The sequence below is a fragment of the Ruegeria sp. CG1 genome (genome assembly GCF_056537265.1).
The window spans coordinates 674776-731184 of record NZ_JBQFRF010000001.1; the positions used below are offsets into that span (position 1 = coordinate 674776).

Sequence of the window (56409 nt, forward strand, 5' to 3'; positions counted from 1 at the left end):
CCTTAGGGCTTTGAATTCAACATCGTCCTGAAACACCGCGTGGGTACCGACCAATATCTGAATATCTCCCTGCTTCAGCGCAGCCAGCTTCGCTCGACGCTCAGCCCCCTTGTCGCGCCCGGTCAGGATTTCCAGCACAACTCCGGCTTCTTCTGCCAATGGTCGCAGCCCTTCAAGATGCTGCCGGGCAAGGATTTCGGTAGGGGCCATCATCACCCCCTGCCCGCCAGCTTCGACGGCTATAAGCAGCGAAACAAATGCTACCAGAGTCTTTCCTGCCCCCACATCACCCTGAAGCAACCGGTTCATCCGCGTCTCAGCGGCCATATCTGCCGAGATTTCCTCGATCGCGCGTGTCTGCGCTCCGGTTGGTCGATATGGAAGGCTTGCCAGCACCTTGGATTGCAATGCACCGGTGCCGAGACTGACGATTCCACGCGCTTTACGCTCACGCTGTCGTGCCAGGGCCAGCGTCAGTTGATGTGCGAGCAGCTCATCGTAAGCCAGACGTTCCCGCGCAGGCGCAAAAGGTGCTACGTCGTCCGCCCCTTGTGGGTGATGCGCCGCGTGAATAGCAGTTGTCCAATCTGGCCAATTCTGTTGTGCCACCTGAGCGGGGTCGGCCCATTCGGCCAATGCAGGTACTCGCGCCAACGCACTTTGAGCAGCTTTATAGGCAGTTTTTTGCGTCACACCCTGCGTCAGATGATAAACCGGCTCAAACTCGGGCAATTCGCCTGCGTTTTCAGGCGCGACCATATGATCGGGGTGTACCATCTGAACCATGCCATCGAACAGCTCAAGCTTTCCCGATACCACCCGGCGTGCGCCCTCCGGCAACAGCTTCTTCAGATAGTCCCCTCGGGCATGAAAAAACACCAGTTGGAAATCCGCCTGACTGTCTTCAACATGAATGCGATATGCGCCCCCTTTGTTCCGCGGTGGTCGATGCGCGCCGATCGTCACCTCAACAGTCAGAGTCGTCGGAAGGTCGGCGCCCTTTATCGTATCGCGTCGCCGCCGGTCAATCACCGCATAGGGTAGCGAAAACAATACATCGCGCGGTGAATCGATCCCTAATTGGCCCAGAAGCTGCGCGGTCTTCGGCCCCACACCATCTAGTGTTTCAAGACCCGCAAACAGCGGAAAGAGCTGTTCAGGCCTGCCGCTCATAGATCGCCAATCAGTTGAAGCCAGCTATCTTCATCCAAGGTTTCGATGCCCAGATCAGCCGCTTTTTTCGCCTTGGACCCTGCACCCGGGCCCGCCACGAGCAAATCAGTTTTCTGACTGACCGAGCCGGACACTTTGGCTCCCAACGCTTCGGCGCGGGCCTTGGCCTCGGCGCGTGTCATCTTTTCAAGCGTTCCCGTAAACACGACGGTTTTTCCTGCGACCGGACTGTCTGACGCAGGAGCCTCTGGTGGAACAACCGTCAGATGTTTACGCAGATCATCAAATGCTTGGCGTTCCTCCGAATTGGCAAACGCATCAGATAGTGACAACCCGAGCGTGGCGCCGATTCCGTCGATACCAATCAGATCAGCCCAGGCGCTGGCGGCATCTGTCGAAACATCCATTCGCACGAAAGCCGCATCCCGAACTTCTTTAACTTTCGCACGCCTCGCTTCTGCAGTAGCCGCGATTCTCTCGGCGTCTTCCGCTTCATCGGCTGCACGCTGCGCAAGCGCGGCAGGCCGGGCCGTATCAATGGAGGCCGCCATTACATCCCATTCCCGATAAAACAACGCCAAATCTCGTGCACCAACTTCGCCCACATGACGAATCCCCAGAGCGAACAACAGACGGGCAAACGGTATGGTTCGCTTGTCATCGATCGCTGCAAACAGGTTGCTTGCCGATGTCTCGCCCCAGCCGTCGCGGTTTTTCAACCGGGCCAGGTTTTCGGTGTCGCGATCTTTCAATGTAAATATATCAGCGGGTGTGTTTATTGGCAGAAGAGGATCGCCATAAAACACCTCGATTTGTTTTGCGCCAAGCCCTTCGATATCGAACGCCTTGCGCGATACGAAATGTTTGAGTTTTTCAACCGCCTGAGCGGGACATATCAGCCCCCCTGTGCAGCGGCGGACCGCATCCCCCTCTTCCCGGATCGCGTCGCTGTCACATTCCGGGCATTTCGTCGGGAAAGCGAAGGGCCGCGCATCATCGGGTCGTTTCGACAGATCAACATCCGAGATTTTCGGGATCACATCCCCGGCCCGATAGACCTGAACCCAATCTCCAACGCGAATATCCTTGCCTTCACGAATGACTCCGCCTTTGGCGTCCCGCCCAGCAATATAATCTTCATTGTGTAGGGTCGCGTTCGAGACAACTACCCCGCCAACGGTTACCGGATGCAGCCGCGCTACCGGGCTAAGTGCGCCGGTACGGCCCACTTGAATGTCGATGGCTTCAAGCCGCGTCCAAGCCAGTTCGGCAGGAAATTTGTGCGCAATCGCCCAGCGGGGCGTGGTAGATCGGAAACCCAGCCGGGCCTGCAGACTCAGATCATCGACCTTGTATACGACCCCATCAATGTCATAGCCCAAGGTCGCGCGCTGAGCTTCAATCTGACGGTAATGTTCCAACATCTCATTAGTCGTTGAGCAACACCTTGTCAGCGCATTTACCTGGAACCCCAAGGTTTTGAGGCGATCAATTGCACCCATCTGAGTCTCAGCTAGCGGTGCAGACAGTTCACCCCAGGCGTAGGCAAAGAATTTCAGCGGGCGAGATCGTGTTATTTCGGAATCCAGTTGACGGAGCGAACCTGCCGCAGCGTTGCGCGGATTTGCAAAGGTCTTTCCACCTGTTTCGACCTGACGTGCGTTCAAAGCCTCGAAATCATGGTGAGACATGTATACCTCGCCGCGAACCTCAAGAACGTCTGGTGCACCCTCAATTCGGTGTGGAATATCGGAAAGCGTACGCGCATTTGCGGTAACGTTTTCACCGGTCTCACCATCACCACGTGTTGCAGCCTGCATCAGTTCACCCTGCTCATACCGTAGGGATAATGACAGGCCGTCGATTTTGGGCTCAGCTGTATAGGCGAGCGGTGCCTCATCTCCCAGTCCCAGATATTTGCGGATCGAGCGGTCAAAATCGGCAACATCCGTGTCATCAAACGCATTGCCCAGTGACATCATACGCACGGCGTGGGTCACTTTTGCAAATCCATCTGAAACGCGTGCGCCCACTTGTTCAGTAGGGCTGTCGGAGCGTTTCAGTTCGGGGAATCGCGCCTCGATCTCGGCATTGCGACGCTTGAGAGAATCATAGTCGGCATCCGAAATTTCTGGAGCATCTTCAGTGTGATAAAGCTGGTTTGCCCGCAGCAATTCCTTGGCGAGCCGGGCCAATTCTTCCCGTGCTTCATCTTCTGTCAGATCTGCGATTGCTGTGGTATCGCTCATGGCCCCGCCCTGTCACATCGTCTTGAAAACCAGTGATAGGACGAGGCCATGGTCAGGTCCAGTGTTGTGCTGACACGCGAGTGGATTTACCGCCCCGGACCATTGACGGTAGCAATCATATAAGATCAGGCACCTACGGCCATGCGGGTTTCACCCATGTTGTTTGCTTGCGGATCACGCAGGACGTATCCACGACCCCAGACCGTCTCGATATAATTCTCACCGCCGGTCGCATTGCTGAGTTTCTTGCGTAACTTGCAGATGAAGACGTCGATAATCTTGAGCTCGGGCTCATCCATGCCGCCGTAGAGATGGTTCAGGAACATTTCTTTGGTCAGTGTTGTCCCTTTCCGCAGGCTCAGAAGTTCCAGCATCTGATATTCCTTGCCTGTCAGGTGTACGGTTTTTCCGTTCACCTCTACGGTTTTGGCATCCAGATTTACGGCGACCTGCCCGGTGTGAATCACGGATTGAGAATGCCCCTTAGAGCGGCGGATAATCGCATGAATGCGCGCCACCAGCTCTTCGCGATGGAAAGGCTTGGTCAGATAGTCGTCTGCTCCAAATCCGAATCCCTTGATCTTGCTTTCGGTGTCATCAGCGCCCGACAGAATCAGGATCGGTGTCTCTACCCGTGCTATGCGCAGTTGGCGCAACACTTCATGGCCGTTCATATCCGGCAGATTCAAGTCCAACAGGATGAGGTCGTAATCATATAGCTTGGCCAGATCGATGCCTTCTTCGCCAAGGTCCGTCGCATACACGTTGAGATTGGCGTGTGTCAGCATCAGTTCGATGCTTTTGGACGTGGTTGGATCATCCTCGACAAGAAGTATGCGCATGTTCACTGCTCCAATTTAGTTCAAATTCTTCAACTGATTTGAGCCTGAATAAAAATGGTTAATCTGACGTTACCGTTGAATCATTTATTCACTTTCACCTTTAAGTTGTCGATATTTTTTTAAGGCCGTTACCTTCAACGCATCGATCCCGTGCTCAGCAACTGCTGAGACCCACGAGTTGAACTCTTCATCGCTGATGCCATAGCGCTTTTTGGCTTCGGACAACGAAATCAACCCATAAAGTACACCACGCACGACGATCACCTTGCGCGACGCCACCCAGCGCCGCGTATCCGCAGGAGGCAAATCGGCGCGTGTCAGCACGCTCCCGTCCGGCAGGGTGACCGACCTTGGACCTTCCACTTTGTGCAAATACATCTCTCATACCTTCTGCTGCTGCGACAAAGCTGCACCCAGCCTACTTAAAAGGGCGTGAAACCGCCCCTTGAGAGTGTCTAGAATTTTCTTATATTCTGCCGGTCTTTCTTAACCCGGACTGGAACCGCCTATGGCCCTCGATACCGAGACCCCGCTGAACTCGCTTGGCTTTGCCAAACCACCCTCGGAAACGCGGGTTGTCGTGGCCATGTCCGGCGGTGTGGACAGCTCTGTTGTGGCGGCCCATCTCGCTGATCAAGGCTATGATGTCGTAGGTGTTACTCTGCAGCTTTACGATCACGGTGCGGCGTTGGCCAAGAAAGGCGCGTGCTGTGCGGGGATCGACATCCACGATGCGCGTCGCGTGGCGGAAGAACGCGGGTTCCCTCACTACGTCTTGGACTATGAAAATATCTTCAAGGACGCTGTAATCGACGAATTCGCCGACAGCTATCTTGCCGGCGCGACTCCGGTGCCCTGCATCCGTTGCAATGAACGGGTGAAGTTCAAGGACTTGCTTGAGACCGCCAAGGACCTTGAGGCCGACTGCATGGCCACGGGCCACTATATTCAGCGCAAGATGGGCCCCAAAGGCGCCGAGCTTCATAGCGCTGAGGATGCAAATCGCGATCAGTCCTATTTCCTATTTTCGACCACACCAGAACAGTTGGATTTCCTGCGTTTCCCGCTAGGCCACCTGCCCTCCAAAGACGCCACGCGCGAGATGGCGGCACAATATGGGCTGGCCGTTGCGGACAAGCCGGATAGTCAGGACATCTGTTTTGTGCCCAACGGAAACTATGCCAGCGTGATCGAAAAACTGCGCCCCGGAGCCGCAGAACCCGGTGAGATCGTACACGCCGATGGCCGCGTTCTGGCGCAGCATAACGGGGTGATTCACTATACGATCGGTCAGCGTCGTGGGCTCGGTATCGGTGGTCTCAGCGAACCTTTGTATGTGGTCAAGCTGGATGTGGACAAGAAACAGGTTGTTGTCGGCCCCAAAGAGATGTTGGCCACAAGAACCGTTCCCGTGCGCGAGATCAATTGGCTGGGAGACGAACCGTTCACGTCAAAGAACGAATGGCATGTTTCGGTCAAAGTCCGCTCGACCCGCCCCCCGCGTGAGGCGATTATTCGCCCCCTTTCGGACACAACAGCCGAGGTTGAATTGCTGACGCCCGAGGAAGGTATCTCTCCGGGTCAGGCTTGTGTGTTCTACGAAACCGATGGCAGCCGTATCTTTGGCGGCGGCTGGATCTGGCGCGGTTACTAAATCGCGTCAGTCCACGAGTTGCTGAGGATATAGATCCCGGCACAAATCATTACGTAAGGCACCAGTTTCTCAAGCCGACGTGCGAAACCGCCAGTCATGATTGGGGATTGTGCACCCCAAAGCCCCAGCATGGTCAGCGTCAGCGCTGCTGCCACCGCGCCGGTGACACCCGCAATCCGATAGCTGGGGGCTGAGTCGGCCAATAGCGGCGCAAGCACAGCGAACGTGTCCATCGACAGACTTATGAACAGCAGCATGGTGACGAATGTCGAAGCACCCGTGGATATTTGAGGGGCCTCCTCGGTCTCCGATCCGCGGAACTGACGGATAACTCCGATCAGCCCGAGGCCAAGTGGTATCACGCCCAGATATCCAGCCCAATGTGGCACCACATCATCGACACCCAAGGCCAACAATAAGGCGGCAGCGATGATTAACATTTGCGCCAGCAGGAACCCCGCAACGGTCCGGCGCGGACCAGACACCATCATCAACGCTACAAGAGCTGCAAGGTTGTCGAGATTGGTCAAAACCTGCGCCATGAAGGCCGAAGCAGCGAAGATCGTGTGATCCAGCATCACGATTACATTCTGTCCAAAACGGCCCTTGCCGCACGCCGACCCGGTGCTTCGCCACCGCGACCAAGACGCTCCATCGTCGTCGCCATGGCTTGATGTTGGGCGTCGGGGGTGGCGGCCACCTGTTCCAACGCCGAAGCGATCTTGTCCGGTTGGCATTCATCCAGCAGACATTCGGGTACTGCGTGTGTCTCCGAGACCAGATTGACCAGTGTGACGGTGTCCAGCTTAACCATTCGTTTTGCGATCAGCGTGGTCAGCCAGTTGAGGTTATAGGCGATCACCATCGGTGTTGCCTGCGCGGCCAGTTCCAATGAGACCGTGCCGGATGCAGCCAATGCAAGATCAGCTGCGGCAAACGCTGCCCGTTTCTGCGCTTGCGCGTCGTCCGAGGGCAATTCCCGCGGATCGACAACTATCGGATTCCCCGGCCAGTTCCGAACCTGTTCGGCGACCGCATCAACCATATGTGCAACTGCGGGCACGACCACGCGCATATCGGGACGGTCTTTCAGAAATTCCTGCAAAGCAGCGCCAAAGATCGGAGCCAGCCGTTCGACCTCACCCCGCCGAGAGCCGGGCAATGCCAACAGAACGGGGGCGTCGCCGAGATCATGAGCCGCGCGGAATCGCTGGATATCCTGATCGGACGCAATGCGTTCGTTCACAACCGGATGGCCGACAAAGTCACACTCCATCCCTGCCCGCTCCATATAGGGCGGTTCAAAGGGTAACAGCGCAAGTACGTGATCGATTACTTTCGCCATCTTGTCTGCGCGCCCCGGCCTCCAGGCCCAGACGCTGGGGGCAACGTAGTGGACAGTGCGAATCTCGCTGGAGGCCTTTACCAGCTTAGCCACACGCAACGAGAAATCCGGGCTGTCGATAGTGATCAGTACATCAGGCTTCGTGTCTAGAACTGCCTGAGCAGTCTCAGCGATACGGCGTTTTAGGTGAAAGAACTTGGGCAGAACCTCAACCAACCCCATAATGCTGAGTTCGGACATGGGAAATCGGCTGGTCAGTCCCTGCGCCTGCATCAGCGGCCCGCCAATCCCATCAAACTGCACCTCTGGCACAAGGGTCCGCAGACCTTCCATCAACGCGGCCCCTAATCGGTCGCCCGAAGGTTCACCGGCGACCAGAAAGACGCGCATCAGACCGTGCGCTCGCGGACATAAAGAAACAAACCAAGGCGATTGCATTCATCAATCACGCGGTCGCGCTGCAAAACAATGACGCCGCCCTTTTCGATGACAATGCCCGACAGGCCCGCCGCGACAGCCCCCGAAACGGTGTCGGGTCCGATGGCAGGCATATCTGCGCGGCGATCCTGATCTGGTTTTGGACCCTTGTACAGAATGCCACCGCCCGCGTCGGGGCGCTGAGTCAAGGATTGCAGCATCCATGCGGTGCCATAGATGCCCTCGATCGCCAACGCTTGGGATTTCAGTACTACGCAAGCCTGACCGATATCCGCCGTCCCCATGTTGCGCAGGATTCCTGCCGCTCGATCTGCGTCGGCGTGATCAGTTTCAGAAGGCTGGGCTTCGGTCGATGAGCCAAGAGGCGGCAGCAAATCCGGCGCGATCTCATGCGCCGCACGGACCGTCAAACCGGCATCCTCAAATATTCCAATGACCGCGCGCAATGCGCCGTCGTCACCGGCCATGATGGCCTTTTGCAGGATCGGCACCAGCGGCATCGTCGCCGCATCAATGCGAGCTGGATTGACAGTCGGACGACGCACTGCCCCTGCCATGCAAATCTCGGTCACGCCGCGGGCTTTGAGATCGGCGATGAAGCTACCCAGTTGCTCTAATGGAAAAACCAAGTCGGTGGTCAGTGTATCGGGCTCAAACCCTTCCAGAGCGCAGATTAGCGGGCGGTTTGGCAGACAAGTGACCACCTCGTCTGGTAAAGCGCCAGTTCCTGCGATCAATGCCAGCATTGGCCTACTTCCTCGGGGTCAGGAACGAACGGTCTGTTTGCCCCGTCACAAATTCGACGATCTGGCGCACATATTCGTTGTCTGCATCCTCGCCCAGCCGGGTGGCGCGATCCATGAAGGTGCCGTCTCCTTCTGACAGTTCCTTGAAGGCCGCGCGCAATGCCGAGATATCCTCACGCGTTACACCACGCCGTTTCAAACCGACCAGATTCAAGCCATCCAGCTCGCCCCGAGGCGCCTGAACAAGCCCATATGGGATCACATCATTCGGGACCATCGTAAGCGCGCCAATGATGGCACCGCGACCTACGCGCACGAACTGATGTAAGCCCGAAATTCCGCCAACGATGACGTCATCCTCGATAATACAGTGACCAGCCGCGCCAGCGTGATTCACCAGAATGACCCGGTTGCCGATTTGTACATCATGCGCCACGTGGACACCGGCCATCAGTAAGCAGTCATCGCCAATCCGGGTGATACCACCGCCGCCATCCGTGCCGGTGTTGATAGTGACGTGTTCGCGGATACGGTTGCGCTCACCGATTTCAAGGCGCGTGTTCTCGCCACCGAATTTCTTGTCTTGCGGAATTTCCCCGACAACAGCAAAGCTGAAAATCACTGTGTCATCACCAATTGACGTATCGCCGGTGACTACGACATGGGATTTCAGTTCGACCCGATCGCCCAGACGGACCTGCGGACCGATATGGCAGAATGGACCAATCGTACAACCCTGCCCGATCTGCGCACCGTCTTCGATAATGGCGCTGGGATGAATACCGCTCATGTTGTTTTTTCCATGTCCCAGTCGACATAGGCCGAAAATTCAGCTTCGGCAGCAACCTCGCCCTCGACTGTCGCGCGGCCGCTGAACTTGAAGATCTTGCCACCTTTCTTACCGCGTACAGTTTCGACATGCATTTCGAGAACATCGCCAGGTACGACCTTGCGGCGGAATTTGCATTTGTCGATATTCATGAAATAGATCAGCAACTCGCTGTCGATTACATCCATGCCGACACCCAGCATAACCCCTGCAGTCTGCGCCATCGCCTCGACAATGGTCACGCCAGGCATGATCGGAGTTCCGGGGAAATGGCCCTGAAAGTGCGGCTCGTTCATAGTGACATTCTTGATGCCCACCGCTGATTGATAGCCATCGATATCCACAACCTTGTCGACCAACAAAAACGGATAGCGATGCGGCAATATACGCTGAATCAGCTGAATGTCGGCGCTCTTGGTTTCCGTGGTCATGGTGCGGATGTCCTGTTCTGGATGTCTCTTTCAAGCGTGGTTAGCAATACCCGTACCCAAGGGCAAGCCAGCCTATTCGTTGTTATTGTTTTCAAGTGTAGCGCCGTCGCCGATTGCGGCATCGATCCTGGCGATCGCAGCGTTGGTAATATCTGAGGCGTCCGTGCTTAGAACCACATTGGACCGCTCGATCACAATCGAGGCGCCAAATTCGCGCAGCAATTCGATCAGCACCGGTTGCGCCATTTCAAAAAACTGACCACGCGCCTCTTCGCCGCGCCGCGCTAATGCGTCCAGTTTGGCGCGCTGGCCGTCACGGTGTGATTGAACTTTCTCGTCAAAAGCTTCGGCAAGCGGGCGAAACTCGTCCGCCGAAAGATCTGACCTCTTTTCGGTCAGATCTTTTTCTTCCTTGCTCAACTGCGCCACAATCCGTTCGTTTTCTTCAGCCAAAAGGGTGCTTTCGGCTTCAATCTCGCGAAAGACGCGCTGCCCAAAGGCGGAATCTGCAAACAAACGCTCACTGGAGATTGTCAGAACGTCTGTTTGTGGCACGCCCAATTGCTGCGCACCCAGCGGCATTGCTACAGCTACAAGTACCAAAACGCACAGGGCCCTTAGCGGGCCCTGCAGGATGTTCTTAACTTCGGTGATCATTCGCGATCAGAACCTGGCTTGAACGGTCAGGTCAAAGCTTTGCTCTTTATCGAAGTCCTCTTTCTTGAGGGCCTGCGAGAAGTTGAAGCGAAGCGGACCAAACGGTGTTTCCCACAGTACGGATACCCCTACAACATGCCGGATCGAACCGCTTTCACCAACAATATCAGCGCCAGCGGTGTTGACGTTGTTGAGATTGTAGAGGTTGCCAACATCGTAGAAGACGCCGCCACGCAGCCCCAGTTCTTCGGGCAGCCCCAGCGGGAAGTCCGATTCGAAACGAGCAACCCAGTAGTAGTTGCCGCCGATGGCATCGTCCTGCCCGTTCGAAAGGTCACGCGGCCCGATACCAGCAGGCTCAAACCCGCGGAATGTGCTAGGACCTAGAACAAACCGGTCGAGCGTGCGGCTGAAATCGTCCCCGGTCCAGTTCAGTGCACCCAATTCAAGCGTCGCGCGCAATACGACTTCTTCGTTGAGGACGCGTTTTTGGGCTATCGCCCGTGCCGTGGTTTTGAAGAATTCATTGTCCCCGCCAAGACCAGCAGCATCCACGCCGACTTCGAACAGGACGCCCGCTGTGGGGTTCAGGCCACCAATACGGCTATCGTATACGTAGGACACACCCAGAGAACTGCTGGTTCGTTTCCCCTGATCGATCTCTGATGAGATGACAGCGCCGTTCCGCTCATTGCTCTGCTGGGTCATTTCGCTGCGATCCCAACCATAGCGAAGACGCAACGCCGACAATTCACCAATCGCGTAGCTCAGCTGTGGGCGGAAGAACACTGTTTTTGTGTCGTAGCTGGCAAAGCTCGAATTGGTGCTGGCCAGACCAAGCCCAAGATCAAAGCGTAGCTTACGGCCCAGCAGATAAGGCTCGGTAAAGTTGATAACGTACTGCTCAGAATCCTGAGCTGTCGACAACGTGATACCCAAGTTTTGCCCGCGGCCGAGGAAGTTCGATTCATTCAATCCGATTGCGATCCCGAAACCGTCCGAGACCGAGTAGCTACCACCCAGGCTCAACGAACCGGTGGGTTGTTCTTCGACATCCACGTCCACGATGACCTGGCTTGGCGACGATCCCTCGCGGGTTTCCACATCAGCGACTGAGAAGAAACCCAAGGCGCGAATACGTTCGGCGCTCTGGCGGATTTCACGGGGATTGAAGGGGTCGCCTTCAACGGTATCGAATTGACGGCGGATCACACGGTCTAGGGTGGTTGTGTTCCCCTCGATATCGATGCGTTCCACAAAGATACGCGGGCCACGGGTCAGCACGAACTGGACATCCAACGTCAGATCGCGGGGATTACGCGTTACCCGGGGCTCGACCCGCAGGAAATCAACGCCGTTTTTCAGCCCCAGACGCTCCATCCGCGCGATCGAGTTCTCAAGCACCGTCGGAGAGTAAATTACACCTGGTTTGACTTTCAGAGCCGCCTGATAAGGCGCTGGGTCCACACCCGGGATCTCACTGACGGTCGTAATCTGACCGAACGAGAACCGCTGTCCTTCTGTGACGTTCATAACCAGAAAGAATGCATCCCGTTCGCGGGTGAATTCGACATTGGCACTATTGACGCGAAAATCGATATAACCGCGTGACAGGTAGAAATCACGGATCACCTGTTTGTCGAATTCGATTCTGTCGGCAATGAAGGTGTCGCCGCGAAGGAAGGTCCGCAGAATGTTCGCCTGCTTTGTTTCAAGCACGCGGCGCAGGCGACGGTCCGAAAACGCGCGGTTTCCTACAAAACTGACGCGCTCGACCTCGATTGTCGTTCCTTCGGCGACTTCGAACACCAGATCGACACGGTTATCGCTGCGACGTATGATACGCGGGATAACCGTCGCGGATACGCGGCCCTGCGCCGAATATACTTCGGCAATCAGGTCAGCGTCCGCTTCGGCCTGTTGAGGCGTGAAGACGCGGCGGGTTTGGGACGATATCGCTTCGAGCAGGAGATCGTCTTTTACGCGGCGATTGCCCTCGATGCTGATCTGGTTGATGGTCGGGTATTCCTCGACCGCGATGACCAACGTACTGCCACGCGGTGTAAGTTCGACTGTTTCAAAAACACCACTGTCAAGCAAACGCTGGAAGGCATCATTCAATTGTCCTGCCGTAACAGTCTGCCCCGGTTCGATTCCGGTGCGGGCGATAATCGTCGAAGTCTCGATCCGTCGATTGCCCTCAACCTCGAAGCTGTTGATGGTGTAGGATTGCGCCTGCGCGGGCTGCGTCAGAACCAGTAAACCCGGTGTAGCAAAAAGGAAAAAGAACGTTAGTGCCTGCCACAAAATGTTGCTTTTCCGCCCCCGCGAGCCGCAGTATGTGCCCGTGCGCCTGCTGTCAGTCATTTTTATCACTACCCAGAATTTTCAGCCTTTAGCTGCTGAGTAGCCCGATTGTGAGGTCATGTCAAAAGACGAAAAAGCAAAAACGGCCCATCAGGCCGTTGCATGTAAGTCAGACATGTTCTGGAGAATCACAAACCGAGCAGATAACCACCAACAGCTAGGGCCAGTGCGGTCACGGCAAAGCTAAGCAGCATATCCCAGTTCAACTGGAACAGGACACTGACACTCTGATAGGATTTTTGAAACGCCTTGGTCATTGAACTCAAGCCTACACTTATCGATGCACCCCAATAAGATAGGCTTGAATTGCGGCAATTTTGCGTCGGAACGGTGCCAAGATCGCCTTAATCAGCAGAACAGATCATTACTGACCGAGAAAAGCATCAATGACAGGATCAGTGTGACACCGACCCCCATCAGTACCCTCAGCGCTTTATCACTGGGTGGTCTGCCAGACACAGCTTCATAAGCGTAGAATAGCAAATGCCCCCCATCCAAGGCTGGGATCGGGAACAGGTTCAGCAACCCGACCGCCGTTGACAATACGGCGATGAAGAAGATGAAGTTCTGTGCCCCCTGGCTGGCCATAGCACCCGAGGTTTCGGCAATACCGATCGGCCCGGAAATGTTGCAGGTGCTGATCGCTCCGGTGATCATGTGCCACATTCCCGACAGTGAGCCTTCGATGATGCGCCCGGTTTGGACCACGCCACCTTCGATCGAATCCCAAATGCCCGCTGGAACGGTTTCGGGATCGATCATCATGCCGCCTACGATACCGATGCGCCAATGGGTGATGAAACCACCATCGGACGTCGGCTCGTCGGTGCGTCGGGGCGCAAGTGCAAATTCTAAATCCGCCCCGTCGCGCCATACATCCAGCAGCAATACGCGCCCGTTCGATCCTTCGACATGTTCCTTAAGCTGCTCGAACGCAAAGATCGGATCACCGTCTACCGCCGTGATTACGTCGCCTTGCTGCAACTGTATGTCCATCGCTGCACTGCGCGGCGTAACCTGTTGGATTAGCGGTGGAAAGAGCCAAGGTGCCACGACATCAGTGGTCTCTCCATCTCGGATAACCGTATAGTCCAGCTCTGGTTCTACAGGCAGCGAATTGATGAAATCGGACCAGTTGCTTGCGTCATCGAAATCCGGTGTTGGAATGCCTGCGATGGCGATAATCTCATCGCCCTCCTGCAGACCCTGAATTGTACCAGGCAACGGCTGCAGTGCGCCAACAGTCAAAGGTTCACGGGAAACACCCTGCGACCAGAAAATCAGGCCAAACACCAATATCGACATCACGAAATTAAAGACCGGCCCTGCCGCAACAGTAGCCGCACGCGCCCAAAGCGGGGCACCGTGCATGGTGCGGCGCAGCTCTTCCGGGCTTTGTGCAGAGATCTCACTCATCGCGTCTACGTCTTTGCCGGACGCGGCATTGGCATCTCCCAGGAATTTGACATAACCGCCAAATGGCAGCAGCGCGACCTGCCAGCGAGTGCCGCGCTTGTCTACACGGCTCCATAGAACCGGGCCGAAACCGATCGAGAACACTTCGGCATGAATGCCAGACCACCGACCAACGATGTAGTGGCCGTATTCGTGCACCGCGACAATCACTGAAAGCGCAATAACAAAGGCTATTATCGTGTAGAGCAGATTGCCAAATTGCGGGATCAAAGAGAGTATGTCCAAAAGTTCTATCCTGCTCGTTCCAATACGGTTTCATCGACCCACTGACGTGCGAGATGGTCCGTTTGCTGTACATTATCAAGGGTCAATGGTGCATCAATCAGGCTGTCTGAAGCCTCAAAACGCTCCAACACGGCCGACACCGTGTCTGCCATATCCAAAAAACGTATCCGGTTTTCTATAAAGTGGTCCAATGCGCGCTCTTTGGCGGCGTTGAAGATCGCACCGGACAAGCCGCCGCGCTGCATCACTTCGCGGGCAAGACGCAAAGCCGGGTAACGCGCTTCATCCGGTGCATGAAATCGCAACTGACCCAGTTGCGCGAGATCCAGACGCGCAACAGGTAAATCGCGCCGTTCGGGCCAATGCAGCGCGTACCCGATGGCATGGCGCATATCCGGAGCACCCAGATGCGCCATCAAGGCGCCGTCCTGAAATCCGACCAGTGCGTGAACGATGGATTCGGGGTGCACGAGGACTTCGATATTCGATGGATTAACGCCAAAATATTCTTTGGTTTCTATAACTTCCAATGCCTTGTTGAACATAGATGCGCTGTCGATCGTAATCCGCTGTCCCATGTTCCAGTTCGGATGACTCGATGCCTGTTCAACAGTCGCCTTTGCCAGATCGCCGAGCGGCCAATCCCGGAACGCTCCACCGCTTGCGGTGATAATGATCCGTTCAACGCTTGTCATATCCTCGCCCACAAGCGCCTGAAAAACTGCCGAATGTTCGCTATCCACGGGTAATAGCGTGGCGCCATGCGCCCGAGCCGTTTCCAGAACCAGCGGCCCGGCACAAACCAGCGTTTCCTTGTTGGCAAGCGCGAGTGTCGCCCCTTGTTTCAACGCTTCGATCCCCGGAGCCAGTCCTGCGGAACCGACAATTGCAGACATCACCCAATCCGCCGGTCGCGCCCCGGCCTCGATCAGAGCGGCCTGCCCCGCAGCCGCTCGCACTCTGGTGCCGGCCAATGCGTCACGCAGATCATCGAGTTTGTCATCAAACGCAGTCACCGCCACGTCTGCATCCAGGCGCACCGCATCGCGTGCAAGCTGCGCGACGTTGCGTCCACCGGTCAACGCGACCACGTCATAGGCATTCGGATTTCTTGCGATCAGATCAATCGTATTCTGGCCAATGGAACCAGTCGCACCAAATATGGATACCCTTCGCATCACATACCTCCGGGCGCGTAAAACAGCCCTGCGAGCAACACAAAGACTGACGCGCCCATCATCCCATCAAACCGATCCAGAAACCCGCCATGACCGGGTATAAGGTTTGAGCTGTCCTTAACGCCAAAGCCACGTTTTGTCGCGCTTTCAACAATATCACCGATCTGGCTGGCCATAGAGGCAAGAACCGAGACAACGATAAAAGCAATGCCGAAACCGGCATAGTGCGCAAAAACTGTTCCGACCAGCGCGGCGGCAACCCAGCCTCCAACCGTACCGGACCATGTCTTCTTGGGGCTAACTCTGGGCCAAAACTTAGGTCCGCCAAGCGTTTTGCCCACAAAATACCCGGCGACATCCGTGGCCACGACCACAAGGATCAGCCAAACCATCCATCCAAATCCCAGGTTTTCTCGGATCGATATGAATCCCAGCCCCGACATCGCGATCCAAAGGGCAAACAGGACGTATATCCCGCGCGCACGGTTGATCTGTCCTGCTCCTACCAATGCCGGGGCCACCAAACATGGAAGCTTGTATAGCGGTGGTAGATGATAGCTTAGGACCACGGCGAACCCGGTCAGTATCGCCAGCTGAATCGCGACACCCTGACGTTCTAGGTCGATCATCCGGATCAGTTCCCATATCATCAGACCGCAGACGGTGCCGATAAATATCTCAAACCACAGGCCGCCTAGCCAAACTTCGACTGCCGCAATAGTCACAAGAACCGAAGCCGACAAAACCCGGGCAGTCAGATCAGACCATCGGCCATCACTCATGCCGGGACCGCTCCAAACCGCCGTTCACGCGATCCATAGTTGCGGCACAGCCGTTCCAGCTCTGCAGCGGTGAAATCAGGCCACAGAGTATCGATGAATTCGTACTCGGAATAGGCAGACTGCCACAGCAGGAAATTAGAAATCCGCGCTTCACCACTGGTACGGATCACCAAATCGGGGTCTGGCAGAACGCGCGTGTCCAGATATTTGGGCAGAGTTTCCTCGTCCACGTCCTCGGGGCGCAGAATGCCATCGGCAACGTCACGTGCCAAACGTCTGGTCGCGCGCGCCACCTCGTCACGACCGCCATAGTTCAAGGCAACGGTTAGATGAACCAGGTCATTGTTCTGTGTTTCGCGTTCAAGCGTATCCATCAGCTCGGTCAACTTGGCATCCAGCCGAACTCTATCCCCAATGAAACGGACCCGAATGCCGTTATCTTTCAAGGTCTTGGTCTCTTTGACGATGTAACGGCGAAACAAGCTCATCAGGCCTGCAACTTCGACCTGAGTGCGTTTCCAGTTTTCAGTCGAAAACGCAAATACTGTCAGATACTTGATCCCTAAACCCGGGCAGGCCTCGACCACCTCACGGACGCGGCGCGCACCTGCATGATGGCCAAACAATCGAGGCCGCCCGCGCGACTGTGCCCAGCGACCGTTGCCGTCCATGATGATAGCAACGTGGCGCGGCCCTGCAATCGGAGAGGTATCGGGATCCTTTGGCATATCCGAGGCTCAGACCTGCATGATCTCGGCTTGTTTGGTCTCGAGCGCATCATCGACGGATTTGATCATGGTATCCGTCAGCTCCTGAACCTCGGTTTCCCAGAATTTCTGATCGTCCTCGGACATGCCGTCTGCCTTGGCCTTTTTGATCTGGTCCATGCCATCACGGCGCACATTCCTGATCGAAACCCGTGCGCTTTCTGCATATTGACCCGCGACCTTGCCGAGCTCGCGACGGCGTTCTTCGTTCAGTTCGGGAATCGGCAGCATGATGATGGTACCATTCAGTTGCGGGTTTATACCCAAACCGCTTTCCCGAATGGCCTTTTCAACTTTGCCTACGAGGCCCTTGTCCCAAACATTCACGGTTACCATGCGCGGTTCAGGGACGTTCACGGTACCAACCTGATTGATCGGAGTCATCGCGCCGTAAGCATCGACCATGACGGGCTCAAGCATTGAAGCCGATGCACGACCGGTCCGCAGCGAAGCGAATTCGGTTCTGAGGTTGGCCATGGCACCGTCCATGCGGCGTTTCAGATCATCGGTATCGAGTTCGAAATCATCAGACATGCTGCTCACTCCCCGTCTTCAGGTGATGTTCGGATGGGTCTTAAGCCATCACAAATGGGATGTATAGCAATCATGGTCACGAAATGTGGCAATGGCCAGAACTGTTTCCGGCATTTCGGCCTCATTCCCGACAATTGGGTCGGCCGGATGCATGCTCCGGCCGATCCGTTGTCTGTTTTGTCTATCAAGCGTTCACGTTTACCACGACGCGCCCTTTTACCTGACCTTGCAGGATGTCCGCTCCCAACTGGGGCAGATCAGAAAGGGTTGCTGCATGGACCATCGCCTCAAGCTTATCCATGGGCAGATCGGTTGCGATACGCGTCCAGGCACGGACCCGGTTGTCATATGGCTGCATCACGCTGTCGATGCCCAACAGATTTACACCGCGCAGCAGGAATGGGATCACGGTTGCGGGCAGCGCCGCACCACCGGCAAGGCCAACCGCAGCTACCGAGGCCCCATACTTCATCTGCCCCAGCACGCGGGCAAGCATCGCTCCGCCCACCGCATCAACACATCCGGACCAAGTTTCACTTTCCAGCGGACGCTTGGTGGTCTCGTTCAACTCGTCACGCGGGACAATTGTGGTTGCACCCAGTGATTTGAGATAATCTTCGGTTTCAGGACGCCCGGTCACAGCTGCAACCTCATAGCCCAGATGAGCCAAAATGGCCGTTGCGACCGAGCCGACACCTCCTGCAGCACCTGTGACCAGCACGGGGCCATGACCCGGCTGCAAACCTTGATCCTCCAGCGCCATGACGGCCAGCATAGCGGTGAACCCGGCAGTGCCAACTGCCATCGCCTGCCGTGTATCCAACCCATCCGGCAACGGCACCAGCCAATCTGCTCGCGCGTTTGCTTTTTGTGAATAACCGCCCCAATGCGCTTCACCTACGCGCCAGCCCGTCAGCACGACCTTGTCGCCAGGTTTGTAGCGTGCATCCGAGGACTGCTCGACCGTGCCCGCATAATCGATGCCCGGAATATGAGGATAGCTACGCACCAGACCACCGCCTTTGGGCGACATGCACAGACCGTCCTTGTAGTTCACCGTTGAATATTCAACGGCGATCGTCACTTCTCCATCCGGCAGCGCATCCAGAGAAATCTGCTTCACCGAAGCGCTTGCGAGGCCGCTTTCTTCATCTTTTTCAACGACAAGTGCATTAAACATGAACTTACTCCTTCTATTGCCTCAATCGGCTGTGTTCCTGAAATAAGGGCTTAGCGCCAGAATTTTTCCTGCACTTCGGCCCATCGCATTCCATGTTCGGTCATCAATTCGATCCGCGTACCTGGCGCCCAATGGGACCGGTCGACCATTCCAATGGCTACATTCACTCCAAACTCGGGTGAATACGCAGCCGAAGCCACCTGCCCGACCTGCCGGCCCCCGGCCATCAGCGGCCAAGATTCGGTGCACGGTCCGATCTCACCTTCAATGACAAGCGGACGGATCTGCCGGGGCGGACCGTTTTTCGCCTGATCCGCCAAAGCGGCTTTGCCGATATAATCCAGCGGAGAATTGCAGAACCGTGCTAGCCCGCATTCATAGGGCGTATTCTCGCGCCGCATGTCCGACCCGAAACTCAATAGACCGCTTTCAACACGCTCAATCCCGTTTGGGCAACCTGCCCGCACGTTCAGGTCTCGGCCATTAGAAAACAGCGTGTCCCATAGTGGCATGCCATAATCCGTCCCTTCGACGTATATCTCGAACCCGCCTTGTTTCGACCAGCCTGACCGGGCGACGACGAAAGATGTATCTTCAAACGCTAACTGTTTATATCGAAAGAACTTTATATCCCTAACTTCATCACCAAAGACGCGCGTCATCAGCTCGTCCGCCTTGGGGCCCTGTACCGCCAAGGGCGACACATCCGGCTCAGAAATATCGACATCCAGCCCCAGCGCAATCACGATTCCCAGAGCAAATTGCCAAAGGTCACCATCGGCAACCGACAACCAATAGTGATCATCCGCCAGTTTGATCGCAACAGGATCATTCAGCATGCCGCCATTGTGATCTACTATCGGCACATAATAGCACTGGTTCGCCTGCATTTTGTCCATATCGCGCGGGCTGAGCATCTTCATCAGCCGCGACGCATCCGGGCCTTTGATCTGTACCTGCCGCTCACACGAGACATCCCAGACCTGAACATGTTGTTTCAGATGCGCCGCATCAGCTTCGACGCTTTCAAAAACCGTCGCAAGCAGCATGTGATTATAAACTGTATACCCTTTGACGCCTTCGGCCTCGACGCCCGGAGTGAATGGGGTTTTGCGCACGCGCCGGTTCGGTGAGATGACTGCCATGTCAGAAATCCTCTGGCAGAAAGACAAGATCGCTGACAGGTGCCTGCGAACCAGCCTCGGTCAGCATTTGGTGCAATTGTCCGCGATGATGTGTCTGATGATTGAACATATGAATGACGCATTGCCAGTAAGGCTTTGTTACGTCGTTCTCTTTTGCAGCCGAGTACCACGTGAACAAACCGCTCAGGACATCATCCCCCAACGTATTGGCCCATCTGGCAATACGGGCGTCAATCGTATCGCGCAGCGGCAGCCAGTCGGCCATGCCAGTGCAGATCGAGACACTCTCAGGAATGCCGCCACCTGGCCCCGGTCCCTTGTCAAACCGGGAAATCCAGATCCAATCCCCCCAAAGCAGATGATTGGCAGTTCCCATGATCGACCCGAAAAAAGCGCCGCGATCCCGTGCCAATTCTTCGTCTGAAAGAGCTTTGAGAAAGCTCTTTAACTGGTTGTTTTGCCAGTGGTTATATCGCGCCATTTCACGGGCATAGGCACCGGTTATCATTACTTAGGCCCGTGCCAGTCAATCGGGCAGATCTCGGCTGACTTGCCGCCGAAGTCCCATACGCGACCATAGTCGCGCACCTTGGATTTCGTGCCTTTTGCTACAATGATGTCCGGCCCCATCCAGTATTTCGAATTTGAAACCATCACCGGATGCTCTGGGTCTTTGCCCGCAAGCATTTCGATCTCACCCTGAATCTTGCGCCCTATCATGATCCGGCGTTTGGTGCCGTCCCTTTCGATCTGAACCGGTGCACGTTCAGCCCCAATGATCTCGCTGACCAACATAGTGAACAGCCCGGTTGTGCCACCTGCCTGACCGCTGAATATCTGCAACAGTCCATTATAAGCCTTGCCGCTGGCACGTTCATCCACATAAGCCGCGACTTTCCACTGGCCTTCGCCCATGCGTCCGGGGATATCAACCAGCAGACCTACATTCAGACCGGACAAATCTTCGCCTTCGTAATGGCCTTCGTCGATCGCGATACCCATCCACGCGTGGCAATGCCCTTCGGTCGGAGGGTGTGCACCCAGCGAAACCACGCATGGGCAGAATACGTCGCACGAACAATTCAGGATCAGTTCACCCTTAACCGCCCAATCGGTCGGGCTAATCTCACGCCGCTTGGGATTTGGCATCCGGCTGTCAATTCTTTGACTGACCGGCAGCTTGTCTGCATCCGGTTTTCTATTTTTAGCCATCGACTTATCCTCCGTAAACAATGTGATGAGCGAGCAGTGCAAAACCACCCGCAATCAAGACGAATCCCATAGGACGGGTCACGGCGTGCCCGATCTGGGGAAGTTTTTCCAATACCATGAACAGGGTCGCCAGCCCCATCCAGAGCAGGCTCATGACGCCGCCGACAAAGCCCAACGCCATGAAGCCCCAGCAGCAACCGACACAGAACGCACCCAGTCCGACGCCCATGCGTACACCGCCGCCGAATCCGGTTTTCCAGTGGCCCAGAAAATACGTCATCGGTGCATGGCAAACACCGTGGCAGACTTCTTTCACCCGAGAAAACTGAAAGGCACCCACGGCGATCAACAGGCCGGCGGCCAGATATGGCGATTTAGCGATTCCCAACATATCAACCGCGCCGCCAAACAGCAGCGCCAATTGCAGGCCAGTGATCAGCGCAGCGAAGCCCACCCAAACTATGAAGTATCCGGATAGAACGCCCAGCCACCCTGCCCGCGTACCGTTCGCGCTGCGGATCAGATCATCATAACTGCGCAACGTGGGCACCAAAGTCGGCAGCATCATGGCCGCCATCATGATCGCCCACATCCAGAAAAGTGGGCCGAACTCGGCCATGGGCATATACATGTCCATACGCGGATCCATGGCCGCCATCGCCTGACCCATCGGTCCGGGTCGACCGATCCAGTCCACGTCCATATCGCGGCTCATTGAGACCATCATCCACCACGACCAAAGGATCGTGATGTAGAAGCCCAACCAAAGCGCGCTGCGGAAAATTGAGCGACTCACTTGCTCCTCCCGACTCAACTCTCTTGCTTTTCAAATGTCAGACTTTTAAATGTCAGACAAATAAAAATTACGCATCGCCGAAAACAACCATGAAAATCGACCCTCAGAGTACTGCAGATCTATCCGCTCAAATTGCTCAGGCGATCCGCGACGCCATTATCTCGGGTCGGCTGATCGTCGATGAGCGTCTGCCATCAGAATCTGAGTTGGCCGATCAGTTCAAAGTATCACGGCCTACGGTTCGCGAAGCATTGAAACGTCTGGCAGCGCAGTCCCTTATCCGCACGCAACGCGGGGCATCGGGTGGTGCGTTTGTGAACCGGCTGAGTTTTGAGGACGCCTATTCCCAACAAGTCACAACCTCGACACTGCTGCTGTCGATGAACGCAGTCAGTTTCGACACCGCATGCGAAGCGCGTTATGCGCTCGAACGTGCATGCGCTGCTTTGTCGGCACAACGTCGTACCGCGGATCAACTCGCCACCATGCGGGCCGAGATTTTTCGTCAGGCGCAACCAGGTCTCACAGATGAGGCTTTCTGCGCGTCCGACGTCGCCTTTCATCGCGCGCTTGTGGATGGCGCGGGCAACCCCGTTCTGTCCTACCAATTGGCCGGTGCGGTCGAGGCTATGCAACCTCTGATGAACATGATTACGTTCACGGCTCGATCCCGCGAAGAGATCATCGCCCTTCACAGTGACATCACAGACGCACTGGAAGCGCGTGATGCCGGCCCGGTCGATGCGGCATTGATCAAACTTGAGGCCTATACACGGCAACTGGCGCAGGACGTGGCCGAAAGACGACGCAAACCCGCCTGACCACAGGCAAAAAGGAACGAAGGACGGCGAGGTGCCCGAGCAGGCAGCATGACATCCGGCGTTAAGACCGGAACTTCCAACATGAATTGAAGATCAATGACTTACGGGAGGACGTTATGAACCAAAGACCGGACCCAACCTTTTACCCATCAGCCAAACTGGCGATGGAGGGCCCCACTGAGACGCTTGCATTCACCTTGATGCTAAGCCCTGATTTTTCCCAACCAGACGGTTTGGCCGTCGTGAACGTGGATCCGACTTCGGATGATTACGGAAAAATTGTTCATCAGGTGATCATGCCAGAAAAAGGCGATGAGTTTCACCATTTCGGGTGGAACGCTTGTTCCTCTGCGCTGTCACCGCTTAGTGGCCATGCGTTTCTGGAACGCCGCTACCTCATTGTTCCTGGCATACGATCAAGCCGGATCTACATTATCGACGTCAAGAACCCGCTTGAGGCCAAGATACACAAGATCATCGAACCCGAAGAAGTTTTTGCAAAAACTGGATATTCCCGCCCGCACACGATCCATTGCGGACCGGAGGGGATCTACGTGAGCACGCTTGGAGGCGGTGGCGAAGACGGCACGGACGGTCCTCCGGGCATTTTCATCATGGATTGCGAGAGCTTCGAGATCATCGGGCGCTACGAGATCGAGCGAGGTATCCAAGACAAACACTACGATTTCTGGTGGAACCTGCCACGCGACTATATGGTCAGTTCGGAATGGGGACTGCCTCCGCAATTCGAAAACGGCATCGTGGCCGAGGATCTGCTTTCGAACAAATACGGGCACAGCATCCATTTCTGGAACCTACGCAGCCGGACCAATATTCAGACCATCGATCTGGGTGAAAATCACCAGATGGCCCTGGAAATCCGGCCCGCTCACGATCCGGTCAAACAATATGGGTTCTGTGGTGTGGTGGTTGACACGACCAACCTGCAGGGCGCGATCTTTACTTGGTGGCGTAATGATGATGGCACCTTCGAGGCCAAGAAGACCATCACGATCGATCCGCAGCCCGCTGATCCAGATGACTTGCCTGAATTGCTGAAAGGCTTCTCTGCCGTTCCGCCACTGGTCACGGATATCGACCTCAGCTTGGACGATAAATACCTTTATGTGGCCTGTTGGGGCACGGGTGAGATGCATCAATACGATGTCTCTGATCCGATGAACCCGACCCTTGCGGGCAAAGTCGAGATCGGGGGGATCGTCAAGAAAACAAAACATCCCAACGGGCAAGACTTTGGTTACGGGCCGCAGATGGTTGAAATCAGCCGCGACGGAAAGCGGGTATATTGGACCAATTCGCTTTATTCCACTTGGGATGATCAGTTCTATCCCGGTGAACGCGGGGCTGCGATGGTCAAGGCGGATGTTGGCGAGAACGGGGGCCTGACATTGGATCCGAAGTTCTGGGTCGACTTCCCGGACGGATATCGGGCCCACCAAATCCGGCTTGAGGGTGGAGACTGTTCAACCGATAGTTTCTGCTACCCATCGGTCTGAGTTGGAGACTCTGATGACATCAACGGCTGGTCTCTGGCTGGCCGTTGTGCTTAGCGGCGCTTATCATGGCCTGAATCCCGGAATGGGCTGGCCGCTTGCGGTATCTTCGGCGCTGATGGAACAACGGCCATCAGCTTTGTGGCGCGCATTGACCGCCCTGGCTGGTGGTCATTTCGTCGCCATGCTGGGGGTCCTACTGCCATTTGCTATGATGGCAGTTCTGGTTGAATATCAGCGCGAAATTCGTATCGGCGCTGCGCTGATTGTGATCACAATGGGTGTTTACATCGCCATAACACGCCGGCATCCCCGGATGTTGTCGCGCGTACCGCCAAGCAAATTGGCACTTTGGTCGTTCCTCGTTGCGCTGGCACACGGCGCGGCGTTGATGTTGGTTCCGATTTATCTTGGATTGTGTGGATCAGACGAGCTGGAAACGGGCCAGATCGCAGTCTCTCAGATCATGGCGAGCAATGGCCTGCTCGTACTGACGGTCGCTGCACTTCACACAGCCGCCATGATCCTTGGCGGAGGCATTCTGGCCTTCGCCGTCTATCGCTGGCTGGGCCTTCAATTTCTGTCACGCAGCTGGTTCAATCTGGAACTTGTCTGGGCTCTCAGCCTGATCGCGGTCGGAGTTATAGGCTTGTGGTCAGCGATTTAGATGCTTTTCTTTACATAGTGCTGCGCTAGACTCTGCGGGCAGAGCAGAAAGGGAAAAAGACCATGATCACAACCCTTAACGTGATTGCCGCCTTGCTGACCGTCGGCTTTGGTTTGTTCGGATTTCTGGCCCCGGCCTACACAGCCAACGCGCTGGACCTAACGCCCACCAAAAGCACCATGGGATTTAGTGAGATGCGAGCCTCGGTTGGCGGGTTGTTCGTGGTGACAGGTGCCGTGGTTCTCTGGCTCAACACACCGATGGCATATGCCATGCTGGGCGTTGTTTATGCAGGGGCGGCGTTGGGCCGGTTTGTGTCTTTGGCGCTGGATAATCCCCCGTTCGTCAAGGCGCTGACTTTTGGTGGAATCGAGCTTGTTCTGGCCCTTTGGCTTATTCTTGCCAACATGAACAGAGCCGCTTAACTTATTGAATTTGATATAAGTCAGCTTTAGCATTCCGGGTTTGCATCCGACCACGTCCTAACCTATATATGAGGGGTCCTTCGGGACTATGGACATAAACGCGCTCGTAATAAGCGGATCGGACCCGGGGGCGGTACCCGGCGGCTCCACCAACATCCTTCGTTTGAGGATCATGGGGCCGAAATAGGATCGACGAACGTCTAAAGGGGTTAGCTTTGTCTCGGCTGTCTGCCACCGTTACCGGCGAAACTAGTACAATTGCAAACGACAATCGTGCTCCGGTTGCAGTTGCTGCGTAAGCAGTAGCAAGACCGAAACTTAAGCCCTTGCGCCTAGCCGCGTAAGGCGGGGTTCGCAGGTACCTGGCAACAGAAACCTGCATTTTACCGATTATGTCTGCTCCATGCCCATAACTCACCAGGGATTCAGGGTTTATTCATTTCTCTGATCCATCTTCCTGAACAAGCGACAGGAGGGCTGAGATGACGAATTCTGACAGGCTTAGGGCATGGTATTCAGAGGTCTGGGAACAAGGCAATACCGATGCAATCGATCAGTTTTTTGCCCCGGATACGATGGCCGAAGGGTTGATACCCGAAATGCAGGTTGGCGCGGACGACTTTCGCGATCTGGTCATGGCGTTTCGTCATGTTCTGGGCGAGATCACAGTCGAACTGCCGAAGATCATCGAAAATGGTGATTGGGTCTCTGGTATTCTGCATGTCCGCACCTTCCGGGCCGATAACGGTGCCCCGCTTGAAGTTACCGGACAAGTCATGGCGCGCTTCAAAGGGGACAAGATGGTCGAGGCCTATAATCAGTTTGATTTCATTACACTTTTTGAACAACTGGGGCAGTTCCCACAGGATACCCTTCCGGTTTGCATGACCGGGCAAAGGTTGGACTGGGCCTGATAAACTTGACCGCAAGCTTGACCCATCCCGCATTTGCGCGCTAGCAGAGGATCAAGGGGTAAGCTTGCGAACACCCCGTGAGGCGGCAGCCCAAGTTCGCATGTATCCAAAGCAATAAGGAAACATGCAATGGCTGCCCCCAATGCAATTACACCCCGACAACTCTTGCGCCTGATCGGTACGCCTCAGGCTCCTATCCTGTTTGATGTGCGCACAGATGGGGATTTCGACGATGATCCCTCCCTCATACCCGGCGCATTCCGAATGCCATATCAAAATGTTGATTGCATAAGAAATCATACCGGCGATCATTCTTGCGTAGTAATTTGCCAGAAAGGCAAAAAGCTGAGTCAGGGCGTTGTTTCATGGCTGCAGGCTGAAGGGGTGGTGGCAGAATTTCTGAAAGGTGGAATGTTCGCCTGGCGCGCTATGCCGGGCGCAATGGTCGTGCCTGTGCCTGCCCTTCCTGCAGTCGCAAAAGGCAACACGGTCTGGGTGACGCGGCACCGCCCCAAGATTGATCGCATCGCGTGCCCCTGGCTGATCCGCAGGTTTGTCGACAGGCGCGCTCGGTTCCTGTTTGTAGCACCGGATGAAATTCAGGGGGTTGCCGAGCACTTCGGCGCCACACCCTTTGATGTTGAAGGAACTGATTGGAGCCATCGCGGCGACAATTGCACCTTTGACACGATGCTGGATGACTTCAAGCTTCGATCTGAGCCTCTGGACCGCATGGCCACGATCATACGTGCCGCCGATACAAACAGGCACGATCTGGCGCCTGAGGCCGCCGGGTTGCTGGCCCTTTCGGTCGGCTTGTCGCGCCAGTATCGGGATGACCAACAACAATTGCAGGCTGGATTGCACATCTATGATGCACTCTATCGCTGGGCGCGCGATGGCTCTAGCGAGACGCATGACTGGCCCGCGGGTCACGGCAGATGACCCCTTCATATCAAGAGTTGATCAGGGTGTTTGGGCGCATCGGGCTGCTGTCCTTCGGCGGCCCCGCCGCCCAAATTTCACTGATGCATCAGGAGCTGGTCGAAAAGCGCCCCTGGTTGGACGAACAGACCTATCTGCGCGCGCTTTCCTTATGCATGCTGTTGCCAGGTCCCGAGGCCATGCAGCTTGCCACTTATGCAGGTTGGCGGCTGCGCGGCGTGGCCGGAGGGTTAATCGCGGGCTGTTTGTTTGTACTGCCAGGTGCTCTGGTGATCGCGCTGCTGGTATTGCTTTATGCGGCCTATGGTACATTGCCTTTGGTTCAAGCCGGGTTCTTGGGCATCAAGGCCACGGTGATCATCATCGTCCTGCAAGCATTACGGAACCTATCGAGGAAAGCGCTTACAGACGTCGAGCACCGGGTTATCGCGGGCCTAGCCTTTTTGGGGATCTTTGTCTTCAACCTGCCCTTCCCGCTAATCATACTGTGCGCTGCCGTTTGGGGATTCGTGACTTCGAAAGACGACAAGCCCGTTGCCGTTCAAACCAGCCCAACACTTGCCAATCCTGTTCGCACAGCGGTTTTCTGGCTTATTCTTTGGCTGGGGCCGTTGTTTGTTCTGTCTTTGAGCGGTCAGGAACTGCTCAGCGATCTGGGCTGGTTCTTTGCCCGCCTTGCGGTTGTAACTTTTGGCGGTGCCTATGCGGTGCTGGCCTATATGACCCAGACCGTGGTCGAAACCTACCAATGGATCAGCACGGACCAGATGATCGACGCGCTAGGTCTGGCCGAAACCACGCCTGGGCCACTGATTCTGGTGACTCAGTTTGTGGCCATGCTTAGCGGTCAGATTGCCGGAGGCGCCTCGCTGGCGTTTGCGGCGGGCATTGTCGCTTTATGGGCGACGTTTGTACCGTGTTTTCTGTGGATTTTTCTTGCAGCCCCGCATCTGGATAGAATCGCCGAGCGTCCGCGTCTTGGGGCCGCGATGCACGGAATCACAGCTGCGGTCGTCGGAGTGATTCTCAACCTCTCCGTGTGGTTCGGGCTAAACGTCTTGTTCACCTCAATTCCGGGGTGGCATTGGGGACCAGTTTCTCTCCCCCTACCCGACCTTTCGTCGCTTGAATTCAGCGCACTTGTGCTGACCGTTCTGGCTGGCCTGTTGATTTTCCGTATGAAATCCGGTTTAGCAACCACACTTGGTATCATGGTTCTGGCCGGACTAGGCATGCAGATTTTGTAATCAATACAGCCCAGCACAGCCTTTCGTTTCCGTCCGAATGAACTATGCTGGGATTAACCACTTTCGAGGATCAACCATGTCGCAAGACATCGACTACGGGAATCTGATGCACACGGCCATGCGAGGCCTGATCAAGACCGTCCTGACCGACGTGTCCGAAACCGGCCTGCCCGGTTCGCATCATTTCTTTATCACTTTTGATACACGGCATGAGGGCGTTGAGTTGGCCGATTGGCTGCGTGAGCGCTATCCAGGCGAGATGACGATTGTCATGCAGCACTGGTTCGAAAACCTCGAAGTCGGTGACGATGGCTTTTCGATTACGCTGAATTTCGGGGATGCGCCGGAACCCCTTTACATCCCCTATCTGGCGATCAAGACCTTCGTGGATCCTTCGGTTGAGTTTGGCTTGCGCTTTGAAAGCCCAGAAGACGAGGACGAAGAGATCCATGTGACGGAAGAAGCCCCGATTGAGCTTGAGGCCGAAGAGACGGAACCTCAGCATGATGCGGATGTGGTCTCGCTGGACAGCTTCCGGAAATGACCCAGAAAACCCCGCTTGATGCGGGGTTTATTCTTTTTGAAGGAATGTCTCGACCGAGCGCGACTTAACCCCATCGCGAAACCGGGAAAATGACAGGTCGAGCCCGCCATCAGCTAGTGTCCGGTCAAATTGCTGAAGCTCATAGCCACCGTTTTCGGCTATGAACAACGAAAACACCGTCAGAGTATCTCCTTCGATCCGCCCCCAAACAAAGGGTTCCCCTTTCATCGGGTCAAGCGGCACCTCATGGCCAAACACATTTCGCTTCATGGCCGCAGAATAAACATCGGGCCGATCCGAGCTTTGAAAATCAACCGAGTATTTCTCATCCTTGATGCGACCGTCGGCTTTGTAAGTCGTGGTGGTCCAACTCACGTTGAAGCCCCCTTTAATTTCCTGAATCGAAACGCTCATATCCCGAGGGGTCGCCGTACCATCCGCATCAACAACGTCGGCCGAACCGGTATAGTCGCCCACGAACGGCTCGATTCCCGTCGCCTGAGCGTGTTGCACAAATACTGCCAGCCAAAAACTCGCGGCAAACAATAACGCAAGCGTATACAAAGGGCTTTTGAGAAGTGACACGCGCATGGTTGCCTCCGTCAGGGTTATTGTCCCATCTTAACTTTAGCCCGCCGACGTACAATGGCACTGTTTTCGCTAACAGAAATTATTTGTAGCTGTGCCGCGTCTATACCTTTGCGCGGCCCAAGTTTAAGGTGCGCTCAACTGGCCGATTGCGCCACAGCCTTGCTGCGGGTAAACGGCATACGACTGCATACCAGACCGGAGCGACCGATGTCTCAAACCCGCACTGAATCCGACAGCTTTGGCCCGCTTGAGGTGCCTGCCGATAAGTACTGGGGCGCGCAAACGCAGCGTTCGATCATGAACTTCCCCATCGGCTGGGAAAAGCAGCCCGTCGCCATCGTGCGCGCGTTGGGTGTGATCAAAAAGGCCTGTGCAATTGAAAACAAAGCCATCGGCAAGCTGGACGCCAAGATCGCCGACGCGATCATACAAGCGGCAGGTGAAGTGTTCGAAGGCAAGTTTGACGACAACTTTCCTCTGGTCGTATGGCAAACCGGCTCGGGCACGCAATCCAATATGAACTCGAACGAGGTCATTGCGAACCGCGCGATTGAGATTATGGGTGGCGAGATTGGCTCGAAAGATCCCGTTCACCCGAATGATCACTGCAATATGGGTCAATCCTCGAACGATACTTTCCCCACCGCGATGCACATCGCCACAGCGATGAGTGTGCGCGATGTGTTGATGCCCGGGCTTGAGAAGTTCGCCTCGGCGCTGGAAGCCAAGGCAAAAGAGTTTGCCGGTATCATCAAGATCGGCCGCACCCATACGCAGGATGCCACGCCGTTGACGTTGGAACAGGAATTCGGCGGGTATGCGCATCAAATTCGTCAGGGCATTGCGCGTGTAGAAGCTGCAATGCCCGGTATCTATGAACTGGCTCAAGGCGGTACTGCTGTGGGTACCGGTTTGAACACGCATGGCGGCTGGGATGAGGCTGTCGCCAAGAATATGGCCGATATCACCGGCCTGCCCTTTGTGACCGCGCCGAACAAATTCGAAGCTCTGGCCGCACATGATGCCATGGTCTTTTTGTCGGGCGCTTTGGCCACGATTGCCGGTTCCTGCTACAAGATTGCCAACGATATCCGTCTGTTGGGTTCGGGGCCCCGCTCAGGATTGGGTGAGCTTATCCTGCCCGAAAACGAGCCCGGTTCCTCCATCATGCCCGGAAAGGTGAACCCGACACAGGCCGAAGCGCTGACTCAGGTGGCCGCGCATGTGATGGGCAACGACGCAGCAATGAAGTTTGCAGGCTCGCAGGGCCATTTCCAGTTGAACGTCTACAACCCGATGATGTCCTATAACCTGCTGCAGTCGATCCAGCTGCTCGGCGATGCAACCGACAGCTTTACCGAGCGAATGCTGTTGGGCATCAAAGCCAACGAGCCACGCATCGACAAGCTGATGAAGGAATCCCTGATGCTGGTGACTGCTCTGGCACCGACAATCGGGTATGACAACGCCACGACCGTCGCCAAAACAGCGCACAAGAACGGCACAACACTTAAGGAAGAAGCCATTGCGTTGGGCTTTGTGGACGAGGCTACGTTTGATGCGGTTGTACGGCCCGAGCATATGATTGGACCCAAGGACTGATGGGTAAACCGGTTAACCTGAACCGGTTTCGAAAAGAAAAAGCGCGGGCTGAAAAAAAGGCCCGCGCGGATGCAAACGCTGCGAAACACGGACAATCCAAAGCCGACAGGACCGTTGTAAAGCTGCAGCAAGACCGGCAGCGCCGGGACCTTGACGGTCACAAGGTCGACGAATGAGTGGACGTCCTGTCAAACGCTCCCTGACCTTGCAAGGTCATCGAACATCCGTTTCGCTTGAGGATGAGTTCTGGCAAGCCTTCCGTGATATCGCGCGGGAAAAAGATATCCCAATCAATGTCCTGGCGGCAAATATTGATGCAGAGCGCGACCCGGAAACCGGACTGGCTTCGGCCATTCGTGTCTTCATTCTGAAATGGTATCGTCAAACCGATTGAGTACTTGATTTCAAACAATCGCGTCGCTTATCTTCGCGGAGAACAAAAAGGGTACATTCATGAACGATTTGGCAACGGGCCCAGATGGAAAACCTCGGTGTTCGTGGTGCAACGCCGCCCCCGAATTCTTTGACTATCATGATAACGAATGGGGATATCCGGTTTCCGATGACAGACGACTGTTTGAGAAACTGTGCCTCGAGAGCTTTCAGTCAGGCTTGAGTTGGCGCACCATTCTGTCAAAACGCGAGAATTTCAGGGCAGCGTTTAGATACTTTGATTTTAACAAGATAGCAGAATTTTCTGATGCAGATATCAATCGACTTCTGCACGACAAAGGCATCGTGCGACACCGCGGCAAGATTGAAGCCGTGATCAACAACGCCCGCCGCGTGCAGGACCTAATCGCTGACGAGGGATCATTGGCCGCTTATGTCTGGAGGTACGAGCCTTCGGCGCCACCCGCCCCGCAAAGCGCTTCCACATCGAAAGAATCCATCGCGATGTCGAAAGATCTGAAAAAACGTGGTTGGAAATTCGTAGGCCCCACCACGATCTTTGCCTTTATGCAGGCCATGGGGTTGATCAATGATCACGCCAAAGGATGTGTCATGCGCGAAAAAGCGGCGCAATTACGCCGCGATTTCATCAAGCCCGAATAGATTACCCCGCGATCAGATCGAGGCGCGGTAGATATTGTCGATATTACCGCCGAGCGCTGCATTGAATTCTGCGTCAGATTGCTGTTTGGACAGCCCTTCGGTCAGTGCGCGCGAAAACGACGCGATCATCTTGCTGTTTTGGCCAAGCAGGTCGCAGGCCTGCTCGGTCGAGTATCCGCCGGACAGCGCCACAACACGCAGGACGCGCGGGTGATCCGCCACCTCATCATAAAGGTTGGCCTGGCTGGGTATGGTCAGCTTCAGCATCACTTCCTGACCCTCGACCAATTGATCCAGGTTCTTCAGAATTTCTGATTTCAGAATGTCCTCAGCCTCGGCCTTGGTTTCCGAGTGGATGTTTACCTCAGGCTCGACAATTGGGACCATTCCCGCATCAGTGACCACGCGTGCGACCTGGAACTGCTGCGCGACAACGTCGGCAATGCCCTGAGCATTGGCTTCGTGGATAACTGAACGTTCCTTGGTGCCAAAAACACCATCCGCCTTGGCCAACGTCTCAGCCAGCCCCGGAATTGGCTTCATCATCTGAACACCGTTGGCCTGATCCTCAAGCCCTTTGTCGATTTTCAGAAATGGTACGATACCTTTTTCGGACCACAGGTAATCCGCGACCTTCTTGCCGTCGATTTCTTCGCCCAAGGTCCGTTCGAACAGGATCGCACCAATCACTTTATCCTTGGTGAAATCGTCAGCCAGAATGATCCGCGCGCGCATCTTCTGAATCTCGCCGAACATCTCTTCGTCTGATCCGTAGTCCGATGCTTCAACGCCGTACAAAGCCAGCGCTTTCGGGGTTGAACCGCCGCTTTGGTCCAGTGCTGCGATAAATCCTGCGCCTTCGGACATCTGCGCGCGCTGTTCTGCTTTCGACATAACTCAATCCCGTTCAATATGATTCCGCATTTTCAAACCGCATACAGCATGCCGAAGAGCGATGGTAGTTTGTTAGCGCTCAACCAAGCGCAACCAAATTCCGTCCTTCGATCTGACCGTCAAATGCGCGACCGGTACCGGCGTTTCGCCGTGAATTGTTTCGAATCGATAACGGCGCAACAGCATTGACAAGATCAAAGGCCCTTCGACCATCGCAAACCCCGCACCCGTGCAGACACGGGGGCCAGCCGAAAACGGAATATAGGCCTCGCGCTGGCATTTCTTTCCGTTCTCCGTCGTCCATCGTGTGGGATCGAAATCGTCCGGCCTGTCCCAAAGCCGCTCATGTCGATGCAAATGCCAGGGGCTCACAACGATCTGAGAGCCCTGCGGAACATCCCGATCACGGAAGCGTTCTGGGCATGTCGCCTCGCGCACCATCATCGGAACTGGTGGATACAGACGTAGAGCTTCGCGAAATACATCGCGGCTGAGTTTCAATTGGGACATGGTGGAAAAATCAGGCGTGTCCAGGGCCTGCGCTTCTTCAGCCAGTTTATCCTGCCAGTCCGGATACAGTGCCATCAAATAGAGCGTCCAGGCCAGCGCCGATGCGCTGGTTTCATGCCCCGCCAAAAAGAAGATGGCGACCTGATCGACCATTTCCTGCGCATCAAACCGGTCTCCGGTTTCCGGGTCTGTAGTCGTCATGATCTTGGTGGCCAGATCATCGGGGGCCGACCCGTTTTCGATTGCTATAGCGCGTTCATCCGTCAATCGGCTGATCAGATCCCGAATCTCGCCGGCGGTTTGGCGAGTTTTGCGAGAATGAAATCGGGGCATCCAGCTTGGAACCGGCACGAATGCGGCCAGGTTCAGCAAGGGCTGTTCGCGCTGATAGATTCGGAATTTATCGAAGACCTGCGCGGCAACCTCATGTTCGATAGGAACCGAAAACAGGGTACGGAAAATCACATCCGCCGCGACATGGCTTGTGATTTCTTCACATTCCACCCTCTGCCCAACTCTGCCTGAAAGCCGATCCGCACAAGCCTGCGCCGCATTTAACATTGCGGGAAACGTGTCTTTCAAACGTCCGCCTTCAAAGGCGGGATCAATGATCCTGCGCTGCCGTTTCCAGACTTCGCCATTGGTCAGGAACACGGACCGGCCCAATAAGGGGCGTAAGCCTTCGCTGATGCGATTTGATTTTGGAAACGCATCCAGGCGCTCTTTCAGAACTGCGCGGATCAGATCGGGTTGGTTGACCATATACGAGCGAAAGAACGGCGTTCGGAATTCAGCCATCCACGCTCGATATAGACGCTGGGGCTGAGCAGACAGCAAGTCTTGCCGAAACAGACGTAGATACCGCCACAGCGAGACCTTATCTGGTCGTGCTTCGGGCTTTGGGGGCGTCATGCTTCCACCGCGATGTATTTCGAAACAGCCCGCTCAATGCGCGATCGTGATGGGGCGCGCCTTTCAAACCGCTGTTTCAATGTTTCAGGACCTGCGGTGATGCGGAAATAGTCATAAAGTCCAGGTTGATCGAACGCACAAAGATATTGAAAGTGCAGGCGAAAAAAGCGCCAACGCAATTGCTGCCATCGCGCGTGGGACAGTGTTTGGGTGAAGGCCGCAGAAAGAACCAGCGGCCCGCATTTTTTGGGGCCAGCGACGCCGCTGACCGCGACCGGATCGCACAACGCAAACGCGCAGCCATCCCCTGGTGCAGAGACATCGATCCAAGTCATATCCGCGCGTTCGGACAGATATTTAAGATCAGCGCGAAGCGTGTGTGCCTGCGGTAGAAACGAAACCATTGGCACCACCTGCCCCAAGGTCAGAAAGGATAAGACTGGCTTATCCTGTACACCGCCCCGTCGTCGTAAAACATCTGCCAACACTGACACACCAAGATGGGCGCCAGAGCTGTGACCCACGACCAGCACCTCATCGGTGTCTGTGTCCAGCGTCTCGGTGATCAGGTCAGAAAACTCCCGCAGCCTCGATTGCAGATCTTGCGAATACGCGCCGTATAGCTTCGCCGAGTGGGCATAGTCATGCATAAGGTAATAAGCGAACAGTCGATTATCGATCTTTCGGAACCATTGCATCAGAGCATAGATTACCCCGGCAGCAGGTACCAAAGACCACCACCCAACGAGTGGTTTCAATACAGAGACTAAACCCCAAGCAATCAACAACGATGCAAAAAGCTGCAGCAGCAGCATTGCCACCGGGTATAGCGCCGCAATTACGGGCCCCTTGCGCAGCTGCATCAGCCGCCAAAGCGTACCGGTCGAGATATATATCCAGGCGGTTCTCGCCAGTTGCAGATAGGTTGCCGGTATCGATTGAGCCATGCTGTCACGCACGATATCCGACCAGACCAGAACCTGAACATCTGCATCAACAGGACTGCCGTCCTGCTGAGAAGTCACCTGCCAGCCGTAGGGACCTTCGCCCGTCCTAGCGCTAATATCGATCTGGTATCCCGATATCTCAGCCTGGGCGCCCCCCTCTTTGCGGTAGAGCTCTCGATATCGGCGCGGATGAATCGGGTCGTAGCCGGGAATGTAAAACACCCGGCGTTTGCGCACCTGCGGATTGGATTGCTGACTGCTCATTACCCGGCCCTCTGCGCCAAAGATTAGCGCAGCGTTGACGCCAAGGTAAGACCTGGCGTCTATCCATCCGTGTTTAAAGCCAGAGGGTTAACCGAGGTTTGCCAAAGCCGGAAATGTTTCCAGCAGCCACCAGCTGAATTCGGTGAACAAACCGGTGACAAGCATGATGCCGACAAAAAGCAGCAGCCCGCCCATCACCTTCTCGATTGTGCCCATATGCGGTTTGATGCGGTTCATAACCGCCATCGAGCGGTTCAGGAACATCGCAGCCAGCAAGAATGGAATGCCCAGGCCTGCCGCATATACGCCAAGCAATACGGTGCCACGCGTGACTGATGCTTCGGAGGCGGCCAGCGACAAGATTGCACCTAATTGTGGGCCGATACACGGCGTCCAACCGAAGGCGAAGGCCAGTCCCAGAATATATGCCCCGAACACAGATCCGCTGGAGTCACCCGTATCAACGCGTGCCTCACGATCCAACAAAGGAATACGGAACACGTTCAGAAAGTGCAGGCCAAAGACAATGACGACAGCGCCCGAGAGTTTGGCGAAAAGCACCTGATTCTGAAGAACAAACGCCCCAAAGACCGAGGCTGTAAAGCCTAGCAGCAGGAACACGGTCGACAGACCCAGAACAAAAAACAGTGCCGCCAGGGTCGCCTTGCGCCGCGCGCGCGCCTCATCCTGCATCTCGTTGATAGTCACACCGCTCATATACGCGAGGTACGGTGGCACAATCGGCAGCACGCAGGGAGACAGAAAACTTATCAACCCGCCCAGCATGGCGATAAACATGGCAGGCAGAAGGCCCGCGTCTATGATCTCAATTCCGAACATGACTCAGCACATATGGTATCGCGCGGGTTTCGTCACGAGGCCATTCGGTCACATCCTCGTGGTTGCGCGCTGGACAGTATCGCTCGTTAGAAATATCTCAGCCCCATGACCAATGAGATTGAAACACTGGATGCGTTGGGATTGTTGTGCCCCTTGCCTGTTTTGAAGGCTCGGAAGCGCCTGAAATCCTTGCCTGCGGGGGGTATGCTGCGCGTGCTGGCCGATGATCCTGCCGCGATTATCGACGTACCGCATTTCTGTACCGAATCTGGCCATACACTTGTCTCGCAAGATACAGTGGATGGTCATCAGATATATGTGATCCAAAAATCGGCCTGAGGATTCTTTGGAACGCACCCTAATGAAAAAGGCGGGCCAGTTGGCCCGCCTTTTTCTTACTGTCCCAATGACCACCACCCTCGGCGCTTTGGCTTGGCCGGCGCGGGTTCGGGTTCGTCCGCCACTGCCTCCAAGACCGGCTCTGGGGTGGCTGCTTCAATGACTTCGGGTTCTGCTGCCACGGTCGATTCTTCGGCTTCTTCGGCAACCGGTTCAGGCGCTTCAGCAGGTTCCTCTGGCACTTCTTCATCGACTTCAGAAGCCGACGTTGCTTCGGCGATCTCAAGTTCTGATGGTGCATCAGCACTATCGGGCTCAGCGGCTGGTTCGATGCTTTCAGACTCATCGGCTGGCTCTTGCTGTTCAGCCTCGGCGGCCTCAGCATTGACCGGCTCTTTCTGCGGATCGGAGTTCGCATTATCCGCTTCGGTCTGCGTCTCGCTTGCTTCGACTGTGGCCTCAGTATCCTTTTTGCGTCGACGCGGTGCCCGGCGCTTTTTCGGTTTGGCCGCTTTCTCAGCATCTTCCTCAGCAACAGGCTCAGCCTCGGTCTGCTTGGTATCGACGCTCTCAGCTTCGTTGCTCGAGTCGGTTACACTGTCTGCGTCAGACTCGTCTGCATTGCCATCCGGCGCGTCACCATTGCCCGAACTCTTCTTGCGCCGGCGCCGACGCCGTTTACGCTTGGGCTTAGTCTCTTCCTCGGTCTGAACCGCAATTTCTTCTTCGTTTTCGTCCTCATCCGTGGCGTCGACCATATCCATCAGCGACGCATCAACCGATACCACCGGCGCAGTTGCTTCAGGAACAACGCGGCTAGCGGTCTTGAACTTCTCCATCGAGAAGTCGGGGCTGACCAAATGAACGTCCCCTTCGATCCGAACCGACAAACCATACCGCGCTTCGATCTGCGCGATGTGTTCGCGTTTCTGGTTCATCAGGAAGTTGGCGATGCTAACCGGGCAACGCACCAATACCTCACGCGAACGGCGGCGAGTGCCTTCCTCTTCAATCTGGCGAAGGATTGACAGTGCCATATTGTCGTCCGACCGGATCAGGCCGGTGCCATGGCAAGACGGGCATGGCTGGGTCGTCGCCTCAAGCATTCCAGGACGCAGACGCTGACGGCTCATTTCGAGCAGTCCAAAGCCCGAAATCCGGCCCACCTGAATACGGGCACGATCCGTTTTCAGCTTGTCCTTCAGTCGCTTCTCAACGGCCGAGTTGTTTTTGCGCTCGTCCATATCGATGAAATCGATCACGATCAGACCGGCCAGATCGCGCAGACGCAATTGGCGCGCCACTTCTTCGGCGGCCTCCAGATTGGTCTTCAACGCGGTTTCCTCGATCGAACCTTCTTTGGTCGCCCGACCCGAGTTCACATCGATCGCCACCAGCGCTTCGGTCACCCCGATCACGATATAGCCACCGGATTTCAGCTGAACCGTCGGGTTGAACATCCCGGCCAGATAGCTTTCCACCTGATATCGCGCGAATAGCGGCAGCGCGTCTTCGTATCGCTTCACGTTCTTGGCGTGCGACGGCATGATCATCTTCATGAAGTCTTTGGCGATGCGATACCCGCCCTCGCCTTCAACCAGAACCTCATCGATGTCGCGATTATACAAGTCGCGGATCGAGCGTTTGATTAGGTCGCCTTCTTCATAAATTTTCGCAGGCGCAATGGATTGCAACGTCAGCTCGCGGATCTGCTCCCACAGTCGTTGCAGGTATTCATAGTCGCGCTTGATCTCTGATTTTGTCCGCTTGGCACCCGCCGTACGAACGATCAGACCCGCGCCCGTGGGCACGTCGATTTCAGCGGCAATGTCTTTCAGTTTCTTCCGGTCAGCGGCATTGGTGATCTTGCGGCTAATTCCGCCGCCCCTTGCGGTATTGGGCATCAGTACGCAGTACCGACCCGCCAAAGACAGATACGTGGTAAGTGCCGCACCCTTGTTGCCGCGCTCTTCCTTGACCACCTGCACCAGCAGGACCTGACGCACCTTGATAACTTCCTGAATCTTGTAGCGGCGCGGGCGTGGCTTGCGCGGAGGACGGATATCCTCGCTATCGTCTTCGTCCGCCACCGACTCGATGGTATCGTCTTTCGAAGCCGCGTCAGCGCTTTTGCTTTCTGTCTCGCCATCCGCCTCGGGCTCATCACCAGAAGCTTCCGCCTCTTCTTCGTCAGACTTGGCTTCGACCTCATCCGAAGGTTCTTCTTGGTCGGTATCAGTTGCTTCGACAGGCGCGTCTTCCGCTACCTCAGCAGTCTCTTCTGGCGCTTCCGCCTGCTGATCTACATCTTCGGACTTGGCTTCTTCGGTCGGAGCTTCTTCAGCAACAGGCTCGTCGGCATCCTCTGGCTCTTCCACCGGCGTCTCGGCAACGATTTCCATCGGAGACGTCCCTTCGGGCACCTCCGTCTCTTCACCGTCATCCAGATCGATGGTTTCCATTCCGGTCGGCTCTGAGGAAACCTCCAGCGTCTCAACCGGATCGTCCGTCTTGACATCAGCGGCCTTCGAGCGCGAACGCGACCGGCGCTTTTTGGGCTTTGTTTCCTCGGCCTCATCCCGCGCCTTCATCGCCTCGGCATAGGCGCGCTCTTCCTCCATCAGCGCCTCGCGGTCAGCGACGGGGATCTGGTAGTAGTCGGGATGGATTTCGGAAAAGGCCAGAAACCCGTGCCGGTTCCCGCCGTAATCCACAAATGCCGCCTGTAGCGACGGCTCAACCCGTGTTACTTTTGCAAGATAGATGTTGCCAGCAAGCTGGCGTTTGTTTTCGGATTCAAAGTCAAATTCCTCAACCTTGTTTCCGTCGACCACCACAACGCGGGTTTCCTCCGCGTGGGTGGCATCGATAAGCATTTTCTTAGCCATGTGTCCTTGGTGCACCGCGCCAAACGCGTTGTCCTGACCCGTCCAGGCGGACAGGCGCTTTTGGGGAGGTGTCTTGTACGGGCGATATCGGACGGCGCGCGGCAGGGTCTGGCGCTTTGGCCCCCTGCCCGTATACTCAATCGTTGCGCGCGCGTCATCGCGGTTCTTCTCCGACAGGCGCGTCTATATGCGGCCTGCCCATTTATTCCTTTCACCCGCATAGACGGGTTCAGGCGTTCATCTGCCCCATTGGGGCATAATCGGTCTGCCGCGCCGCGCGGGATCTATCCTCACCATCAGCTCAGCAGCGAAACTCAAAACACGGGGCTTGCAGGCACAAAATACCCGGCCCGTTCGATCACAATAAAAGCAGTCCTGTGGAAAAGACAATGGGCAAACTGCATCGCGACCCAAGAACGCGCCGAAGAGTCCCTTCATCTGTTCAGAAATATCCAGGGGTTGAATTGAACCGCAGGCTCAAGAGGGGGGCCAGCCCCCTCCTCCACCTTCACAGGTAGTCCGAACGCTGCAACCCGTACTTCGCCATCTTTTCGTTCAGTGTCCGGCGTGGCAGGCAGAGTTCTTCCATCACCGAGGCGATCGATCCCTTGTGACGGCGCATCGTATTGTCGATCAGCATCCGCTCGAAGGCTTCAACATATTCCTTCAGCGGCTTGCCTTCAGTTGTCATCACTGGCTGCATCTCTTCGTGATCCGACATCAGCAGCGAAGCAATTGTCCCCGACCCGCGCCGCGACTGCAGCACCGCACGCTCAGCAATGTTGATCAACTGCCTCACATTCCCGGGCCACGGGGCCTGAAGCAGCTGAGCCGCTTCCTGCGCACTGACCTGAGGCGCGTCGCAGCCATATTCCTCTGCGAACTGTTCGCTCAGACGGGTGAACAGCGTCAGGATGTCCTCACCCCGCTGTCGCAGCGGAGGCATGGTGATGCGCAGCGCCGCCAACCGATAGAACAGATCGGGACGCAATACATCTTCTGAGGTTTTGCCCGCTTCCTGCAGGTTCGAAATCGCAACGATCCGCGTTTCTGCAGGGGTGCCCTGCTCATTCATAACGCTCAATAGACGGGCCTGCAGCGTATCACTCAGGGCTTCGACATCCTCAAGAACCAGCGTACCGCCGCGGGCCTCTTCGATGGCGGGCAACTGCGTGTCCTCGGGCAACATCGGGCCAAACAGGCGTTTCGACAGCGCTTCTTCCTCAAGTGCTGCGCAAGAAACCAGGACGAATTTCTTACCCGCCCGGCTACCAACCGCGTGCAATGCATGCGCCACCAAAGTCTTTCCGGTTCCGGTTTCCCCATCGATCAGGACATGACCATCCGCCTGTCCCAGATCCAGAATATCTTCACGCAACCGCTCCATGACGGGGCTGGCACCGATCAGCTTGTTCATGATCTGCGTACCGCCAGACAGCTCACGCCGCAGGGCTCGGTTGTCAAGCGTCAGACGACGCGCATTGCTGGCGCGTTTGGCCAGTTCGGACATGCGATCGGGATTAAACGGCTTTTCAAGGAAATCGAACGCCCCGACACGCATCGCCTCTACGGCCATTGGCACGTCGCCATGTCCCGTGATCATGATCACCGGTAGCGTGCTATCGGCCCCCATCAGCTTTTTCAGCAGTTGAATGCCATCCATTCCCGGCATCTTGATGTCAGAAATCACGATCCCGGGGTATTCTGGCCCCAAGACCTTGAGCGCATCCTCGGCGCTTGAAAAGGTTTCGGTGTCGTACCCCGACAAAGCCAGCCACTGGCTGATCGACTGGCGCATGTCCTGTTCATCATCCACGATGGCGATTTTCATGGCCTGTGCCATAGTCACTTCCTCTATTCCGCGGCCTCAAGGCCGTCGCTTCCCAATATGGGCAATTGCATCTCAAACACCGCGCCACCCTGTTGGCCGTTGCGCGCGGTCAGCCGTCCGCCATGGTCGTTCACGATCCCGGACGAGATGGCAAGCCCCAGACCAACGCCGTCCCCCGGGCGTTTGGTTGTATAAAACGGCTCGAACAGGTTTTCGATATCCTCGATCCCGTGGCCATTGTCCCGCACGGTCAGTACCGCAGTTTCACCTGCAGCGAGAATGATCTCGACATCCGGCTCATCCACAGACTTGGTCGCATCCAGCGCATTGCGCAAGAGATTGACCATAACCTGTTCGATCCGCATCCGATCACCCATCACTATAACAGGTTCTTCGGGCAAAATCTGGGTTATCTTCACATGCCGCTGACGCAGCTGCGGTTCCATCATCGACAGGGACGAGGCCAGCGCTTCGCCAAGATTTACTGGCGAAAACGCATCTGCACCTTTGCGCGCATAGGATTTGAGTTGGCGCGTGATCGCTCCCATCCGCTCGATCAATCCGTCGATCCGCCCAAAGCTGGCTAACGCCTCTTCGGGTCGGTTTCGACGCAAAAGCAGACGCGCGCCGGCCAGATAAGTTTTCATCGCAGCCAGAGGTTGATTTAACTCGTGACTGACTGCCGCAGACATCTCTCCAAGTGCTGCCAGTTTTGAGCTCTGGGCAAGGGTTTGTTCGGCAACTTCCAGCGTCTTTTCAACACGTTCACGCTCAGCGATTTCCCGCTGCAGCCTTACGTTCAATGCGCGAAGCTCCGCCGACTCGCGCTGGAACAAGGTCATGCGCAACGTTGCTCTGCGGCTGAGCGCATAGAAGGTCAGCGCCAGAAGAATCGCAAATGCCATGATCTCAAGCGCCAGAACGCTGTTCACCCGCTCGCGGATCGATGAATAGGTGGTGAACGAAGTCATTTGCCAGCCCCGGAACGGAATGCGGGTCTCCATCCGCATCACAGCCTCGCCCTGAAGATAGGCATCGGGGGGCAAAGCGCTCCAATCGGTTGTGGCCCGGATTGCGCGCTGGATCGCGTTCTGAGGGGGTTGGCGCAACATGGCACCGCTTTCATCCAGACCTCGCCACTGAGGCTCGGTCGAGAGGATGATCGTACCAGTGCTGTCTGTGACCATCACCGCGTCAGAAATACCAGCCCAGGCGCGTTCAAATTTCTGCAAATCAACTTCGACTACGATCACGCCAAGGATCTCTGCATTCGCCTCGATTCGCCGTGAGTACACAAAGCTGTAACCGCCGGACTCACGTGGAATGACCGAGAATATAGTGGCATTCGATCGAATTGCATCGATGAAGTAAGGCGAGTTCCGGTGGCTTTCCTGCAACCGGTTCCGGTCGGTTGCAGCACGTGTCAGGCCATCCCCATCCAGCAAAACCAGTGAGGCCGCCCCGATTTCTTCAACGAAAGAGATCAGGCGCTGGCTCGACAACGTGTAATCGCTGGATTGCAGGGCCGAAATCAGGGTGGGGTCACGGGCAAGCAACTGCGGCACGATGGCGTTGCGTCGCAACTCACTCAGCAGGTTGCCGGAATACAAGGCTAACCGCAGTTCGGCCCGGTTTCTGGTCGATTCGGTGAAGCGACTTGTTAGCAGACTGTTGGTGATCCACACTGTGGCGACGGTAGCAAGCAGCAACAAAAACACGGCAAGACGCAGCCGCCAGCCCATAGGCGCGCCGCGAAACCGGTTCAGAAACCCTTTGCTGTTTGCTTGATCTTCCGCGCTCATGTACTGACGCTACGCGTCCCGACTGATGACCTCAAGTCACGCGGGCGTCAGCACCCCGGCCAATGCGCGGAAGAGCGCCGTCCCGTCAGTGCCTCCGTGGCCTGAATCCGCCGCTCGTTCTGGGTGGGGCATCATGCCTAACACGCGCCGGTTGTGCGATAAAATCCCTGCAATATCGTCACGCGAACCATTGGGATTTTCGGCATATGTGAAGGCAATGCGATCCTGATCCTTCAACTCGGCCAAGGTCTCATCGTCTGCGAAATAATTGCCATCGTGATGCGCAATCGGGATATCGATCACATCCCCGGCATTGTACCATTCAGTAAAGGCGCTATCGCTGGTTTCGACCTTCAGTCCGATCGTTTTGCAGATGTATTTCAGACCGGCGTTGCGCAACAGCGCGCCAGGCAGAATTCCTGTTTCGGTCAGAACCTGAAAACCGTTGCAGATACCGACGGCATAGCCACCACGCTCGGTATGCGCGGCCAGCGCTTTGCAAATGGGCGATTGGGCCGCAATCGCGCCGCAGCGCAGATAGTCACCATAGGAAAACCCACCCGGAACACCGACAATATCTATGCCCTCGGGCAGCGCGGCATCCTTGTGCCAGACCATATCGACGGAAAAACCGGCCTGCTCGAAAGCAACGGCAAGATCACGATCGCAGTTGGAACCGGGGAAAACGATGACGGCTGCGCGCATGGCGGACCCTCCTAGGTCAGAAAAACTTAGAGCAGTTCGATCTCAAAGCGTTCGATGACCGTATTGGCCAACAGCTTTTCGCACATCTTGGTTACGTCCTCTTCGGTCGAGCCGTCGGCCAATTCCAGATCGATCACCTTGCCCTGACGGACACCTTCGACCTGATCAAAGCCCATCGCACCCAATGCGTGACGCACAGCCTCGCCCTGCGGGTCCAGAACCCCGTTCTTGAGCATCACATGCACACGTGCTTTCATTTTCGAGAACTCCACTGATGGACCGCGCATCGATCCGTTTCGTTGGGCGCGGGATACCCCGCTTGGGCTTGTCGGACAACCCTGTCGATATGAGACAGGATCAGTTGATCAGCGTTGGCTTTGTGACATTGCTTTTGGGCAGAACGCCAAGACGGCGGGCGACCTCAGAATATGCATCAGTCAGACTACCCAGATCACGGCGGAACACATCCTTGTCCAGCTTCTGACCGGTTTCGATATCCCATAGACGGCAGCTGTCGGGGCTGATTTCGTCCGCAATGATCAGTCGTTGGAAATCGCCTTCGAACACGCGCCCGATCTCGATTTTGAAATCGACCAGACGAATACCAACCGCCAGCATCACGCCGCTCATGAAATCATTAACGCGCAGTGCAAGGCTCAGGATATCGTCCATATCCTGCTGGCTCGCCCAGCCGAATGCCGCAATGTGCTCTTCGGTCACCAGCGGATCACCCAGCGCATCGTCCTTGTAGCAGTATTCAACAATCGGGCGCGGCAGTTGAGTACCCTCGGCGATACCGAGGCGTTTGGACATCGATCCGGCGGCATAGTTGCGGACGATCACTTCCAGTGGAATAATCTCACAATTCCGCACAAGTTGCTCCCGCATGTTCAGACGGCGAATGAAGTGCGTCGGAACTCCGATCTGGGCCAGACCGGTCATGAAGAATTCGCTCAACCGGTTGTTCAGAACGCCCTTTCCATCGATCACATCTTTCTTCTCGGCGTTGAAAGCTGTGGCGTCATCCTTGAAGTACTGCACGATGGTGCCCGGCTCGGGACCTTCATACAGGATCTTGGCTTTACCTTCGTAAATCTTCTTGCGACGCGCCATGAGCGACCTTTCCAGTCTGGGGAAAGGGAATGAGTCCCTTCACGTTGGCGCCCTCATAGTGCAAGCCCCGCTTTCCCGCAAGTTCGCAACCCCGAGAGGCTTTGACGCAGCGCAAATACCTTGCGCACAGGGCGTCGTATAGTCATATCATCAGAAAAGAACATCTAACCCAAGAGGTCCCCAACCAATGACCACATTCGACGAACGTGAAGCCGCGTTTGAAAACAAATTCGCTCATGACGAAAAGATGCAGTTCATCGCCCGGATGCGCCGCAATCGATTTATGGCTGTATGGGCCTCGGCGCTGAAAGGCGAGACTGTGGAACAGGCGCGTAAATACGGGCAGGAACTTGTCCACACCGACCTGCAAAATGTCAGCGAAGACGATGTTGTCGAGGCGGTCAAAGGGTACCTCGGTGATCTCGCGGATGAGGCTAAAATCCGCGAGAAGATGGTCGAACTTCTGGTCGAAGCCAAAGAGCAGGTGATGGCAGAAGCCGAGTCCTGATGCCTGAGCTGCAAAACTCATGATCTTCATGAGTTTTATGAATTTGATTTGACGCCCCGGTCATGAGACACGGGGCGTCTCATATTTTGACGGGCTGTGGCCCCAATTTTGGAATACTCCAATGACAAACGCGCTCAGCAACCTTCTGGAAACCGTTGACGTCATTCTGGCGGATGGCGCAACCGGGACGAACCTGTTCAACATGGGCCTGCAATCAGGCGATGCGCCGGAATTGTGGAACGTCGATGCGCCTGACAAGATTCGTGCTCTGTATCAGGGCTCGGTCGATGCCGGCAGTGATCTGTTTTTGACAAACACATTTGGTGGAACAGCCGCGCGTTTGAAGTTACACGACGCCCAGAACCGCGTGGCCGAGCTGAACCGTACTGGCGCTGAACTGGGTCGCGAAGTCGCTGACAAGGCAGGTCGCCCGATCATCGTGGCCGGCTCTGTTGGCCCGACCGGCGAGATCATGGAACCTGTCGGCAGCCTTTCGCACGCCGAAGCCGTCGAGATGTTTCATGAACAGGCTGAAGCGCTAAAGGCTGGAGGCGCAGATGTTCTGTGGCTTGAGACCATAAGCGCGCCGGAAGAATTCCGGGCTGCGGCAGAAGCGTTCGCTCTGGCAGATATGCCGTGGTGCGGCACCATGAGTTTTGACACGGCTGGCCGCACAATGATGGGTGTTACATCTTCTGATCTGGCAATGATCGTGGAAACTCTGCCCAATCCTCCGGTTGCGTTCGGGGCGAATTGCGGCACTGGTGCCTCGGATATACTGCGGACGGTGCTTGGGTTCGCTGCCCAAGGAAACGAACGTCCACTGATTTCCAAGGGCAACGCTGGGATCCCGAAATATGTGGACGGTCATATCCATTATGACGGAACGCCCGAACTGATGGGCCAGTACGCCGCCATGGCGCGCGACGCAGGTGCAACGATCATTGGCGGTTGCTGTGGCACTATGCCTGCGCATTTGCGCAAAATGCGCGAGGCGTTAGATAACGGTCCGCGCGGCGAACGCCTGACCCTGGATCAGATCGTATCGGCACTTGGTCCGTTTACCTCAGCCTCAGATGGCACTGGGAACGAGGCCGTTCCCGAACGGCGCACTCGTCGCCGCCGCCGGGCCTGATTGAATGATCAGCGCCCTTCGAATTTCGCAGGGCGCTTTTCCAGAAAGGCTACGACGCCTTCGGCAAAGTCTCGGGTACGTCCGCATTCGCCCTGCAAGTGGGCTTCGGCTGCAAGTTGCTGAGGTAATGTTCTATCGTAAGTTCCCCGGATCGCTTGTTTGATCGCGCGAAACCCGGAGGTTGGACCATTCGCCAAATACGCAGCTCTCTTGCGCCAATGAGCGTCGAACTCATCATCCGCAACCGCTTCCCAGATCAATCCCCATTCATCCGCCTGGCGCGCGCTGATCTTGTCTGCAAACAACGCTGCACCCATCGCTTTGGCAAACCCCATCTGACGCGGCATGAACCAGGTGCCGCCTGCATCAGGCAGCAGACCGATCCGAGCGAAAGCTTGCAGAAAATAGGCACTCTCGGTTGCTATCACCACATCGGCACAAAGCGCCAGGTTGGCCCCCGCCCCCGCTGCAGGCCCGTTAACAGCCGCTATTGTTGGCACGGGGCAATCATAGACAGCCTCAAGCATCGGTTCATATTCGTCGCGAAGCGCGCGTTCGAGGTCGATCTTTCCTGTGCTCGACGCGTCACCCAAATCCTGACCTGAACAAAAGGCAGAACCAGCACCCGTCAGGACAATCGCGCGGGCGTGTTGCGCGGCATCTTTCATTGCGTAGGTGATCTCGGCCCGCATCTGCGTCGTCAACGCATTCATCTTATCCGGCCGGTTCAATGTCAAAACCGCCAAATTATCAGTAATGTCCAGAAGGACCGCTTCGTATTCCATGCAAAACCTCAGCTGCGCAGCGTTCTGCAAAACACTGACGCAAATGCGGAAAAAGGAAAAGAAGAACCGCGCGTCAGTCTTCCAGAATTCGGCGCAGACGCTCTTGTTCTTCCTCACTAAGGCCTTCTGAATGCGCTACTTCCTGATGCTGCGCACGCTTGCGCAAAAAGTTCCAACCCATGCCGGCCGCTATCAGCAGCATGACAGGAGCCGACAGCCATAACAACAGATTGGCGCCGGTCGCGGTAGGTTTCAGCAGCACATATTCGCCATAGCGATCAACGATGAAGTCCACAACCTCTTGATCAGTATCCCCCGCAACCAGACGTTCTCGCACCAAGATACGCAGATCACGCGCAAGTTCAGCATTGCTTTCGTCAATGCTTTCGTTCCTGCACACCAAGCAGCGCAGACCGGTACTAATATCCCGCGCTCGTGTCTCGAGCGCCGGGTCGTCAAGCACTTCATCCGGCTGAATAGCCATGATGGGGGATGCAATCAGCAGCAGGATAACAAGCAGGCGCTTCATTCGGCAGGAACCCCGCTTGCAGGCGTTTTCCGTGCACCGGCTGCAACACGGAAACGGCGATCCGACAGGCTGAGCACACCGCCCAGAGCCATGAGGATACATCCGCCCCAAATCCAGTTGGCCAGAGGTTTGATATAGGTTCGCATCACCCAGCCGCCATCAGCTTGTTGATCCCCGATCACAACATATAGATCGCGCAGAAAGCGGTAGTCGATTGCAGCCTCAGTTGTCGGCATCCGTGCCACAGGGTAGTCGCGCTTTTCCGGGTTAAGAGTCGCGATATAGCGCCCGTCCTTCTCAACAAGCACATCCGCCATGGTTGAGAAATAGTTCGGCCCCTGTACCTGACGCACATCTTGCAACGTCAACGTAAACTGTCCCACTTCAAAAGGCTGACCCGGTTGAGCGACACGAATATCCTCCACTTCCCAAGCGGTTAGGCCTGCGATGGCAAACATGGTGACACCCAAACCACTATGCGCCACCGCCTTACCCCAGTCTGCGCCGGGCAGTCGAAACAGGCGTCCAAAACTGCCTTTGCGGCCAGTGCGGCTCCAAAGATCGACGATGGCGCCGAAGGTGATCCACGCCCCCAGGAACAAGCCCACGGGTCCCAATGCGCTGCGTCCGGTCTGCATCACCCAGACCAGTATCGCGATCGTGACCGCCAGCACAAATGCATAGCGCAAAGACCATGCCGCCCGGCTTAGCTTGCCCCGCTTCCAAGGCAGCATTGCGCCGACGGGAAGAACGATTCCGAGGGCGACCATGAATGGTGTAAATGCAGCATTGAAGAACGGCGCGCCCACCGAGAGTTTTCTATCGAACGCCATCTCGGCCACCATTGGCCACATTGTGCCAAAGAATACGACAAAACAGCTAACTGCCAACAAGATGTTGTTCAGAACCAAAGCACTTTCGCGGCTGACCATTCCGAAGACACCCTTCGCCTCCATCGCCTGCGCGCGTGCAGCAAACAGGGTCAACGCACCGCCGGTAAAGATGATCAGGATGAACAGGATAAATACGCCACGCTCAGGATCATTGGCAAAAGCATGGACCGAAGTCAGCAGCCCCGATCTCACGATAAAGGTCCCGATCAGAGAAAACCCAAACGCGATAATCGCAAGCAAGATCGTCCAGCTTTTCAACGCCTCGCGTTTTTCCACCACGATGGAGGAATGCAATAGAGCGGCCGCCAGTAGCCAAGGCATAAAGCTGGCGTTCTCAACAGGATCCCAGAACCAGAACCCGCCCCAGCCCAATTCGTAGTAGGCCCACCAGGATCCAAGCGCGATACCGATCGTCAGGAAGACCCAAGCCGCCAATGTCCAAGGTCGAACCCAACGCCCCCAAGCCGCGTCCACCCGGCCCTCGATCAATGCAGCAACGGCAAAACTGAACGCCATGCTGAGGCCGACATAGCCCAGATACAGGAATGGTGGATGGAAGGCCAAACCGGGGTCCTGCAGCAGCGGGTTCAGGTCCCGCCCATCGAACGGAGGAACAGGCAGTCGGTCAAACGGGTTCGATGTGAAGAGGATAAAGGCATAGAAAGCCACTCCGATCGCGGCCTGAACGGCCAGCACCCGCGCCTTTAAGGTCGGAGGCAAGCCAGCGCCGAATATGGCGGCCATCGCGCCGAATATCGCTACAATCAGGACCCATAACAGCATCGAACCTTCATGGTTTCCCCAGGTCCCGGTGATCTTGTAGAGCATCGGTTTTGCCGAATGGCTATTCTCGACCACGATCCGCAACGAGAAGTCAGACGTGGTAAACGCCCAGACCAGCGCACCAAAGGAAAAGGCGGCCAAGATGAACTGCGTGATGGCGGCCGGTTCAGCGAAAACCATCCACCCGTTCCAACGGTTGGCAGCCCCGATCAACGGCACCACAGTTTGGACGATGGCAACGAGGAAGGCTAAGATAAGTGCGAAATGGCCGAGTTCTGTAATCATGGCCTGCTTATACTGCGGCACCGGTGCAAGTGCCATTCACATTCGCCTCGGATCACCGCACATAATGTCGCGCCTCAGGTCTTTCGTAGCCGCTTCCAGTCCTCCAATGCAGGGTTCGAATCCGGCTGGTTGACTGCTTCGGCCAACGATGCGTCCGAGCCAGTATCGGCGACACCCGGACTGTCATCGCGCAACCCGCGGATCGTTTCAAGATTGGCGATCACCTCAGGCGTCCTCAGCATTGTCGCGCTGATTTCTCTTTGAAAATCCTGCGCTTTGATCTGATGCCGCGCGCCAAAGTAAAACGACACGATCACCCCTAACAGCCACCACAGTGGCTCTGGCACCAGCGCAATTCCCTGCATACGTGCTGCGAACCACAGCGGATCGATCATGGCGGCCAGAAACAAACCCAATGTTCCCAAAGCCAGCGCCGGTCGCGGAAGGCGATTCAGCCCATCCATGAATCGATCAAACCTGGTTTTGCTTGGAGCTTGGAATTCAGTGCCGAATTGCGCCATGGCCGCACCGCGCAGTTCGACAGAACGCTCGGCACCGCTTTCTACATTTTCGCGAAACACTTCCGCAGTTTCGCGAACCACATTGCGACCTCCGCCAAACAAGAGCGCCAACAAACCCGAGATCAAACCCATCCTGAAACCCTTTTCTGAAACGCGTCCTCGCTCAGATGATACTTGGGCGATAAAAACTCTTCGGCACGCTTGATCCATCCGCCTTTGCCGCCCGCGCGATTTCTGGCATATTTGCGAAGAGCGATCCGCCGGTCTGCTAAACGGAAGTAATAGTTTCGTCTTGCGACCCCATAGGCATCGCGAAACACCAGAGGCTTTGGACTAGCCGCCTCGCGGCTCGCCTGCGCAGTCTGAGGGCCGATGACCCCGTCAACCGTAATGTCATACTCCATCTGCCACAGCAGGTTCTGCAGGATTTTCACCGCTTGAGCTCCTGCATTGACGTACATGTCGAACACGGATGCCTGTACGGCTTCCGGCAGCACCTGAAGGCGTGGTTTCTCAAAATAGTGTTCCAGAAAAATATCGACGGCCTGCGCTTTGCTAAGCATGCGCACGTCTTGTTGCGTCACCGAACCATCTCGGTCCAGATCGAGACCCAATCGGCGCATGGTATGGATCGTCACACCGTATTTCGTGGCACCACCGGGATCATCGGGATCATCCACAAAACCACCTTCCCGCGCCACGATCCCTTTTGCAATCTGCCGCACTGTCCGCATTGCCGCCCCCTCTGCCAAACTTTGGTAAACGGTCGGACAATTTCGTTAACACCACTGCAAAACAAAGGGCGCTGCCTACCTTAGCACGCAACGCCCCGCTTCTTCTGTTTAGAAATTTTAACGCCAATGGCATTCAGCGATGCTGCATTCAGCTATCGCCTGATTCCTGATAAACGCCTTGCTCTTTTAATGCGTCCACAACCTCTTTGGGCATGTAGGTTTCATCGTGTTTCGCAAGGATTTCAGTGGCTTCAAAGACTCCATTCACATAACTTCCGGTGCCCACCATACCCTGATTTTCCGAGAACAGATCAGGCAGAACACCGGTAAAAGCGACCTTTACGCTTTCACCGCCGTCGGTCACGACGAAATGCACAGTCTCACCCTGCCCGCGAATGATCGAACCTTCTTCGACCAATCCACCGATACGGAACACCTCGGTCGGTTTCGGCGGTTCTGCAATCACCTGACTGGGTGAGCGGAAAAAGTTGATGCCATCACGCATCGCATATCCGATCAGACCCGTCGCCAGTATCAGGGCCGCAACAGCCACTAGAATGACTTGTACACGACGACGTTTCTTAAGCGTTTTCATACCGTCCTCACGGGAACAAGGGGGCCATCATCAGACCCAGGGTTTCATCCTCACCTAACATCAGGTTGGCGTTCTGCAAGGCTTGCCCGCTGCTACCTTTTGTCAGGTTATCCAATGCTGCCACCACGATTGCACGGCGTTCGATCCGATCTCCAACGACACCGATATGGCAGAAGTTCGACCCCCGCACATGGTGGGTTGAGGGCGTCTCGCCAAATGGCAGCATCTCAATAAAGGGCTCGGCTTCATAGGCCGATTGAAGTGTCTCATACACGCTCTGCGGGTCACCCTTTACATAGGTTGTGGCCAGAATACCCCGGTTGGCTGGGATCAGGTGCGGTGTGAACTGCACATGCACGGTTCTTCCAGCCAGTTCCGTGAATTCCTGATCAAACTCGCCCAGATGCCGGTGCGTCCCGCCAACGGCATATGCGTTCGCCCCTTCACTGAGTTCTGCGTGCAATAGATTCTCTTTCAGCGCCCGACCTGCGCCCGAGACCGCGCATTTCAGGTCCAGAATAATGTCATCCAGATCAATCACACCCGCCGATATCAGCGGACGCAGCACATACTGACCCGTCGCGGCATTGCATCCGGTCCCGGCAACCAGCCGAGCGCCGCGGATTTCGTCACGGTAGAACTCGGTCAGACCATAAACCGCCTCTTCCTGATGCCCAAGCGCGGCATGTGAATTCCCATACCACTTCTTGTATTCGTCGCCATCGCGAAGTCGAAAATCTGCTGACAGGTCAACAATTTTCAAGGTGTTGGGCAGTTCGCGAATGACTTCCTGACTGGTCTTGTGCGGCAGAGCGCAGAAACACAGGTCGATTTGGCTAAAGTCGATCTCGGAAATCTTGCAAAGCGCCGGCAAATCCATATGGCGCAGATGCGGAAATACCTGCGCCATTGTCTGTCCAGCCTTCCGCTCGGCGGCCAGAGCTTTGATTTCCATACTCGGATGCCCGGCGATCAGCCGCACGAGTTCCGCGCCGGTGTAACCAGAAGCGCCAAGAATTGCGATTTTGTGGGTCATGTCAGACCTCTTTCATTCATGTGTCACATGGGGTGACCGCCGCTGTGACGGTCAACGAATTACGGAATCGGAAAAGCGCCGTCCTTGACCTAGGTCAGGCGGCTTCAAAGGTGATTTGTCGTCGGAGGAACTGAGTCGCGCGATCCGTCACAACGCCCGGCTTACCCGTTGTCAGGAAGCCATCGGTGCCCTCACCCAGCATATTCGGATGCCGTTGCAAGTAGTCTGCAAGGCTTTCCGCAACCAGATCACCCTGGCTATAGACTTTCACATCCGGTCCGAGCGCCTGCTGAAACGTCTCTGCCATCAGCGGGTAATGCGTACAGCCCAGAATGGCTGCTTGCGGTTCCGGCATCTTGCGCTTCAGAGCATCCACATGGCTGCGTACCAAGGCCTCGGCCAAGATCATGTCGCCCTCTTCGATGGCGTCCACCACCCCGCCGCAGGCTTGCGCCTCGACATCAACCCCGATCGCCCGAAACGCCAGCTCCCGCTGAAACGCACGGCTCGACACAGTCGCGGGCGTCGCAAACAGCGCAACATGCTGCACCTGAACCTCACGCGGCGGAGAGTTGTCGCCCCATTGCCGTTCAGTCAGCGCCTCAATCAAAGGCACAAATACGCCCAGTACACGCTTTCCTTCTGGCACGCCCGCTTCTTGCATCCGACGCAGGGCGGCGGCGCTTGCGGTATTGCAGGCCAGAATCACCAGATTGCAGCCGCGATCCCAAAGGTCCTGCACAGCGTTTCGTGTCAGGTTAAAGATATCCTCGGCATCGCGCACACCATAAGGCGCATGCGCGCTGTCCGCGAAATAAAGGAAATCAACGTCGGGCAGACGTTTCTGCGCGGCGTTCAGGACGGTCAAACCACCCAATCCGGAATCAAAGATACCTACTGCCATTTGCCCCTTCAGGCGCGATGCCGTTCCTCGAATTCATAGCCATAGTCATAAGACTTCAATGGCTCTGGAGACAGCTCATACGTGGCTTTGCGCAGGAAATCCATCATCTTGCGCGTATCCTTGCCCAGCGGGTCCAGAATGTCTCGCCCAATGGGGTCTCCTACAACCACGCGGACGGGGGTATCGACACGTTTCTTGAACTCTTTGATCAGCAACCCCATCCGCAGAGTGTTGTGCAGATGGCTGGCAATCTGGAACAAACGCGAGGTGTGACCATCGAAGAAAACCGGCACAACGGTCGCATTGGATTTGGCAACCATCCGCGCTGTGAATCCGCGCCAGCCCGGATCCATCGGATGAGAAAATGGCTTGGCCGCAGTGCTAACTGTGCCACCCGGGAAGATCCCGATTGCACCACCATCGCTTAGGTAGTTCAGAGCGGTTTTGCGGGTCGCAAGATTCAGCTTCATCGCATCTTTTGTGGCATCAAACGAAATTGGCAGCACGATGCTGTTCAGGTCTTCAGCTTTGCGAAAAACATGATTGGCGAGAATGCGAAAGTCTGTCCGAGTCTGAGACAGGATGTGTCCCATCATTAGCCCGTCTAGAATGCCGTAAGGATGGTTCGCAATCAGGATCAATGGCCCATCTTTTGGGATGTTCGACAACGCACCGCCAACCACGTCTAATGTCAGCCCATATCGATCCACCATTACGGACCAAAAATCACGCCCCTGTGCGACCTCCTGCTCATACCCGTCAGCGCGGCGGATAAGACGCAGACGACCGGTCGTGTTTTCCATCAGCTTGATCACTATACGCCCGCTCCGCGTTTCTGCGGAATGGGCGTAAGAGATGTCACGAGCGACGTGATGGCGCGAGGGCATAGGCTACTCCGGTTTGCTGCCGCTTAGATAAGGCCGGGTAGACATTTTGCATAGGTTTGATGACAAGCTTGTAAAGCCTCACTCTGCCGCAGCTTTCATCTGAGGCCCGCCAGCGCGAATAACAGCCAACAATTCCTCGCGCCGTTTCGCAGCCTTAGCCTCATTGGCGACCAAAACCGGACCGAAACCGCGAATGTCCAATGGCAGAGCCGCAAGGGCCGCGATCGCATCACTGGTTTCGGGCGTCAGACTGGGCAAAACCTCTTTCATGTCCTTTTCATACTGGCGGATCAGAGCACGCTCCATTTTGCGCTCTGTCGTGTAGCCAAAGATATCCAGCGGAGTGCCGCGCAAACCTTTCAGCTTGGCTAGAACCTTCAACGGACCAAGAAACCACGCTCCGAACGCTTTCTTGGCCGGGCGTCCATTGTCGCCCTTCGTCCCCAGGGTTGGCGGCGCAAGATGGAAGGTCATCTTAAAGTCACCATCAAACTCGGCCTCCGCCTTCTGGCGACTGTCGAGCAGCAATCGGGCGACTTCATATTCATCCTTATATGACAAAAGCTTATGGTAGCCTTTGGCAATAGCCTCACGAACGTGTTGATCTTCAACGCTGTCGACGAGCTTGCGATAACGTTTCGCCAACCGCTTATTCTGATAGTCGATCAGGTGCGCAGCGCGGAAATCGATCACTTGATCGAGGGTCTTTGGCAACTCTTCCACGTTGGGGCGCAAAATATTAGCCACGTCGTCGGGGTGGGTCACCGCCCAGCGACCAACTTCAAAGGCGCGTTTGTTGCGCTCGACCGCCGCACCATTCAACTCAATAGCACCCATTATCGCTTGGTGACTGATCGGTAGCAGACCACGCTGCCAGGCTGCGCCAAAGACCATCATATTGGAATAGATCGAGTCGCCCATCACGGCTCGCGCCAGATCGGTGGCATCGAAAAGGGACACCCCATCTTTCAACCGCGCCTGCAGCGCAAGCTGCAATTGATCGCTGGGGATTGTGAATTCTGTATCGCGCGTGAAGTCACCGGTGATAATCTCATGACTGTTCACAACGGCGCCGGTCTGGCCGGTTTGCGTGAGGCCAAGCGTCTTGGCCCCGGCCGATACCACCAGATCACCGCCGATCAGAGCATGCGCCTCGCCAGTGGCAACACGGATCGCGCTGATATCTTCGGGCCGGTTGGCCAGACGGCAATGGATATGTACGGCGCCACCCTTCTGTGCGAGGCCGGCCATTTCCATCATACCGGCACCCTTGCCGTCGATTTGTGCGGCTTGCGCCAGAACCGCCCCGATGGTGACAACGCCTGTGCCACCAACGCCGGTGATCACGACATTATGGGTGCCGTTGATCTGTGGCAAAACGGGGTCCGGTAGGTCGGGCAAGTCGAGGTCGGTCGTC

At 55.9% G+C, this 56409-nt stretch carries 59 protein-coding genes and 1 other RNA gene (2 of these 60 cut by a window edge); 17 read left to right on the forward strand and 43 right to left on the reverse strand.

Translation table 11 applies throughout. From position 1 onward, the window contains the following. The 4 genes from recG to sciP all read right to left on the reverse strand — a co-directional run. Positions 1–1173, reverse strand: the 5' portion of a protein-coding gene (gene recG, locus ACR0AU_RS03425; RefSeq protein ID WP_170732155.1) for an ATP-dependent DNA helicase RecG. 918 nt of this gene lie to the left of the window's left edge; only the first 1173 of its 2091 coding nucleotides appear in the window; the start codon lies at positions 1171–1173; its stop codon lies beyond the left edge, outside the window. After that, positions 1170–3422 carry an NAD-dependent DNA ligase LigA gene (gene ligA, locus ACR0AU_RS03430; protein WP_480795266.1) on the reverse strand — a complete coding sequence of 751 codons (2253 nt, stop codon included), beginning with the start codon at positions 3420–3422 and terminating at the stop codon, positions 1170–1172. The genes recG and ligA overlap by 4 nt, the downstream gene beginning before the upstream one ends. A gap of 125 nt (positions 3423–3547) precedes the next feature. Continuing rightward, positions 3548–4264 (reverse strand): response regulator transcription factor CtrA, encoded by a 717-nt coding sequence (gene ctrA, locus ACR0AU_RS03435; RefSeq protein WP_170393124.1) that lies wholly within the window; start codon positions 4262–4264, stop codon positions 3548–3550. A gap of 84 nt (positions 4265–4348) precedes the next feature. Further along, on the reverse strand, positions 4349–4642 hold the full coding sequence (gene sciP, locus ACR0AU_RS03440; protein ID WP_170393125.1) for a CtrA inhibitor SciP: 294 nt from the start codon (positions 4640–4642) through the stop codon (positions 4349–4351). A gap of 130 nt (positions 4643–4772) precedes the next feature. On the opposite strand from sciP, the gene mnmA reads away from it, so the two are divergent. Further along, positions 4773–5918: a tRNA 2-thiouridine(34) synthase MnmA gene (gene mnmA, locus ACR0AU_RS03445; protein ID WP_170393126.1), complete on the forward strand. Its 1146-nt coding sequence runs from the start codon at positions 4773–4775 to the stop codon at positions 5916–5918. Here the strand turns inward: mnmA and ACR0AU_RS03450 are convergent. The 18 genes from ACR0AU_RS03450 to ACR0AU_RS03535 all read right to left on the reverse strand — a co-directional run bounded on the left by ACR0AU_RS03450 (position 5915) and on the right by ACR0AU_RS03535 (position 22026). Continuing rightward, complete coding sequence (locus ACR0AU_RS03450; RefSeq protein WP_170646017.1) at positions 5915–6496, reverse strand: cadmium resistance transporter; 582 nt, start codon at positions 6494–6496, stop codon at positions 5915–5917. The genes mnmA and ACR0AU_RS03450 overlap by 4 nt on opposite strands. Positions 6497–6501: 5 nt before the next feature. Next, complete coding sequence (gene lpxB / locus ACR0AU_RS03455; protein WP_480795267.1) at positions 6502–7653, reverse strand: lipid-A-disaccharide synthase; 1152 nt, start codon at positions 7651–7653, stop codon at positions 6502–6504. After that, positions 7653–8447 carry an LpxI family protein gene (locus ACR0AU_RS03460; RefSeq protein ID WP_480795268.1) on the reverse strand — a complete coding sequence of 265 codons (795 nt, stop codon included), beginning with the start codon at positions 8445–8447 and terminating at the stop codon, positions 7653–7655. Before ACR0AU_RS03460 ends, lpxB begins: the two co-directional genes overlap by 1 nt. Positions 8448–8451: 4 nt before the next feature. After that, on the reverse strand, positions 8452–9237 hold the full coding sequence (lpxA, locus tag ACR0AU_RS03465) for an acyl-ACP--UDP-N-acetylglucosamine O-acyltransferase (RefSeq protein WP_170405636.1): 786 nt from the start codon (positions 9235–9237) through the stop codon (positions 8452–8454). Further along, positions 9234–9707 (reverse strand): 3-hydroxyacyl-ACP dehydratase FabZ, encoded by a 474-nt coding sequence (gene fabZ, locus ACR0AU_RS03470; RefSeq protein ID WP_170393131.1) that lies wholly within the window; start codon positions 9705–9707, stop codon positions 9234–9236. The genes lpxA and fabZ overlap by 4 nt, the downstream gene beginning before the upstream one ends. A gap of 72 nt (positions 9708–9779) precedes the next feature. After that, positions 9780–10364, reverse strand: a complete 585-nt coding sequence (locus ACR0AU_RS03475) for an OmpH family outer membrane protein (protein ID WP_170393132.1) — start codon at positions 10362–10364, stop codon at positions 9780–9782. 6 nt (positions 10365–10370) lie between these two features. After that, entirely contained in the window at positions 10371–12731 is a 2361-nt protein-coding gene (gene bamA, locus ACR0AU_RS03480) for an outer membrane protein assembly factor BamA (protein WP_170393133.1), read from the reverse strand. A gap of 128 nt (positions 12732–12859) precedes the next feature. Next, positions 12860–12988, reverse strand: coding sequence for a hypothetical protein (locus ACR0AU_RS03485; protein ID WP_255612105.1), 129 nt, complete (start codon positions 12986–12988; stop codon positions 12860–12862). A 91-nt stretch (positions 12989–13079) separates the two neighbouring features. Continuing rightward, positions 13080–14432: an RIP metalloprotease RseP gene (gene rseP, locus ACR0AU_RS03490; protein WP_170595683.1), complete on the reverse strand. Its 1353-nt coding sequence runs from the start codon at positions 14430–14432 to the stop codon at positions 13080–13082. 5 nt (positions 14433–14437) lie between these two features. Beyond that, positions 14438–15610, reverse strand: a complete 1173-nt coding sequence (gene dxr / locus ACR0AU_RS03495) for a 1-deoxy-D-xylulose-5-phosphate reductoisomerase (RefSeq protein ID WP_480795269.1) — start codon at positions 15608–15610, stop codon at positions 14438–14440. Continuing rightward, positions 15610–16392 carry a phosphatidate cytidylyltransferase gene (locus ACR0AU_RS03500; RefSeq protein ID WP_480795270.1) on the reverse strand — a complete coding sequence of 261 codons (783 nt, stop codon included), beginning with the start codon at positions 16390–16392 and terminating at the stop codon, positions 15610–15612. The genes dxr and ACR0AU_RS03500 overlap by 1 nt, the downstream gene beginning before the upstream one ends. After that, positions 16389–17120 (reverse strand): isoprenyl transferase, encoded by a 732-nt coding sequence (locus ACR0AU_RS03505; protein WP_170421502.1) that lies wholly within the window; start codon positions 17118–17120, stop codon positions 16389–16391. The genes ACR0AU_RS03500 and ACR0AU_RS03505 overlap by 4 nt, the downstream gene beginning before the upstream one ends. A 9-nt stretch (positions 17121–17129) precedes the next feature. Further along, positions 17130–17693, reverse strand: a complete 564-nt coding sequence (gene frr, locus ACR0AU_RS03510; protein WP_170393138.1) for a ribosome recycling factor — start codon at positions 17691–17693, stop codon at positions 17130–17132. A 184-nt stretch (positions 17694–17877) separates the two neighbouring features. Then, the gene (gene acuI / locus ACR0AU_RS03515) at positions 17878–18873 is read right to left on the reverse strand and encodes an acryloyl-CoA reductase (protein ID WP_170732140.1); all 996 of its coding nucleotides are present in this window, start codon (positions 18871–18873) and stop codon (positions 17878–17880) included. A 50-nt stretch (positions 18874–18923) separates the two neighbouring features. After that, positions 18924–20018, reverse strand: coding sequence for a dimethylsulfoniopropionate demethylase (locus ACR0AU_RS03520; protein WP_480795271.1), 1095 nt, complete (start codon positions 20016–20018; stop codon positions 18924–18926). Between the two features lies 1 nt (position 20019). After that, a complete protein-coding gene (locus ACR0AU_RS03525; protein WP_480795272.1) occupies positions 20020–20526 on the reverse strand; it encodes a DinB family protein in 507 nt (168 codons plus the stop codon). Then, positions 20526–21230: a DUF1326 domain-containing protein gene (locus ACR0AU_RS03530; protein WP_480795273.1), complete on the reverse strand. Its 705-nt coding sequence runs from the start codon at positions 21228–21230 to the stop codon at positions 20526–20528. The genes ACR0AU_RS03525 and ACR0AU_RS03530 overlap by 1 nt, the downstream gene beginning before the upstream one ends. A 4-nt stretch (positions 21231–21234) precedes the next feature. Then, positions 21235–22026 (reverse strand): DUF2182 domain-containing protein, encoded by a 792-nt coding sequence (locus tag ACR0AU_RS03535; RefSeq protein WP_170393143.1) that lies wholly within the window; start codon positions 22024–22026, stop codon positions 21235–21237. Between the two features lie 89 nt (positions 22027–22115). Between ACR0AU_RS03535 and ACR0AU_RS03540 the strand changes: the two genes are divergently transcribed. From ACR0AU_RS03540 to ACR0AU_RS03580, 9 genes are all read left to right on the forward strand, one after another. Further along, positions 22116–22847 carry a FadR/GntR family transcriptional regulator gene (locus tag ACR0AU_RS03540; protein WP_170732135.1) on the forward strand — a complete coding sequence of 244 codons (732 nt, stop codon included), beginning with the start codon at positions 22116–22118 and terminating at the stop codon, positions 22845–22847. Positions 22848–22963: 116 nt separating this feature from the next. Next, positions 22964–24364, forward strand: a complete 1401-nt coding sequence (locus ACR0AU_RS03545) for a selenium-binding protein SBP56-related protein (RefSeq protein WP_170393145.1) — start codon at positions 22964–22966, stop codon at positions 24362–24364. A gap of 13 nt (positions 24365–24377) precedes the next feature. Further along, complete coding sequence (locus ACR0AU_RS03550; RefSeq protein WP_170421484.1) at positions 24378–25028, forward strand: hypothetical protein; 651 nt, start codon at positions 24378–24380, stop codon at positions 25026–25028. Between the two features lie 62 nt (positions 25029–25090). Continuing rightward, positions 25091–25453 carry a DUF4345 family protein gene (locus ACR0AU_RS03555; protein ID WP_170776176.1) on the forward strand — a complete coding sequence of 121 codons (363 nt, stop codon included), beginning with the start codon at positions 25091–25093 and terminating at the stop codon, positions 25451–25453. A 36-nt stretch (positions 25454–25489) separates the two neighbouring features. Further along, positions 25490–25836, forward strand: a transfer-messenger RNA (tmRNA) gene (gene ssrA / locus ACR0AU_RS03560). A 99-nt stretch (positions 25837–25935) separates the two neighbouring features. Further along, the gene (locus ACR0AU_RS03565; protein WP_170393148.1) at positions 25936–26367 is read left to right on the forward strand and encodes an ester cyclase; all 432 of its coding nucleotides are present in this window, start codon (positions 25936–25938) and stop codon (positions 26365–26367) included. Positions 26368–26496: 129 nt separating this feature from the next. Next, the gene (locus tag ACR0AU_RS03570) at positions 26497–27312 is read left to right on the forward strand and encodes a chromate resistance protein ChrB domain-containing protein (protein ID WP_480795274.1); all 816 of its coding nucleotides are present in this window, start codon (positions 26497–26499) and stop codon (positions 27310–27312) included. Next, a complete protein-coding gene (chrA, locus tag ACR0AU_RS03575) occupies positions 27309–28559 on the forward strand; it encodes a chromate efflux transporter (protein ID WP_480795275.1) in 1251 nt (416 codons plus the stop codon). The genes ACR0AU_RS03570 and chrA overlap by 4 nt, the downstream gene beginning before the upstream one ends. 76 nt (positions 28560–28635) lie before the next feature. Further along, entirely contained in the window at positions 28636–29103 is a 468-nt protein-coding gene (locus ACR0AU_RS03580) for a ClpXP protease specificity-enhancing factor SspB (protein WP_170405597.1), read from the forward strand. A 27-nt stretch (positions 29104–29130) separates the two neighbouring features. On the opposite strand, the gene ACR0AU_RS03585 is transcribed toward ACR0AU_RS03580, so the two are convergent. Then, positions 29131–29694 carry a hypothetical protein gene (locus tag ACR0AU_RS03585; RefSeq protein ID WP_170421470.1) on the reverse strand — a complete coding sequence of 188 codons (564 nt, stop codon included), beginning with the start codon at positions 29692–29694 and terminating at the stop codon, positions 29131–29133. A 207-nt stretch (positions 29695–29901) separates the two neighbouring features. Between ACR0AU_RS03585 and fumC the strand changes: the two genes are divergently transcribed. From fumC to ACR0AU_RS03605, 4 genes are read left to right on the forward strand one after another with little or no spacing between them, the layout of a single operon-like run. Further along, complete coding sequence (gene fumC, locus ACR0AU_RS03590) at positions 29902–31296, forward strand: class II fumarate hydratase (RefSeq protein ID WP_170421467.1); 1395 nt, start codon at positions 29902–29904, stop codon at positions 31294–31296. After that, positions 31296–31472, forward strand: coding sequence for a DUF4169 family protein (locus ACR0AU_RS03595; RefSeq protein ID WP_170393154.1), 177 nt, complete (start codon positions 31296–31298; stop codon positions 31470–31472). Before fumC ends, ACR0AU_RS03595 begins: the two co-directional genes overlap by 1 nt. Further along, entirely contained in the window at positions 31469–31690 is a 222-nt protein-coding gene (locus tag ACR0AU_RS03600; protein ID WP_223118082.1) for a ribbon-helix-helix domain-containing protein, read from the forward strand. The genes ACR0AU_RS03595 and ACR0AU_RS03600 overlap by 4 nt, the downstream gene beginning before the upstream one ends. A 59-nt stretch (positions 31691–31749) precedes the next feature. Next, positions 31750–32352 carry a DNA-3-methyladenine glycosylase I gene (locus tag ACR0AU_RS03605; RefSeq protein WP_223118083.1) on the forward strand — a complete coding sequence of 201 codons (603 nt, stop codon included), beginning with the start codon at positions 31750–31752 and terminating at the stop codon, positions 32350–32352. A gap of 12 nt (positions 32353–32364) precedes the next feature. Here the strand turns inward: ACR0AU_RS03605 and ACR0AU_RS03610 are convergent, their stop codons facing one another. From ACR0AU_RS03610 to ACR0AU_RS03625, 4 genes are all read right to left on the reverse strand, one after another. Beyond that, positions 32365–33246, reverse strand: coding sequence for a fructose bisphosphate aldolase (locus tag ACR0AU_RS03610; RefSeq protein ID WP_480590467.1), 882 nt, complete (start codon positions 33244–33246; stop codon positions 32365–32367). A gap of 72 nt (positions 33247–33318) precedes the next feature. After that, complete coding sequence (locus ACR0AU_RS03615; RefSeq protein WP_170732120.1) at positions 33319–34668, reverse strand: cytochrome P450; 1350 nt, start codon at positions 34666–34668, stop codon at positions 33319–33321. After that, complete coding sequence (locus ACR0AU_RS03620) at positions 34665–35879, reverse strand: hypothetical protein (protein ID WP_170732118.1); 1215 nt, start codon at positions 35877–35879, stop codon at positions 34665–34667. The genes ACR0AU_RS03615 and ACR0AU_RS03620 overlap by 4 nt, the downstream gene beginning before the upstream one ends. An 87-nt stretch (positions 35880–35966) precedes the next feature. Then, positions 35967–36719 (reverse strand): cytochrome c biogenesis CcdA family protein, encoded by a 753-nt coding sequence (locus ACR0AU_RS03625; protein WP_170393160.1) that lies wholly within the window; start codon positions 36717–36719, stop codon positions 35967–35969. 105 nt (positions 36720–36824) lie between these two features. Between ACR0AU_RS03625 and ACR0AU_RS03630 the strand changes: the two genes are divergently transcribed. Beyond that, the gene (locus ACR0AU_RS03630) at positions 36825–37058 is read left to right on the forward strand and encodes a sulfurtransferase TusA family protein (protein ID WP_170393161.1); all 234 of its coding nucleotides are present in this window, start codon (positions 36825–36827) and stop codon (positions 37056–37058) included. 56 nt (positions 37059–37114) lie between these two features. Here ACR0AU_RS03630 and ACR0AU_RS03635 read toward each other — a convergent pair whose 3' ends face one another. The 6 genes from ACR0AU_RS03635 to purC all read right to left on the reverse strand — a co-directional run bounded on the left by ACR0AU_RS03635 (position 37115) and on the right by purC (position 45397). Next, on the reverse strand, positions 37115–39946 hold the full coding sequence (locus ACR0AU_RS03635) for an Rne/Rng family ribonuclease (protein WP_480795276.1): 2832 nt from the start codon (positions 39944–39946) through the stop codon (positions 37115–37117). Between the two features lie 508 nt (positions 39947–40454). Next, positions 40455–41789, reverse strand: coding sequence for a sigma-54-dependent transcriptional regulator (locus ACR0AU_RS03640; RefSeq protein ID WP_170393162.1), 1335 nt, complete (start codon positions 41787–41789; stop codon positions 40455–40457). A gap of 11 nt (positions 41790–41800) precedes the next feature. After that, on the reverse strand, positions 41801–43579 hold the full coding sequence (locus ACR0AU_RS03645; RefSeq protein ID WP_480438519.1) for a sensor histidine kinase: 1779 nt from the start codon (positions 43577–43579) through the stop codon (positions 41801–41803). 36 nt (positions 43580–43615) lie between these two features. Beyond that, complete coding sequence (purQ, locus tag ACR0AU_RS03650) at positions 43616–44284, reverse strand: phosphoribosylformylglycinamidine synthase subunit PurQ (protein WP_170732113.1); 669 nt, start codon at positions 44282–44284, stop codon at positions 43616–43618. A 26-nt stretch (positions 44285–44310) separates the two neighbouring features. Then, on the reverse strand, positions 44311–44541 hold the full coding sequence (gene purS / locus ACR0AU_RS03655; protein ID WP_170610508.1) for a phosphoribosylformylglycinamidine synthase subunit PurS: 231 nt from the start codon (positions 44539–44541) through the stop codon (positions 44311–44313). Between the two features lie 100 nt (positions 44542–44641). Further along, positions 44642–45397 (reverse strand): phosphoribosylaminoimidazolesuccinocarboxamide synthase, encoded by a 756-nt coding sequence (gene purC / locus ACR0AU_RS03660; protein ID WP_170393164.1) that lies wholly within the window; start codon positions 45395–45397, stop codon positions 44642–44644. 187 nt (positions 45398–45584) lie between these two features. On the opposite strand from purC, the gene ACR0AU_RS03665 reads away from it, so the two are divergent. Both ACR0AU_RS03665 and bmt read left to right on the forward strand, forming a co-directional pair. After that, entirely contained in the window at positions 45585–45905 is a 321-nt protein-coding gene (locus ACR0AU_RS03665) for a DUF1476 domain-containing protein (RefSeq protein ID WP_170393165.1), read from the forward strand. Positions 45906–46026: 121 nt separating this feature from the next. Beyond that, positions 46027–47040, forward strand: coding sequence for a betaine--homocysteine S-methyltransferase (gene bmt / locus ACR0AU_RS03670; protein WP_480795277.1), 1014 nt, complete (start codon positions 46027–46029; stop codon positions 47038–47040). 8 nt (positions 47041–47048) lie between these two features. Here bmt and ACR0AU_RS03675 read toward each other — a convergent pair whose 3' ends face one another. The 10 genes from ACR0AU_RS03675 to ACR0AU_RS03720 all read right to left on the reverse strand — a co-directional run. Beyond that, positions 47049–47825 carry an enoyl-CoA hydratase-related protein gene (locus ACR0AU_RS03675; RefSeq protein ID WP_170732109.1) on the reverse strand — a complete coding sequence of 259 codons (777 nt, stop codon included), beginning with the start codon at positions 47823–47825 and terminating at the stop codon, positions 47049–47051. A 73-nt stretch (positions 47826–47898) separates the two neighbouring features. Then, complete coding sequence (locus tag ACR0AU_RS03680) at positions 47899–48354, reverse strand: cytochrome c-type biogenesis protein (RefSeq protein WP_170405571.1); 456 nt, start codon at positions 48352–48354, stop codon at positions 47899–47901. Beyond that, positions 48351–50315, reverse strand: a complete 1965-nt coding sequence (locus tag ACR0AU_RS03685; RefSeq protein WP_170563485.1) for a heme lyase CcmF/NrfE family subunit — start codon at positions 50313–50315, stop codon at positions 48351–48353. Before ACR0AU_RS03685 ends, ACR0AU_RS03680 begins: the two co-directional genes overlap by 4 nt. A gap of 74 nt (positions 50316–50389) precedes the next feature. Then, complete coding sequence (locus tag ACR0AU_RS03690) at positions 50390–50968, reverse strand: holin family protein (protein ID WP_170732107.1); 579 nt, start codon at positions 50966–50968, stop codon at positions 50390–50392. Further along, positions 50959–51570 (reverse strand): holin-associated N-acetylmuramidase, encoded by a 612-nt coding sequence (locus ACR0AU_RS03695; protein WP_170732105.1) that lies wholly within the window; start codon positions 51568–51570, stop codon positions 50959–50961. Before ACR0AU_RS03695 ends, ACR0AU_RS03690 begins: the two co-directional genes overlap by 10 nt. A gap of 148 nt (positions 51571–51718) precedes the next feature. Continuing rightward, positions 51719–52165, reverse strand: coding sequence for a cytochrome c maturation protein CcmE (gene ccmE / locus ACR0AU_RS03700; RefSeq protein ID WP_170405562.1), 447 nt, complete (start codon positions 52163–52165; stop codon positions 51719–51721). 7 nt (positions 52166–52172) lie between these two features. Then, positions 52173–53201 carry an N-acetyl-gamma-glutamyl-phosphate reductase gene (gene argC, locus ACR0AU_RS03705; protein WP_170732103.1) on the reverse strand — a complete coding sequence of 343 codons (1029 nt, stop codon included), beginning with the start codon at positions 53199–53201 and terminating at the stop codon, positions 52173–52175. 94 nt (positions 53202–53295) lie between these two features. Next, the gene (gene murI / locus ACR0AU_RS03710; protein WP_170405556.1) at positions 53296–54105 is read right to left on the reverse strand and encodes a glutamate racemase; all 810 of its coding nucleotides are present in this window, start codon (positions 54103–54105) and stop codon (positions 53296–53298) included. Positions 54106–54113: 8 nt separating this feature from the next. Then, entirely contained in the window at positions 54114–54992 is an 879-nt protein-coding gene (locus tag ACR0AU_RS03715) for a lysophospholipid acyltransferase family protein (protein WP_170393174.1), read from the reverse strand. A gap of 78 nt (positions 54993–55070) precedes the next feature. Next, positions 55071–56409, reverse strand: partial view of an indolepyruvate ferredoxin oxidoreductase family protein gene (locus tag ACR0AU_RS03720; RefSeq protein WP_170732101.1) — the 3' end only. The gene runs 2081 nt beyond the window's last position; the window shows 1339 of its 3420 coding nt (coding positions 2082–3420); its start codon lies off the right edge, out of view; it ends in the stop codon at positions 55071–55073.

Excerpts from the sequence above, each read along its gene's own strand:
- ligA (WP_480795266.1), bottom strand. The coding sequence starts at position 3,422 with ATGAGCGATACCACAGCAATCGCAGATCTGACAGAAGATGAAGCACGG.
- ctrA (WP_170393124.1), bottom strand. The coding sequence starts at position 4,264 with ATGCGCATACTTCTTGTCGAGGATGATCCAACCACGTCCAAAAGCATC.
- sciP (WP_170393125.1), bottom strand. The coding sequence starts at position 4,642 with ATGTATTTGCACAAAGTGGAAGGTCCAAGGTCGGTCACCCTGCCGGAC.
- mnmA (WP_170393126.1), top strand. The coding sequence starts at position 4,773 with ATGGCCCTCGATACCGAGACCCCGCTGAACTCGCTTGGCTTTGCCAAA.
- ACR0AU_RS03450 (WP_170646017.1), bottom strand. The coding sequence starts at position 6,496 with ATGCTGGATCACACGATCTTCGCTGCTTCGGCCTTCATGGCGCAGGTT.
- lpxB (WP_480795267.1), bottom strand. The coding sequence starts at position 7,653 with ATGCGCGTCTTTCTGGTCGCCGGTGAACCTTCGGGCGACCGATTAGGG.
- ACR0AU_RS03460 (WP_480795268.1), bottom strand. The coding sequence starts at position 8,447 with ATGCTGGCATTGATCGCAGGAACTGGCGCTTTACCAGACGAGGTGGTC.
- lpxA (WP_170405636.1), bottom strand. The coding sequence starts at position 9,237 with ATGAGCGGTATTCATCCCAGCGCCATTATCGAAGACGGTGCGCAGATC.
- fabZ (WP_170393131.1), bottom strand. The coding sequence starts at position 9,707 with ATGACCACGGAAACCAAGAGCGCCGACATTCAGCTGATTCAGCGTATA.
- ACR0AU_RS03475 (WP_170393132.1), bottom strand. The coding sequence starts at position 10,364 with ATGATCACCGAAGTTAAGAACATCCTGCAGGGCCCGCTAAGGGCCCTG.
- bamA (WP_170393133.1), bottom strand. The coding sequence starts at position 12,731 with ATGACTGACAGCAGGCGCACGGGCACATACTGCGGCTCGCGGGGGCGG.
- ACR0AU_RS03485 (WP_255612105.1), bottom strand. The coding sequence starts at position 12,988 with ATGACCAAGGCGTTTCAAAAATCCTATCAGAGTGTCAGTGTCCTGTTC.
- dxr (WP_480795269.1), bottom strand. The coding sequence starts at position 15,610 with ATGCGAAGGGTATCCATATTTGGTGCGACTGGTTCCATTGGCCAGAAT.
- ACR0AU_RS03500 (WP_480795270.1), bottom strand. The coding sequence starts at position 16,392 with ATGAGTGATGGCCGATGGTCTGATCTGACTGCCCGGGTTTTGTCGGCT.
- ACR0AU_RS03505 (WP_170421502.1), bottom strand. The coding sequence starts at position 17,120 with ATGCCAAAGGATCCCGATACCTCTCCGATTGCAGGGCCGCGCCACGTT.
- frr (WP_170393138.1), bottom strand. The coding sequence starts at position 17,693 with ATGTCTGATGATTTCGAACTCGATACCGATGATCTGAAACGCCGCATG.
- acuI (WP_170732140.1), bottom strand. The coding sequence starts at position 18,873 with ATGTTTAATGCACTTGTCGTTGAAAAAGATGAAGAAAGCGGCCTCGCA.
- ACR0AU_RS03520 (WP_480795271.1), bottom strand. The coding sequence starts at position 20,018 with ATGGCAGTCATCTCACCGAACCGGCGCGTGCGCAAAACCCCATTCACT.
- ACR0AU_RS03525 (WP_480795272.1), bottom strand. The coding sequence starts at position 20,526 with ATGATAACCGGTGCCTATGCCCGTGAAATGGCGCGATATAACCACTGG.
- ACR0AU_RS03530 (WP_480795273.1), bottom strand. The coding sequence starts at position 21,230 with ATGGCTAAAAATAGAAAACCGGATGCAGACAAGCTGCCGGTCAGTCAA.
- ACR0AU_RS03540 (WP_170732135.1), top strand. The coding sequence starts at position 22,116 with ATGAAAATCGACCCTCAGAGTACTGCAGATCTATCCGCTCAAATTGCT.
- ACR0AU_RS03545 (WP_170393145.1), top strand. The coding sequence starts at position 22,964 with ATGAACCAAAGACCGGACCCAACCTTTTACCCATCAGCCAAACTGGCG.
- ACR0AU_RS03550 (WP_170421484.1), top strand. The coding sequence starts at position 24,378 with ATGACATCAACGGCTGGTCTCTGGCTGGCCGTTGTGCTTAGCGGCGCT.
- ACR0AU_RS03555 (WP_170776176.1), top strand. The coding sequence starts at position 25,091 with ATGATCACAACCCTTAACGTGATTGCCGCCTTGCTGACCGTCGGCTTT.
- ACR0AU_RS03565 (WP_170393148.1), top strand. The coding sequence starts at position 25,936 with ATGACGAATTCTGACAGGCTTAGGGCATGGTATTCAGAGGTCTGGGAA.
- ACR0AU_RS03570 (WP_480795274.1), top strand. The coding sequence starts at position 26,497 with ATGGCTGCCCCCAATGCAATTACACCCCGACAACTCTTGCGCCTGATC.
- chrA (WP_480795275.1), top strand. The coding sequence starts at position 27,309 with ATGACCCCTTCATATCAAGAGTTGATCAGGGTGTTTGGGCGCATCGGG.
- ACR0AU_RS03580 (WP_170405597.1), top strand. The coding sequence starts at position 28,636 with ATGTCGCAAGACATCGACTACGGGAATCTGATGCACACGGCCATGCGA.
- ACR0AU_RS03585 (WP_170421470.1), bottom strand. The coding sequence starts at position 29,694 with ATGCGCGTGTCACTTCTCAAAAGCCCTTTGTATACGCTTGCGTTATTG.
- fumC (WP_170421467.1), top strand. The coding sequence starts at position 29,902 with ATGTCTCAAACCCGCACTGAATCCGACAGCTTTGGCCCGCTTGAGGTG.
- ACR0AU_RS03595 (WP_170393154.1), top strand. The coding sequence starts at position 31,296 with ATGGGTAAACCGGTTAACCTGAACCGGTTTCGAAAAGAAAAAGCGCGG.
- ACR0AU_RS03600 (WP_223118082.1), top strand. The coding sequence starts at position 31,469 with ATGAGTGGACGTCCTGTCAAACGCTCCCTGACCTTGCAAGGTCATCGA.
- ACR0AU_RS03605 (WP_223118083.1), top strand. The coding sequence starts at position 31,750 with ATGAACGATTTGGCAACGGGCCCAGATGGAAAACCTCGGTGTTCGTGG.
- ACR0AU_RS03610 (WP_480590467.1), bottom strand. The coding sequence starts at position 33,246 with ATGTCGAAAGCAGAACAGCGCGCGCAGATGTCCGAAGGCGCAGGATTT.
- ACR0AU_RS03615 (WP_170732120.1), bottom strand. The coding sequence starts at position 34,668 with ATGACGCCCCCAAAGCCCGAAGCACGACCAGATAAGGTCTCGCTGTGG.
- ACR0AU_RS03620 (WP_170732118.1), bottom strand. The coding sequence starts at position 35,879 with ATGAGCAGTCAGCAATCCAATCCGCAGGTGCGCAAACGCCGGGTGTTT.
- ACR0AU_RS03625 (WP_170393160.1), bottom strand. The coding sequence starts at position 36,719 with ATGTTCGGAATTGAGATCATAGACGCGGGCCTTCTGCCTGCCATGTTT.
- ACR0AU_RS03630 (WP_170393161.1), top strand. The coding sequence starts at position 36,825 with ATGACCAATGAGATTGAAACACTGGATGCGTTGGGATTGTTGTGCCCC.
- ACR0AU_RS03635 (WP_480795276.1), bottom strand. The coding sequence starts at position 39,946 with ATGGCTAAGAAAATGCTTATCGATGCCACCCACGCGGAGGAAACCCGC.
- ACR0AU_RS03640 (WP_170393162.1), bottom strand. The coding sequence starts at position 41,789 with ATGGCACAGGCCATGAAAATCGCCATCGTGGATGATGAACAGGACATG.
- ACR0AU_RS03645 (WP_480438519.1), bottom strand. The coding sequence starts at position 43,579 with ATGAGCGCGGAAGATCAAGCAAACAGCAAAGGGTTTCTGAACCGGTTT.
- purQ (WP_170732113.1), bottom strand. The coding sequence starts at position 44,284 with ATGCGCGCAGCCGTCATCGTTTTCCCCGGTTCCAACTGCGATCGTGAT.
- purS (WP_170610508.1), bottom strand. The coding sequence starts at position 44,541 with ATGAAAGCACGTGTGCATGTGATGCTCAAGAACGGGGTTCTGGACCCG.
- purC (WP_170393164.1), bottom strand. The coding sequence starts at position 45,397 with ATGGCGCGTCGCAAGAAGATTTACGAAGGTAAAGCCAAGATCCTGTAT.
- ACR0AU_RS03665 (WP_170393165.1), top strand. The coding sequence starts at position 45,585 with ATGACCACATTCGACGAACGTGAAGCCGCGTTTGAAAACAAATTCGCT.
- bmt (WP_480795277.1), top strand. The coding sequence starts at position 46,027 with ATGACAAACGCGCTCAGCAACCTTCTGGAAACCGTTGACGTCATTCTG.
- ACR0AU_RS03675 (WP_170732109.1), bottom strand. The coding sequence starts at position 47,825 with ATGGAATACGAAGCGGTCCTTCTGGACATTACTGATAATTTGGCGGTT.
- ACR0AU_RS03680 (WP_170405571.1), bottom strand. The coding sequence starts at position 48,354 with ATGAAGCGCCTGCTTGTTATCCTGCTGCTGATTGCATCCCCCATCATG.
- ACR0AU_RS03685 (WP_170563485.1), bottom strand. The coding sequence starts at position 50,315 with ATGATTACAGAACTCGGCCATTTCGCACTTATCTTAGCCTTCCTCGTT.
- ACR0AU_RS03690 (WP_170732107.1), bottom strand. The coding sequence starts at position 50,968 with ATGGGTTTGATCTCGGGTTTGTTGGCGCTCTTGTTTGGCGGAGGTCGC.
- ACR0AU_RS03695 (WP_170732105.1), bottom strand. The coding sequence starts at position 51,570 with ATGCGGACAGTGCGGCAGATTGCAAAAGGGATCGTGGCGCGGGAAGGT.
- ccmE (WP_170405562.1), bottom strand. The coding sequence starts at position 52,165 with ATGAAAACGCTTAAGAAACGTCGTCGTGTACAAGTCATTCTAGTGGCT.
- argC (WP_170732103.1), bottom strand. The coding sequence starts at position 53,201 with ATGACCCACAAAATCGCAATTCTTGGCGCTTCTGGTTACACCGGCGCG.
- murI (WP_170405556.1), bottom strand. The coding sequence starts at position 54,105 with ATGGCAGTAGGTATCTTTGATTCCGGATTGGGTGGTTTGACCGTCCTG.
- ACR0AU_RS03715 (WP_170393174.1), bottom strand. The coding sequence starts at position 54,992 with ATGCCCTCGCGCCATCACGTCGCTCGTGACATCTCTTACGCCCATTCC.